General features: G+C 69.6%; 48 protein-coding genes. 26 read left to right on the forward strand and 22 right to left on the reverse strand.

Annotated elements, in window-relative coordinates; translation table 11 throughout:
* Positions 1-99: 99 nt before the first annotated feature.
* The 5 genes from BLV57_RS41460 to BLV57_RS41480 all read right to left on the reverse strand — a co-directional run bounded on the left by BLV57_RS41460 (position 100) and on the right by BLV57_RS41480 (position 4,392).
* On the reverse strand, positions 100-828 hold the full coding sequence (locus BLV57_RS41460) for a lipoate--protein ligase family protein (protein ID WP_091299960.1): 729 nt from the start codon (positions 826-828) through the stop codon (positions 100-102).
* Entirely contained in the window at positions 825-2,210 is a 1,386-nt protein-coding gene (locus BLV57_RS41465; protein WP_091299963.1) for an NAD(P)(+) transhydrogenase (Re/Si-specific) subunit beta, read from the reverse strand. The genes BLV57_RS41460 and BLV57_RS41465 overlap by 4 nt, the downstream gene beginning before the upstream one ends.
* On the reverse strand, positions 2,207-2,503 hold the full coding sequence (locus BLV57_RS41470; protein ID WP_091299966.1) for an NAD(P) transhydrogenase subunit alpha part 2: 297 nt from the start codon (positions 2,501-2,503) through the stop codon (positions 2,207-2,209). The genes BLV57_RS41465 and BLV57_RS41470 overlap by 4 nt, the downstream gene beginning before the upstream one ends.
* Positions 2,503-3,600: a Re/Si-specific NAD(P)(+) transhydrogenase subunit alpha gene (locus tag BLV57_RS41475; RefSeq protein ID WP_091299968.1), complete on the reverse strand. Its 1,098-nt coding sequence runs from the start codon at positions 3,598-3,600 to the stop codon at positions 2,503-2,505. Before BLV57_RS41475 ends, BLV57_RS41470 begins: the two co-directional genes overlap by 1 nt.
* A 165-nt stretch (positions 3,601-3,765) precedes the next feature.
* Positions 3,766-4,392, reverse strand: coding sequence for a TetR family transcriptional regulator (locus BLV57_RS41480; protein ID WP_245757742.1), 627 nt, complete (start codon positions 4,390-4,392; stop codon positions 3,766-3,768).
* A gap of 107 nt (positions 4,393-4,499) precedes the next feature.
* On the opposite strand from BLV57_RS41480, the gene BLV57_RS41485 reads away from it, so the two are divergent.
* From BLV57_RS41485 to BLV57_RS41520, 8 genes are all read left to right on the forward strand, one after another.
* Complete coding sequence (locus BLV57_RS41485; RefSeq protein ID WP_091299970.1) at positions 4,500-5,537, forward strand: ferredoxin reductase; 1,038 nt, start codon at positions 4,500-4,502, stop codon at positions 5,535-5,537.
* Positions 5,538-5,548: 11 nt separating this feature from the next.
* A complete protein-coding gene (locus tag BLV57_RS41490) occupies positions 5,549-6,661 on the forward strand; it encodes a fatty acid desaturase family protein (RefSeq protein WP_091299972.1) in 1,113 nt (370 codons plus the stop codon).
* A gap of 8 nt (positions 6,662-6,669) precedes the next feature.
* Complete coding sequence (locus tag BLV57_RS41495; RefSeq protein ID WP_091299974.1) at positions 6,670-6,879, forward strand: hypothetical protein; 210 nt, start codon at positions 6,670-6,672, stop codon at positions 6,877-6,879.
* Between the two features lie 368 nt (positions 6,880-7,247).
* Positions 7,248-8,510 carry a sensor histidine kinase gene (locus BLV57_RS41500; RefSeq protein WP_245757743.1) on the forward strand — a complete coding sequence of 421 codons (1,263 nt, stop codon included), beginning with the start codon at positions 7,248-7,250 and terminating at the stop codon, positions 8,508-8,510.
* 29 nt (positions 8,511-8,539) lie between these two features.
* Complete coding sequence (locus BLV57_RS41505) at positions 8,540-9,184, forward strand: response regulator transcription factor (protein ID WP_091299977.1); 645 nt, start codon at positions 8,540-8,542, stop codon at positions 9,182-9,184.
* A gap of 47 nt (positions 9,185-9,231) precedes the next feature.
* Complete coding sequence (locus BLV57_RS41510) at positions 9,232-12,291, forward strand: AfsR/SARP family transcriptional regulator (protein ID WP_091299980.1); 3,060 nt, start codon at positions 9,232-9,234, stop codon at positions 12,289-12,291.
* A gap of 85 nt (positions 12,292-12,376) precedes the next feature.
* Positions 12,377-12,817 (forward strand): hypothetical protein, encoded by a 441-nt coding sequence (locus BLV57_RS41515; protein WP_091299982.1) that lies wholly within the window; start codon positions 12,377-12,379, stop codon positions 12,815-12,817.
* A gap of 125 nt (positions 12,818-12,942) precedes the next feature.
* Positions 12,943-13,932: a GlxA family transcriptional regulator gene (locus tag BLV57_RS41520; protein ID WP_091299985.1), complete on the forward strand. Its 990-nt coding sequence runs from the start codon at positions 12,943-12,945 to the stop codon at positions 13,930-13,932.
* Positions 13,933-14,043: 111 nt separating this feature from the next.
* Here the strand turns inward: BLV57_RS41520 and BLV57_RS41525 are convergent, their stop codons facing one another.
* Complete coding sequence (locus BLV57_RS41525; protein WP_218134997.1) at positions 14,044-16,107, reverse strand: glycoside hydrolase family 2 protein; 2,064 nt, start codon at positions 16,105-16,107, stop codon at positions 14,044-14,046.
* 107 nt (positions 16,108-16,214) lie between these two features.
* Here BLV57_RS41525 and BLV57_RS41530 point away from each other — a divergent pair, with 107 nt between their 5' ends.
* Complete coding sequence (locus BLV57_RS41530; RefSeq protein WP_091299988.1) at positions 16,215-16,625, forward strand: secondary thiamine-phosphate synthase enzyme YjbQ; 411 nt, start codon at positions 16,215-16,217, stop codon at positions 16,623-16,625.
* Here the strand turns inward: BLV57_RS41530 and BLV57_RS41535 are convergent.
* Complete coding sequence (locus BLV57_RS41535; RefSeq protein WP_176969047.1) at positions 16,563-17,510, reverse strand: YhgE/Pip domain-containing protein; 948 nt, start codon at positions 17,508-17,510, stop codon at positions 16,563-16,565. The two genes, BLV57_RS41530 and BLV57_RS41535, sit on opposite strands and share 63 nt — an antisense overlap.
* Positions 17,511-17,624: 114 nt before the next feature.
* On the opposite strand from BLV57_RS41535, the gene BLV57_RS41540 reads away from it, so the two are divergent.
* The 3 genes from BLV57_RS41540 to BLV57_RS41550 are packed head-to-tail and all read left to right on the forward strand — an operon-like array spanning position 17,625 to position 20,114.
* The gene (locus BLV57_RS41540; protein WP_176969051.1) at positions 17,625-18,329 is read left to right on the forward strand and encodes a haloacid dehalogenase-like hydrolase; all 705 of its coding nucleotides are present in this window, start codon (positions 17,625-17,627) and stop codon (positions 18,327-18,329) included.
* 19 nt (positions 18,330-18,348) lie between these two features.
* A complete protein-coding gene (locus BLV57_RS41545) occupies positions 18,349-19,248 on the forward strand; it encodes a DUF8017 domain-containing protein (RefSeq protein WP_091299994.1) in 900 nt (299 codons plus the stop codon).
* A complete protein-coding gene (locus tag BLV57_RS41550; protein WP_091299997.1) occupies positions 19,245-20,114 on the forward strand; it encodes a DUF8017 domain-containing protein in 870 nt (289 codons plus the stop codon). The genes BLV57_RS41545 and BLV57_RS41550 overlap by 4 nt, the downstream gene beginning before the upstream one ends.
* Here BLV57_RS41550 and BLV57_RS41555 read toward each other — a convergent pair.
* Positions 20,107-20,847 carry a DUF8017 domain-containing protein gene (locus tag BLV57_RS41555; RefSeq protein WP_143047301.1) on the reverse strand — a complete coding sequence of 247 codons (741 nt, stop codon included), beginning with the start codon at positions 20,845-20,847 and terminating at the stop codon, positions 20,107-20,109. The two genes, BLV57_RS41550 and BLV57_RS41555, sit on opposite strands and share 8 nt — an antisense overlap.
* A gap of 5 nt (positions 20,848-20,852) precedes the next feature.
* Positions 20,853-22,601, reverse strand: a complete 1,749-nt coding sequence (locus BLV57_RS41560) for a proline--tRNA ligase (protein WP_091300001.1) — start codon at positions 22,599-22,601, stop codon at positions 20,853-20,855.
* A gap of 118 nt (positions 22,602-22,719) precedes the next feature.
* Between BLV57_RS41560 and BLV57_RS41565 the strand changes: the two genes are divergently transcribed.
* Positions 22,720-23,073, forward strand: coding sequence for a VOC family protein (locus BLV57_RS41565; RefSeq protein WP_091300002.1), 354 nt, complete (start codon positions 22,720-22,722; stop codon positions 23,071-23,073).
* Between the two features lie 7 nt (positions 23,074-23,080).
* Positions 23,081-23,977, forward strand: a complete 897-nt coding sequence (locus tag BLV57_RS41570; protein ID WP_091300005.1) for a 2-hydroxyacid dehydrogenase — start codon at positions 23,081-23,083, stop codon at positions 23,975-23,977.
* 342 nt (positions 23,978-24,319) lie between these two features.
* Here the strand turns inward: BLV57_RS41570 and BLV57_RS41575 are convergent, their stop codons facing one another.
* Both BLV57_RS41575 and BLV57_RS41580 read right to left on the reverse strand, forming a co-directional pair.
* Entirely contained in the window at positions 24,320-25,240 is a 921-nt protein-coding gene (locus BLV57_RS41575; RefSeq protein ID WP_091300008.1) for a phosphotransferase, read from the reverse strand.
* Positions 25,241-25,287: 47 nt separating this feature from the next.
* Positions 25,288-26,253: a GNAT family N-acetyltransferase gene (locus tag BLV57_RS41580; RefSeq protein ID WP_091300010.1), complete on the reverse strand. Its 966-nt coding sequence runs from the start codon at positions 26,251-26,253 to the stop codon at positions 25,288-25,290.
* Positions 26,254-26,318: 65 nt separating this feature from the next.
* Between BLV57_RS41580 and yaaA the strand changes: the two genes are divergently transcribed.
* From yaaA to BLV57_RS41595, 3 genes are all read left to right on the forward strand, one after another.
* Positions 26,319-27,062: a peroxide stress protein YaaA gene (yaaA, locus tag BLV57_RS41585; protein WP_091300013.1), complete on the forward strand. Its 744-nt coding sequence runs from the start codon at positions 26,319-26,321 to the stop codon at positions 27,060-27,062.
* Between the two features lie 87 nt (positions 27,063-27,149).
* Entirely contained in the window at positions 27,150-28,601 is a 1,452-nt protein-coding gene (locus tag BLV57_RS41590; RefSeq protein WP_245757744.1) for a trypsin-like serine protease, read from the forward strand.
* Positions 28,602-28,671: 70 nt separating this feature from the next.
* Positions 28,672-30,201 carry a phytoene desaturase family protein gene (locus BLV57_RS41595; protein ID WP_091300015.1) on the forward strand — a complete coding sequence of 510 codons (1,530 nt, stop codon included), beginning with the start codon at positions 28,672-28,674 and terminating at the stop codon, positions 30,199-30,201.
* Positions 30,202-30,297: 96 nt separating this feature from the next.
* Here the strand turns inward: BLV57_RS41595 and BLV57_RS41600 are convergent, their stop codons facing one another.
* Entirely contained in the window at positions 30,298-31,809 is a 1,512-nt protein-coding gene (locus BLV57_RS41600; protein WP_091300017.1) for a S8 family peptidase, read from the reverse strand.
* Positions 31,809-33,332, reverse strand: a complete 1,524-nt coding sequence (locus BLV57_RS41605) for a S8 family peptidase (RefSeq protein WP_091300020.1) — start codon at positions 33,330-33,332, stop codon at positions 31,809-31,811. Before BLV57_RS41605 ends, BLV57_RS41600 begins: the two co-directional genes overlap by 1 nt.
* Before the next feature lie 209 nt (positions 33,333-33,541).
* Here BLV57_RS41605 and BLV57_RS41610 point away from each other — a divergent pair, with 209 nt between their 5' ends.
* The 4 genes from BLV57_RS41610 (at position 33,542) to BLV57_RS41625 (ending at position 40,680) form a co-directional block, all read left to right on the forward strand.
* Positions 33,542-36,364 (forward strand): helix-turn-helix transcriptional regulator, encoded by a 2,823-nt coding sequence (locus BLV57_RS41610; protein WP_245757745.1) that lies wholly within the window; start codon positions 33,542-33,544, stop codon positions 36,362-36,364.
* 183 nt (positions 36,365-36,547) lie between these two features.
* The gene (locus BLV57_RS41615) at positions 36,548-37,495 is read left to right on the forward strand and encodes a serine protein kinase RIO (protein WP_091300024.1); all 948 of its coding nucleotides are present in this window, start codon (positions 36,548-36,550) and stop codon (positions 37,493-37,495) included.
* A gap of 383 nt (positions 37,496-37,878) precedes the next feature.
* Entirely contained in the window at positions 37,879-39,372 is a 1,494-nt protein-coding gene (locus BLV57_RS41620; protein WP_091300027.1) for a DEAD/DEAH box helicase, read from the forward strand.
* 135 nt (positions 39,373-39,507) lie between these two features.
* On the forward strand, positions 39,508-40,680 hold the full coding sequence (locus BLV57_RS41625; RefSeq protein WP_091300029.1) for an 8-amino-7-oxononanoate synthase: 1,173 nt from the start codon (positions 39,508-39,510) through the stop codon (positions 40,678-40,680).
* Here the strand turns inward: BLV57_RS41625 and BLV57_RS41630 are convergent.
* The gene (locus BLV57_RS41630) at positions 40,649-41,074 is read right to left on the reverse strand and encodes a GNAT family N-acetyltransferase (protein WP_091300032.1); all 426 of its coding nucleotides are present in this window, start codon (positions 41,072-41,074) and stop codon (positions 40,649-40,651) included. The genes BLV57_RS41625 and BLV57_RS41630 overlap by 32 nt on opposite strands.
* A gap of 78 nt (positions 41,075-41,152) precedes the next feature.
* A complete protein-coding gene (locus tag BLV57_RS41635; protein ID WP_091300035.1) occupies positions 41,153-41,944 on the reverse strand; it encodes a S1 family serine peptidase in 792 nt (263 codons plus the stop codon).
* Positions 41,945-42,120: 176 nt separating this feature from the next.
* Here BLV57_RS41635 and BLV57_RS41640 point away from each other — a divergent pair, with 176 nt between their 5' ends.
* The 3 genes from BLV57_RS41640 to BLV57_RS41650 all read left to right on the forward strand — a co-directional run bounded on the left by BLV57_RS41640 (position 42,121) and on the right by BLV57_RS41650 (position 45,739).
* The gene (locus tag BLV57_RS41640) at positions 42,121-42,942 is read left to right on the forward strand and encodes a M15 family metallopeptidase (RefSeq protein WP_091300081.1); all 822 of its coding nucleotides are present in this window, start codon (positions 42,121-42,123) and stop codon (positions 42,940-42,942) included.
* Between the two features lie 56 nt (positions 42,943-42,998).
* Positions 42,999-44,390 (forward strand): mycothione reductase, encoded by a 1,392-nt coding sequence (locus BLV57_RS41645; protein ID WP_091300038.1) that lies wholly within the window; start codon positions 42,999-43,001, stop codon positions 44,388-44,390.
* 143 nt (positions 44,391-44,533) lie between these two features.
* Complete coding sequence (locus BLV57_RS41650; RefSeq protein WP_091300041.1) at positions 44,534-45,739, forward strand: right-handed parallel beta-helix repeat-containing protein; 1,206 nt, start codon at positions 44,534-44,536, stop codon at positions 45,737-45,739.
* Here BLV57_RS41650 and BLV57_RS41655 read toward each other — a convergent pair.
* The gene (locus BLV57_RS41655) at positions 45,727-47,004 is read right to left on the reverse strand and encodes a CynX/NimT family MFS transporter (protein ID WP_091300044.1); all 1,278 of its coding nucleotides are present in this window, start codon (positions 47,002-47,004) and stop codon (positions 45,727-45,729) included. The two genes, BLV57_RS41650 and BLV57_RS41655, sit on opposite strands and share 13 nt — an antisense overlap.
* A gap of 132 nt (positions 47,005-47,136) precedes the next feature.
* Between BLV57_RS41655 and BLV57_RS41660 the strand changes: the two genes are divergently transcribed.
* On the forward strand, positions 47,137-47,811 hold the full coding sequence (locus BLV57_RS41660; protein WP_091300047.1) for a FadR/GntR family transcriptional regulator: 675 nt from the start codon (positions 47,137-47,139) through the stop codon (positions 47,809-47,811).
* A 118-nt stretch (positions 47,812-47,929) separates the two neighbouring features.
* Here BLV57_RS41660 and map read toward each other — a convergent pair whose 3' ends face one another.
* The 3 genes from map to BLV57_RS41675 are packed head-to-tail and all read right to left on the reverse strand — an operon-like array spanning position 47,930 to position 51,500.
* Positions 47,930-48,787 carry a type I methionyl aminopeptidase gene (gene map / locus BLV57_RS41665; RefSeq protein ID WP_091300050.1) on the reverse strand — a complete coding sequence of 286 codons (858 nt, stop codon included), beginning with the start codon at positions 48,785-48,787 and terminating at the stop codon, positions 47,930-47,932.
* Between the two features lie 23 nt (positions 48,788-48,810).
* On the reverse strand, positions 48,811-50,595 hold the full coding sequence (locus BLV57_RS41670) for a penicillin-binding transpeptidase domain-containing protein (RefSeq protein ID WP_091300053.1): 1,785 nt from the start codon (positions 50,593-50,595) through the stop codon (positions 48,811-48,813).
* A 50-nt stretch (positions 50,596-50,645) separates the two neighbouring features.
* Positions 50,646-51,500 (reverse strand): GNAT family N-acetyltransferase, encoded by an 855-nt coding sequence (locus tag BLV57_RS41675; RefSeq protein WP_091300083.1) that lies wholly within the window; start codon positions 51,498-51,500, stop codon positions 50,646-50,648.
* A gap of 135 nt (positions 51,501-51,635) precedes the next feature.
* On the opposite strand from BLV57_RS41675, the gene BLV57_RS41680 reads away from it, so the two are divergent.
* Positions 51,636-53,159 (forward strand): carboxylesterase/lipase family protein, encoded by a 1,524-nt coding sequence (locus BLV57_RS41680; protein ID WP_245757747.1) that lies wholly within the window; start codon positions 51,636-51,638, stop codon positions 53,157-53,159.
* Between the two features lie 320 nt (positions 53,160-53,479).
* Here BLV57_RS41680 and BLV57_RS41685 read toward each other — a convergent pair whose 3' ends face one another.
* The 3 genes from BLV57_RS41685 to BLV57_RS41695 all read right to left on the reverse strand — a co-directional run.
* Entirely contained in the window at positions 53,480-53,863 is a 384-nt protein-coding gene (locus tag BLV57_RS41685; protein ID WP_091300055.1) for a VOC family protein, read from the reverse strand.
* Positions 53,864-53,866: 3 nt separating this feature from the next.
* Positions 53,867-54,679: a helix-turn-helix domain-containing protein gene (locus tag BLV57_RS41690; protein ID WP_091300058.1), complete on the reverse strand. Its 813-nt coding sequence runs from the start codon at positions 54,677-54,679 to the stop codon at positions 53,867-53,869.
* A gap of 110 nt (positions 54,680-54,789) precedes the next feature.
* Positions 54,790-55,465 (reverse strand): flavodoxin-dependent (E)-4-hydroxy-3-methylbut-2-enyl-diphosphate synthase (locus tag BLV57_RS41695; protein WP_176969048.1); only part of this gene is annotated, 676 nt, incomplete at its 5' end.

Consider the following 55,465-nt stretch of genomic DNA (forward strand, 5'->3'; position numbering starts at 1 on the left):
CCAAAAGAGGGCCGCCCAGGGAAGTCAATGCTTCCCGGGCGGCCCTTTCGGCGTTCAGGGGTCGTGAGTGGTATGGCCGGTTCTAACCGGCGAAAACACTCACGACCCTTTCTGGCGGCCGTCCGCGTGCCAGTCCGGGAACCGGTACCGCGAGTCCAGCAACCGCCGCTGCCAGTCCCGTTCCTCGGCGCTGGGCGGCCGCGCGGCCAGCCCGTCGAACTGCCGGGCGGCCGCGACCCGCACCGCGGCCGCCGCCTCGGCGATGCCCGCCCGCAAGCCGTGCTCCGCCAACGAAGCGACCTGGCTGCGATGCGAATCCAACGGCTTCGGGTCCGGTGGCGGCCCGGTCAGATACCGCCCGACGCGCTCGGCCGCCGTGTGCACCAGCAGCGTCGAATGCGCGAGCAGGCCCGTCTTCGTGCGGAACACCGCGAACCCGCACAGCTTCGCCTCGCCGATGAACAGGCCGCGATCACCGAGCCGGGGCGGCAGCCCCAGCTCGGACACCGCGCCGCTCATCAGTTCACCGATGGCTTCCAGCGGGCGCTCACCCGCGTCGGGCAGCACCAGCGTGACGTTCAAATTCCCGTCATCGTGAAAAACCGTGCCGCCGCCGCTGGCCCGCCGCAGCACGGGAATGCCGTCCTGGGCGCAGACGTCCGTGCGCACCTCGCGATGCACCTTCTGCCCGCGCCCGACGACCACGCAAGCCGGGTTGCGCCAGATCCAGATCAGCGGCCCGGCGGGCGCGGCGCGCAGCAGGGCTTCGTCCAGCGCGAGGTTTTCGGCAGGATCCGAAGACCCCGCGCTGATGTCGCCCGCTGTCACAGTGCTTTGAGTTCCTCCACGATCTCGCCCACCGAAGACTTCGCGTCGCCGAAGAGCATGCTGGTCTTCGGATCGTAGAACAGGTCGTTGTCGATCCCGGCGAAGCCCGAGCTCATCGAGCGTTTCAGGACGATCACCGAGCGGCTGTGGTTGACCTTGAGGATCGGCATGCCGTAGATCGGCGAGCCTGGGTCGGTCTCGGCGGCCGGGTTCGTGACGTCGTTCGCGCCGATCACCAGCGCGACGTCGGTCTGGGCGAACTCGGAGTTGATCTCGTCCATTTCCTTGAGCTGCTCGTACGGCACGTCGGCCTCGGCCAGCAGCACGTTCATGTGCCCCGGCATGCGACCGGCCACCGGGTGGATCGCGTACGCGACCGTGATCCCCTTGGCTTCCAGCAGTTTCGCCATCTCGCGGACCTGGTGCTGCGCCTGCGCGACCGCCATGCCGTACCCGGGCACGACGACCACCTTGTTCGCGTAGGCCATCTGGATGGCCGTGTCGGACGCGCTGGTGCTGCGGACCGGGCGTTCCTCCGTGGACCGGTTGCTGGCGACCGACGAGCCGCCGCCGAACCCGCCCGCGACGATCGCCGGGATCGACCGGTTCATCGCCTTGGCCATCAGGTTGGTCAGGATCGAACCGGACGCGCCGACGATCATGCCCGCGACGATGAGCGCGGTGTTGTTCAGCGCGAGGCCCATCGCCGCCGCCGAAAGCCCGGTGAGGGCGTTGAGCAGCGAGATGACCACCGGCATGTCCGCGCCGCCGATCGGCAGCACCGAGGTGACACCCAGCACGCCCGCGGCGATCAGCAGGCCGAGGATCAGCAGTTCGCTGTCCCCGCCGAAGCCGATGGTGACCGCGCAGCCCAGCGCGACGAGCAGCAGCAGCGCGTTGATCGGCTGCTGTAGCTTGCCCAGGCTGATCGGGCGGCCGGAGATCAGCTCCTGCAGTTTCCCGAAGGCGATGTTCGAGCCCCAGAACGAAATGGAACCGACGATCGCCGAGAACAGCGACGCGATGGCCACGTACTTCGGCTCGTGCGCGTAACCGTCGGAGGACCGGAACTCGACCCAGGCGATGAGCGCGACCGCGCCGCCGCCCACGCCGTTGAAGAGCGCCACCATCTGCGGCATCGCGGTCATCTTGACCTTGCGGGCCGACGGGACGCCGACCACGGTGCCGATCGCGACACCCAGGATGATCAGGACCCAGTTGCTCATGCCCGGCGTCAGCAGCGTCGCGACCACCGCGATGCCCATGCCGACGGCGGCGATCCAGTTGCCGCGCACGGCCGTGCGCGGGCCGGTCAGGCCCATCAGGCCGTAGATGAACAAGGCGAAGGAGATGATGTAGAGGACAGCGATGAAACTCGTCATGAGTCGGCTCCCTCTTTCTTCTTGTCCTTGAACATCGAGAGCATCCGGTCGGTCACCAGAAACCCGCCGACCACGTTGATCGTGCCGAACGCGATGGCGATCACCAGCAGGATCTTGTTGAGCACGCCGTCAGCCGACAGGCCCAGCACGACCAGGCCGCCGAGCAGCACGATGCCGTGGATGGCGTTCGTGCCCGACATCAGCGGGGTGTGCAACGTGTTGGGCACCTTGGAGATCACCGTGAAACCCACGAATCCGGCCAGCACCAGGATGGCCAGGCTCTGCACCAGCATTACTCCGCTCCCTTCCCGGCCACGCAGGCACCGGCGACGATCTCGTCGGAGAAGTCGAGCGCGAGCTTGCCCTCCTTGTCGACGATGAGCTCCAGCAGTTCGGTCACGTTGCGCGCGTAGAGCTCGCTGGCGTGCGCGGGCATCTCGGCGGGCAGGTTGAGCGGGGAGGTGATGGTGACGTCGTACTCGACGACGTCCTCGCCCGGCTTGGTGAGCTCGCAGTTGCCGCCGGACTCACCCGCGAGGTCGACCACGACCGCGCCGGCGGGCATGCCCTTGACCGCTTCGGCCGTGACGAGCGTCGGCGCCTTGCGGCCGGGCACCAGCGCGGTGGTGATCACGACGTCGAACTTCGTGATCGCGTCGGTGAGCCTGCGCTGCTGCTCGGCTCGCTCCTCCTCGGTGAGCTCGCGGGCGTACCCGCCTTCACCGGAAGCCTCGATGCCGAGTTCCAGGAACTTCGCGCCGAGTGACTTGACCTGCTCGCCGACCTCGGGCCGCACGTCGTAGCCGGTGGTCTGCGCGCCGAGCCGTTTCGCGGTCGCCAGCGCCTGCAGCCCGGCGACACCGGCGCCCAGCACGAGCACCTTCGCGGGCGGGACGGTGCCCGCCGCGGTGGTGAGCATCGGGAAGAACCGCGGCAATTTCTCGGCGGCGAGAAGAACCGCGCGATAACCCGCGACACCGCTTTGCGACGAAAGCGCGTCCATCGCCTGCGCGCGGGAAATACGGGGAATGGCTTCGACGGCGAACGCGCGCACTCCCGCCTTTTCCAGCGCGGTGATGCCGTCCGGATCGGACCTGGGATTCAGGAATCCGATCAGGAGCGTTCCGGTCTTGAGTTTCGCGACCTCGTCCGCGGTCGGCGGCGCGACCTTGAGCACGATGTCCGCGCCCCAGGCGTCACCGATGACGGCGCCTGCTTCTTCGAAGACGGAATCGGCGAGATAGGCGCCTTCACCGGCCCCGGATTCGACGACGATCCGCAAGCCTCTCTTCGTGAGGCGTTCGATCAGTTTGGGCACGAGCGAGACCCGGCGTTCACCGGACCTGGACTCCTTCACGACGCCGACCGTGAGCTGCTCGGTTTCGGCCACTCCGCGACCTCCTCGGCACTGAAGATCTGCCCCGATGGGCGCGATCACCGGGAGTTTGTACCACGGTCACGGGGTGCTTCCCACGTTCGAAGGTCCCTGTTCATCGGCTCGAGACCCCTAAATCTGAGGTCAGGGAGCCCCTGTTGACCGGTCAAGAGATGCTGGTTACGAACTCCGCCAGTGGGGAACACCCAGGAAGATCAGCCGAAGCCGCTTCTCGGCGACCGTTTTGATCGCCTGATCGGTGTCCTTGTCGCGCGTGCGGGCCTCGAGCAGGTCGAGGACGGTCGCGAGCATCGCGGTGACGATCAGGTCCGCCATCATGTGCAGGTCGTCGGAGTTCCACTCGCGCAGGTTTTCGAGCCGGACGAGGTCGATGGCGAGCTCGCTGGAGAACAGCTTCAGCTCGACCGCGATCGCGCGGGCGACCTGCTCGTTGCCGCCGTAGCGCTCGCGGGTGAGGAAGCGGAAGTGGTCCTCGTGCGCGCGCACGTGCTCGTAGAGCGTGTGGACGGACGCCCGGATCATCTCGCTGGGCTGGGTCGGCCTGGTGCGGGCCTCGCGGATCATGCCGCGCAGCGTGCGCATCGACTGCTCCACCAGTGTGACGCCGAGTTCTTCCATCGAAGAGAAATGGCGGTAGAAGGCGGTCGGCACGATGCCCGCGCGTTTCGCGACCTCACGCAGGCTGAGCGCGTCGAAACTGCGGACGGCCAGCAGTTCCCACGCCGCGTCCAGCAGGGACTGACGCGTGCGCTGCTTGCGCTCCTGGCGGCTCACCGGCTCGGTCACGGTGTTCACGGTATCGACCACATCACAGCTCCTTCCAGTTGACAGCGCGGTTGTCACGCGGTGCACTATTCAGTGTACGACTGTTCACTGACTTTGAGGAGTGAAGCATGCCAGCGCTCAAGACGCTCGCTTCGGTGGCCGAGGCGCTGCTCACCCCGCACGGCATGGACCGCTACCTCGAGCTCGTCAACCCGATGCTGGTCCGCCGCGAGATCCGCGGCGAGATCCGCGAGGTCAGGCGGCAGACCGCCGACACCGTGACGCTCGTGATCCGCCCCAGCCGGGCGTGGCGCGGCTTCACGGCCGGGCAGTACGTGCGGATCACGGTCGACATCGACGGGGTGCGGCGCACCCGCTGCTACTCCCCCGCGTGTTCAGAGCACACCCGTGGCCTGCTCGAACTCACCATCAAGCGAGACGGGCTCGTTTCCGGCTTCCTGCACGACACCGCGCGGCCCGGCATGACGCTCGGACTGTCCGAACCGGACGGTGCGTTCACCCTGCCGTCGCCGCGTCCGCCGCGGATCGTGCTGATCAGCGGCGGCAGCGGGATCACGCCGGTGCGGTCGATGTTCCAGACGCTGCGCGACGAGGGTTACGCGGGTGAACTCGCGTTCCTGCACTACGCGAACGACGCCGGCGACGTCCTCTACGCGGGCGAGCACACGATGCTCGCGTACACCGGCGGCTCCGGCGCCGACCTGCACGGCTTCTTCTCGCTGGAGCACCTGGAGAAGGCCGCGCCGTGGTTCCGGGACGCCGAAACGTTCCTGTGCGGCCCCAAGCCGCTCATGGACTCGGTCCGTGAGGTGTATGCCGAGGAAGGCTTGAGTGAACACCTGCACACCGAGGAGTTCACCCCGCCGACGCTGGTGTTCGACACCGCGTCCGCCGAAGGCCAGGTGCGGTTCGCCCACAGCGGCAAGGAGTTCGCGAACTCCGGCAAGCCGCTGCTGGAGCAGGCCGAGGAGGCCGGGCTGAGCCCGGAGCACGGATGTCGCATGGGGATCTGCTTCTCGTGCACGAAGGTCAAGACGTCCGGCTGCGTGCGCAACGCGAAAACGGGCGAGCTTTCCGAAGAAGAGAACGAAGAAATCCAGCTGTGCGTTTCCGTCCCCGTCGGGGACGTCGAGATCAACGCTTAAGGAGACTTTCCATGACCGGCTTGCAAGACCGGCTCACCCCGGCACAGGTCGAGGAATTCGGCGCCGAATTGGACGCCGTCCGCCAGCGCGTCGTCGCCTCGCTCGGCCAGGAGGACGTCGATTACATCCACAATGTCATCAAGGCCCAGCGTTCACTGGAGATCACCGGCCGCGCGCTGCTTTTCGCGGGTTTCTTCCCGCCGGCGTGGTTCGCGGGGGTCGCGGCGCTTTCGGTGTCGAAGATCCTGGACAACATGGAGATCGGCCACAACGTCATGCACGGCCAGTACGACTGGACGCGTGACCCGGCGCTGAGCTCGCAGCAGTTCGAATGGGACACCGTCGCGCCCGCCGAGAACTGGCGGCATTCGCACAACTACATCCACCACACGTACACGAACATCCTCGACAAGGACCGCGACATCGGTTACGGCATCCTGCGGATGGACCCGGCGCAGAAATGGCACCCGTACTACCTGGGCAACCCGGTGTACGCGGTGATGCTGGCGGTCCTGTTCCAGTGGGGCGTGATGCTGCACGACCTCGAGTTCGACCGGATCGTCAAGGGCGAGCGCAGCTGGGCCGACACCAAGGAGGTCTCCGGCCGCATGGTCCGCAAGGCCGCGCGCCAGGTCGGCAAGGACTACGTGCTGTTCCCGCTGCTCACCGGCCCGCTGGCGCCGCTGACGTTCCTCGGCAACGCCACCGCGAACCTGGTACGCAACCTGTGGTCGTTCTCGATCATCTTCTGCGGCCACTTCCCGGCCGACGTCGAGAGCTTCACCGAGGAGGAGACCGAGTCCGAGACGCGCGGGCAGTGGTACCTGCGGCAGATCCTCGGGTCGGCGAACATCACCGGCGGGAAGCTGTTCCACATCATGAGCGGCAACCTGTCCCACCAGATCGAGCACCACCTGTTCCCGGACATCCCCGCGCGCCGCTACCCGGAGATCGCGGCCGAGGTGCGCGCGATCTGCGAGAAGTACGGCCTGCCGTACAACACCGGTCCCCTGCACAAGCAGCTGCTCTCGGTCGCCCGCAAGATCGTCAAGCTGGCTTTGCCGGGCGGGGAGCCGCCGCGGACCAGTACCGTGGAGTCCGGCAGCACACTCCGAGCGGCTTAGGAAACGATATGGTCGGCCAGTTCGAGAGCACCAAGGACACGATCCAGGAGATCACCGAGTCGGCGGCCACGCACATCGGCCGCATAGCGACGATCATCACCGGCGCGGTCCGCGACGTCGCCCGCGAAACCGGCGACTGGATCACCGACGTCATCGAGATGCGCGAGGCCTCCACCCGCGCCCGCAACGACACCACCCCCGAAAAACTCGACCCCTGACCCCCGCCCCGCCGGTACGGGAGCGGCAAACACGCGTACGGGAACAGCAAAGACCCGTGCGCGAGCGGCAAAGACGCATGCGGGACGGGCAAGTTGATCTTGGTCGGGAGTTTGCCGGTCCCGTACGCGAGTTTGCTCGTCCCGTACGCGAGTTTGCGGTTCGCGTACGGGACTTTGCGGTTCGTGTACGGGGATGGGCGGGCGATGCCGGGCGTGTCGTCCGTCCAGGTACGCGTGTCGTCCGTCTATGGTCGCGTGTCGTCTGGCTGGGTACGGGGGTCGACTTGCGGGGGCGGGTGCCGGTCCTTCGGGTGGGTTGGGGGATAACCCGGTGGGCGGGAGGTGGGGCGGGGAGGCAGGGTGGGGGTGTGAAGCGGGTGCATCCTGGGGTTCGGCTGGTCGTGGGGGAGATCGGGCGGCGGCGGTTCGGGGCCGAGCTGGGGTGGGTGCTGGTCGGGGTTCCGCTGGCCGCCGTGTGCCTGGTGCTGGTGGTCGCGGGGCTGGCCGTCGGGGTGGTGGTCTCGCCGCTGTTCGTGGGGTTGCTGCTGCTCTCGGGTGTGCTGGGGTTCGTGCGGGCGCTGGGTGGGGTGCATCGGCGGCTCGCGGGCAGGTTGCTGGGTGTGAAGGTGGGGGTGCCCGCCTCACGGCCGATGGAGCCGGGGTTCGGGAAGTGGTTCAAGGCGCGGATCGGGGATCCGATCGCGTGGCGGGCCGTCGCTTACCTGGTGTTGCGGGTGCCGGTGGCGGCGGGGGAACTGCTGGTGACCGCGTGGATGGTGGTGGGCGGGGTCGCGACCGTCCTCTACCCGTTCTTCTGGCACACCACGGGCGGGCGGGAGATGCCGATGTTCGGCATCCGCACCGACACGTGGCTGCTGAGCTTCCCGCTCGCGTTGCTCGGGGTGGGCCTCCTGATCGCGCTGCCGTGGGTGATCCGGCTGATGGTCGGGGTGGACAAGCTGCTGGTACGCGGGCTGCTCGGGCCCAAAACACTGAGCGAACGGGTGCGGGACCTGGAGGTCAGCCGGGCCGCGGCCGTCGAGGACGCCGATGTGAAGCTGCGGCGGATCGAGCGGGATCTGCACGACGGGGCGCAGGCGCAGCTGGTCGCGCTCGCGATGAAGCTCGGGATCGCCAAGGACGAGCTGGACGGGGCCAGCCCCGATGTCGCCCAGCTGCGGCAGCTGGTCACCACCGCGCACGCCAACGCCAAGCAGGCCCTGATCGAACTGCGCGACCTCGCCAGGGGCATCCACCCGCCCGCGCTCGACGCCGGGCTGGACGTCGCTCTGTCCACTTTGGTCACCACGATCGGGGTGGACGTCGAGCTGGACGTCGACGTCGGCACGCGGCCACCGCCGTCGCTGGAGACGATCGCCTACTTCACTGCGGCCGAGCTGCTCACCAACGCGGCCAAGCACGCCCCCGACGGCATACATCTGCAGGTCAGGGCCACCGACGCGCTCGAAGTCACCGTCTCGGACCAAGGGCCGGGCGGCGCCAGGATCACCCCCGGCGGCGGGCTGGCCGGGATCGTCGAACGGCTGCGCGTCGTCGATGGCGCGCTGGACGTCTCGAGTCCGCCCGGCGGGCCGACCATTGTGACCGCATCGATCCCCCTGACTGGCTAAGGTGGTGCTGTCACCAAGGGGGTACGGCAGTGCGGGTCGTGATCGCGGAGGACTCGACCATCCTCCGCCAGGGTCTCGTCGAGCTGCTCACCCTGCGCGGCCATGAGGTCGTCGCCGCCGTCAAGGACGCCGCCGCACTGGAGGCGGCTGTCAAGGCGCACGCGCCCGATGTGTCCATTGTGGATATCCGGATGCCGCCGACGCACACCGACGAGGGCCTGCGCGCCGCCATCGCGCTCCGCAAAGAGCAGCCGGGACAGGCCATCCTGCTGTTCTCCCAGTACGTCGAAACCCGGTACGCCGCCGAACTGCTCGCCGACCGGGCGGGCGGGGTCGGCTATCTGCTGAAGGACCGCGTCGCCGAGGTCTCGGACTTCCTCGACGCGCTCAAAAGGGTCGCCGACGGCGAGACGGTGCTCGATCCCGAGGTCGTCAGCCAGCTCTTTTCAGCCACGCGTAAAACCGGAGAACTCGACAGATTGACGACAAGGGAACGCGAAGTTCTCGATCTGATGGCCGAGGGCCGGTCGAACGCGGCCATCTGCGCCAAGCTGTTCCTCTCCGCGGGATCCGTCGAAAAGCACGTGACCAGTATTTTCGGCAAACTGGGGCTGCACCAGTCCGAGGGGGACAATCGCCGCGTGCTCGCGGTGCTGAAGTACCTCCAGGCCTGAAAACTGTGCCAAAATCACCGCGCACTGTCCTGCTGGGGAGAAGCGAAATGCGCATCCAGGCGTTGGGCCCGATCGAGCTCAGAGCGGGCGAGCGCACAATCCCGCTCGGCGGCCCGAAGCCGAAGGCGCTGCTCGCCGCCCTGCTCCTGCAGCCCCGGCAGGTCGTCTCCGTCGAACGGCTGATCGCGCTCATCTGGGACGACGCGCCGCCGCGCTCGGCCACCGCGCTGGTCCACACCTACATCTCCCAGCTCAGGCGCGCTTTCGGCGAGGCGGGCACGGCCGAGGCGCTGGTCACGCGCCCGCCCGGCTACCTGCTCGACGTGACCGCGGACGACTGCGACCTCGAAGCGTTCGAGCAGCTCATCGACAAGGCCAGGCAAGCCGAGCGCCGCGAGAACCACGCGGAGGCGCACGAGCGCTATGAGCAGGCGCTGCGGCTCTGGCGCGGCCCGGCGTTCGGCGGCGTCGACACCGCGTTCGCCCGTGCCGGCGCGGACGCGCTCGAAGAGGACCGGCTCGGCGCCACCGAAGGCCGCGCCCGCTGCCTGCTCGAACTCGGTCGCGGCGCCGAGGTCACCGCGAGCCTCACCCAGCTGGTCGCCGCCAACCCGCTGCGCGAGGAGGCGCGCGGGCTCCTGATGCGCGCGCTGTACGAAAGCGGCAGGCACGCCGACGCGCTCGCCGTGTACCGCGACGGCCGCCGCCATCTGCAGGACGAGCTGGGCATGGAGCCCGGCGAGAAGCTCAGGACCCTGCACACCGAGATCCTCAACGGCACGCTGGCCGTCAAGAAGCCGGTCGCGCGCCCGGACGTTCCGGCGCCACGCCAGCAGGACGAGTACGTGGTCCCCCGGCACCTGCCGCCGGACATCGGCGATTTCACCGGTCGCGCCGAACATCTCGGCGACGTGCTCCGGCTGGCTGGACAGTCCTCTATGGACACCCGCACCGCGACACCGACGGTCGTGATCTCCGGCTTCGGCGGTGCCGGGAAGTCCGCGCTCGCCGTGCACGCGGCGCATCTGCTGCGCGGCGACTATCCGGACGGCCAGCTCTTCGCCGACCTGCGCGGCTCCGAGCGCGACCTCGAAGCGCAGGAGGTGCTCGGGCGCTTCCTCGGCGCGCTCGGCATCAGCGGCAGCGATCTGCCGGACACCCTCGACGACCGTGTCGACCTCTACCGCCGCAAGGTCGCGGGCCGCCGTCTCGTGATCGTGCTGGACAACGCGCGTGGCGAGCACCAGGTCCGGCGGCTGCTGCCCGGCGACCCGCACTGCCTGGTGATCATCACCAGCCGCTCGCGGCTGACCGGGCTCGAAGGCATCGCGCCGATCGAGCTGGACTTCTTCTCCACCGAAGCCGCGGTCGACATGCTGCGCAAGATCATCGGCCCGGCACGGGTCGCGGCCGAACCCGAGGCGGCGCACACGATCGTCTCGCTCTGCGGCGGGGTCCCGCTGGCGATCAGGGCCGCGGCGGCGAAGCTGCTCGCCCGGCCGCACTGGCCGTTGCGCGCGCTCGCGTCGCGGCTGTCCGACGAGCGCCGCAGGCTGGACGAGCTGGCCGTCGGTGACCTGGCGATCCGGTCGAGCCTGCGGCTGAACTACGCCGAGCTGGACGAACGGCATCGCCGCGCGTTCCACCTGCTCGCGTTGCTCGACCTGCCCGACTTCGGGCTGTGGCTGGCCGCGCCGCTGCTGGAGGTCTCGCTCGAAGACGCCGAGGACATCGTCGAACGGCTCGTCGACCTGCGGCTGCTCGACGTGGTCGGCATCGATCCGCTCGGCCGTGTGCGGTACCGCTTCCATGACCTCGTCCAGCTCTTCGGCGCCGAGCAGGCCGAAACCGAGCCGCCGGAGCTGGTCGCGGCCGCGTTGAGCCGCGCGCTCGCCACGTGGATGGCGCTCGTCGAAGCCGGCGCGAAGCGGCTGCCGCGCGTGACGCTCGGGCTCCGGCCGAAGATCGAGACCGCGGTCGTCACCGATCCCCGACTCATCGAAGAAGCCGAGCAGAACCCGACGGAATGGCTGAAATCGGAGACCGCGGCCGTGGTCCGCGCGGTCGAGCGCGCGCACGAGCTCGGCATCGACGAGGTCACCACCACGTTGATCACCGCGCTGCTCTCCTCGCCGTTCGCCGCGCGCAACGAGTTCGACGGCTGGCAGCGCACGCACGAGGTCGCGCTCGCCGCCGCGCGGAAGTCCGGCGACCTGCGGTCCGAGGCCGCCGTGCTGGCCGGGCTCGGGCAGCTGTTCTACGAGAAGGACGATTTCGCGACCGCGCTCGAGCATTTCCAGCTGGCGAAGCGGCACGCGGTGACCGTCGGCGACGACGCGACGCTGGCCGTCGCGCTGGTCGGAATCGGCACCGTGCGGCGGGATCTGGCGCAGTTCGGGCAGGCGCTCGAAGACCTGGGCGAGGCGGCCGGGCTCGCCGAGCGTATCGGCGACGACACGGTGCTCGCGGCCGCGCGCTACGGCGCCGGGGCGATCAGCCGCGATCACGGCGAGCTGGCCGCGGCCGCCGGGTCGTTCGAGGTGTGCGTGGCCCTGTACCGCGAGCTCGGCGACCGGCGCGGCGAGGCGCTCGCGTTGCGCGCGCTGAGCCTGTGTCACCGCGCGAACGGCAAGCTCGGCGAGGCCGTCGATCTCAGCAGGGAAGCCGAAATCATCCTGCGCGACGTCGGCGACGCGCTCGGCGCCGCCTACGCGCGGCAGTCGCTCGCGAAGGCCCGCATCCGGCAACGCGAGGTCGACGGCGTCGCCGAGCTGCTCGATTCGTGCCTGGAAGTCTGCGCGCAGCACCGCGACCGGTTCGGCGTCGCGCTGATGACCAGGACCGCGGGCGAGCTGGCGCTGGCGCGCGGCGAACTCGACCGCGCGAGTGAGCTGCTGACCGTCGCGCTCGGCCAGTGGACCGAACTCGATCTTCCGCTGTGGCGCGCGCGGACCTTGCGCGATCTCGCCGCCGCGGTGGAGGATGGCCGGACGCTGTGGCAGGAGGCGTTGGAGCTGTTCGCCGCGACCGGGGGCCGCGAGCTCGCCGAGCTGGCCGCGCACACCCCGCTGACCTGGCGAAACAGCGTGTCTATAGCGAACTTATAGGTGACCCCTGACTCTCTGGAGGGGATCTCTGGCGGCGTCGGCCAAGCTTGGCTCATCGAACGAGGTGAGCAGAAGCGAGGGGAACATGGTCACCACCGCGCCGGACAAGTCACTGCTGAGGTTGGGACGGCAGACGACCCGCGACGAGATCATCGCGCGGGCGGCGAGCTGGTTGCGGCCCTCGGTTCCCTATAGCCGGGACGCGTTCCACGAGAACGAGCACGGCGCCTACCGGGCCGACTGCGCCGGCTACATCTCGATGGCGTGGGGAATCCCCGGCGGCTTGGACACCGCGGGGCTGTCCAAGGCCGGGTACGAGATCGCCAAGGCGGAGCTGGCGCCGGGTGACGCGCTGCTGCGCCAAGACGGCACGATCCTTTTCGGCGCGTGGGCGAACCGGCGCCGGACCAGGTTCTGGGGGTACGAGCAGGTGGACGGCCAGGGCACGGTGCTGCACCTGGTCGACTACACGCATGGCCGGAAGGCGTTGGCGTACAAGCCTTTCCGGTACATCAGGACGAGGTGACACGGGTCGCCGGCGCACAAGGGGGTCGGTCAACGGGGGTTGACCGTCCGCGCCGGACTGGGGGCCCAAGGACTCGTGGGGGCATCGCCGGTTGGGGCCGGCGATGCCCCCACGACTCTGGCCTGATGGCCGATATGTGTCAGAATCGAGCCATGGAGCGTCATCGGGTGGCCGTGCTCGTCCGGCACGGGATGCTGCCCATCGAACTGGGCATCGTGCACCGCCTGTTCAGCCAGGCGAAGATCGGCGGCGAGCGGCTGTACGACGTCCTGACCTGCGCGGTCACCCCCGGCCCGATCCGGACGGACACCGACATCACGATCACCGTCCCGCACGGGCCCGAGGTGCTGGCGACCGCGGACACGGTGGTCGTCCCCGCCTCGCACGACGACGACGAGCCTCGCTACTACGGCCAGCTCGGGCCCGCGCTAGCCGCCGCGCTCGCGCGGATCCGGCCGGGCACGCGGATCGCGTCGATCTGCACCGGCGCGTTCGTGCTGGCCTCGGCCGGACTGCTCGACGGGCGCCGCGCGACCACGCACTGGCGGTCGGCCGACGACTTCCGCGCGCTGTTCCCGGCCGTGAAGCTCGACCCCGACGTGCTCTACACCGACGAGGGCGACGTGTTGACCTCGGCGGGCGTGGCGTCGGGCATCGACCTCTGCCTGCACATGATCCGCCGCGACCATGGTTCGGCGGTCGCCAACGACGTCGCGCGCGGGACGGTCGTCTCCCCGCACCGCGAGGGCGGGCAGGCCCAGTTCATCCGGCGCCCGGTGCCCGAACCCCAGTTCGCGACCACCGGGAACGCGCGGGCGTGGGCGCTCGAGCAGCTGCACCGGCCGCTGACGCTGAAGGAGCTGGCCGCGCGGCAGTCGATGAGCACGCGGACGTTCACCCGCCGCTTCCGCGAGGAGGTGGGCGTCTCGCCGCTGCAATGGCTTACGCAGCAACGGATCGAGCGCGCCCGGCAGCTGCTGGAGCAGACGGACCTGCCGGTGGACCGGATCGCGGCCGACTCGGGTTTCGGAACGGCGGCGTCGCTGCGCCAGCACCTCCAATCAACGCTCGGGGTCTCCCCCAGCGCCTACCGCAGCACCTTCCGAGCCAGCTGACCAGGCCATTGAAAGCCCGAAAGCCACTTTCGTCAGATGCGATCTGACGAAAGTGGCTTTCGGGCTATCACACCTGACGAAAGTGGCTTTCGGGGTTCGGGGAGGGGTGGGTCAGGTGAGGGTCCAGGTGACCGTGTCGGTGAAGGTTTGGCCTGCTCGGGTTCCTGTCACCGTGAGGACGTTGGGGCCGGGCTTCAGGGTGATCGGCCAGGTGAAGATGTGGTCGGCCGAGGTCTTTGTGGACACCGGGGTTCCGTTGAGGGACAAGGAGACCGAGTCCGCGGTGCCGTAGACCTTGACCGTCGTGGACGCGGCCGTGCGCTGGGTCCAGCGGCGGCTCGTCAGGTAGACGAAGGGCGTGTTCGTCCAGTTCGCCTTGTACCAGTAGAAGGAGTCCTTGCGGATCGAGCGGTCGTACGTGACGAGGCCCTTGTCGTTGCGGCCCAGGGTGTCGCCCTCGGAGCGGCTGTCGACGCCGAAGTCGAACATGTTCCAGACGAAGGTGCCCCAGAGGAACGGCCGCGTGGAGATCTGCTTCCAGTGGTTCTCGTGCAGGATGTTCTGGTACTCCTCGGGGTGCCAGCGCGAGGTGGTCACCGGCGGCGCCGGGTTCTCCTCGTGCTGGATCACGCTGGCGCCCGCGCCGTACTCGCTCAGGCCGATCTCGCGGGCGGGATCCTTGGCGTGCAAGGCGTCCGCCCACGCGCCGGGGCCGGTGGCGGACTTGTTGTACCAGCCGTAGTAGCGGTTGTAGCCGCTCACGTCGGCGTGCGACGACAACGCGTCGGTGTCGCCCTGGTTGGTGGCGTAGGTCGAGAAGCGGCCGGAGTCCTCGGCTTTGACCTGCTTGGCGAGCAGGTCGAGGATGTCGTTGGTGACCGCGTCGTTGGTGCGCTGCTCGTTGCCGATGCCCCAGAAGGCGATCGACGGGTGGTTGAAGTTCTGCCGGATCAGCTCGTACATCTGCTGCTGGGCGTTGGCGCGGAAAGCGGCCGAGTCGGTCACCTTGTCCACCAGCGGGATTTCCGCCCAGACCACGTATCCGCGCTGGTCGGCGAGGTCGTAGACCTGCTGCGCCTGCTGGTAGTGCGCGGTGCGCAGCGCGTTGACGCCCATCTCGTCCATCAGGTCGAAGTCCTGGACGTGCTGCGACGGCGGCACGGCCCAGCCCTGGTCGAGACGGTCCTGGTGCGCGTTCACGCCGTGCAGCGCAAGATGCTTGCCGTTCAACGAGAAGCCGGCAGCCGGGTCCACAGTGGACGAGCGGAGGCCGAGCGGCTGGGTGACCACATCGGCCACGCGCGTGCCATCGAGCACCTCGACGCTCACCTTGTACAGGTACGGGTCTTCCTTGCCCTGCCAGCGATGCGGGTTCCGGATGGTCAGCCGCTGCACCTGCTCGAACCCGGTCGCCGCCGCCACCGCGCGCGACGCGGTCGTGTTCTCCGTGACCACCGTCCCGGCCGCGTCACGCACCACCGTGTGCAGGCGGACGTTCTTCGACGCCGCGAAGTTGTTCCACGCCTTGGTGGTGACGTCGATGTCGGCCGACGCGGCCGTCACCGCGCGTTGCCGCACGTAGACACCCGGGCCGCCATAGTCGCCCAGCCGCACCGACAGCGGGTCGACCGCGAGCAGCGAGACGTCACGGTAGATGCCGCCGTAGAACGTGAAGTCCGCCTGCAGCGGCGCGATGTCGGCGTTCGCGGCGTTGCTGACCTTGACCGCGAGCACGTTGTCCTGGCCGAGGCGCACCGCCGCGGTCGCGTCGAAGCGGAACCCGGCGAAACCGCCCTTGTGCTGCCCGAGCTTGGTCCCGTTGACCCACACGTCACTGACCGAGTTGACCCCGTCGAACTGCAGCCACAGCTTCTTGCCCGCCAGCCCGGCGGACGGCGTGAAGTGCTTCCGGTACCAGCCGACGCCGCGGTAGTAGTTGCTCCCGCCGTCCTGGCCGTCCTGCGCGTTCCACGTGTGCGGGACGCTGGTCGCGGTCCACGCCGAGTCGTTGAAACCGGGCGTCTCCGCACCGGCGACGTCGCTGCGGACGAACCGCCAGCCGGCGTCGAGAGTCGTCTGTTGGCGCACTTCGGTCACCGCGTGCACGGCGGGCACGAAGGCGAAGCTCGTCGCCGCGAGGATCAGGGATAGGCCGAGCAGGCGAAACCGGGCCACAACACCACCTCATAATTCATGGATGTGAACGCTGGCTGGCGGGCCGAACGCACGCTAGCGACGGTCTCACCCGGGCGTCAACGTCCGAAGGTCGTACGGTGGCAGTCATGTACTCCGTCGAGATCGAGGTGCGCACCGGCAACCGCGCCGTGGTGCACGACCTGACCAGGGACGCCGAGCGGTTCCTCACCGAGGCCGACGCCGAGGACGGCCTGCTGCACGTCTGGGTCCCGCACGCGACGGCCGGGCTGGCGATCCTCGAGACCGGCGCGGGCAGCGACGACGATCTGCTCACCGCGCTCGACAGCTTGCTCCCCCGCGACGAGCGCTGGCGGCACCAGCACGGCAGCGCCGGCCACGGCCGTGACCACGTGCTGCCCGCGCTGATCCCGCCGTACGCCACCGTCCCCGTGCTCGGCGGGGTGCTGGCGCTGGGCACCTGGCAGTCGATCTGCCTAGTGGACACCAACCTCGACAACCCCGTGCGCCGCGTGCGGTTCAGCCTGCTTGCCGGGTAGCAGCAGCACGAGCACACCCGCCGCCAGCATCCCGGTCAGCACCCACACGCCGGTCATCACGTCCGGCGCGTCCGGCGCGCCCTGCAGCAGGCTCCGCAGGCCCTCGGCCGAGAACCGGAACGGCGTCCACGACCACAGCAGCGTGCGGTAGGCCGGGTTCAGCAGCTCCGGGACCTGACCGGCGACGGCGGGCGCGACCAGGTACAGCGGGCCGAGGATCGCCATCGCGCGGATGCCCAGCAGCCGCAGCAGGCCCGCCTGCAGCGCCGCGAACGCCGTCGCGGCAAGGAAAACGAAGCCGAGCACGTCCCAGCCGAGTGGCAGCGACGAGTCCCACAGCTTCAGGAACCCCGCGAGCACACCGGTCAGCAGGACACCGGAGCCGAGCGCCTGCGCGAACCGCGCACCCGGCCCCGGCCTGCCGCGCAGCGTCAGCAGCGCACCTGCCGCGAGCGCGCCGACCCACGCGAGCGCGCTCAACGCCAGCGGCGCCGTGCGGCCCGCCGCACTGGCCGGATGCAGCGTTTCCACCTTGACCGCGCCGGTCAACGCCTGCGCCGCGCCGGTCAGCGCCTGCTGCGCGACCTGCGCGCCCGACGGGTTCACCGCGCCGGAGACCATGACGGTCGCCTGGCCGCCAGTGAGGTCGAGCAGGCCGTAGACCTCCTTGTCCTCCAGCAGCCGCCGCCCCTCAGGAGGCGTCGTGACGCGCCACGCGAGCGCGTCGCCGCCATGCGCGGCCAGCTTCTCGGCCATCGGGCCGGTGACGGCCACCGGGACGTGGTCCGGTGCCACGGTCGCCTGGGCACCGAACGTGAGGAACCCCAGCACCACGGCCACCAGCGCGCCGGCGAGCGCCGCCGGCAGCGGGAGTCGACCGGTCATCGCAGCCTCCATTTATTCGTCGCTTGATGAATTAATCGAGCGCAACAGTAGCCCGCGCGCACCATGAAATCAACACACGTTGAATAAGAGCGGCCGGGTAACGTCGGTCACGTGATTACTCCGCACCGGCTGGTGCTCTGGGACATCGATCAGACGCTCGTCGACCTCAGCGGCGTCGGCGCGCAGTGGTACCGGACCGCGCTGTCCGCGGCGACCGGCGTCGAACTGCGGGAACAGCCGTACTTCGCTGGCCAGACCGAACGGGCCATCACCACCGACATCCTCACCCGGCACGGCATCGACGTGACCGAGGACACGATCGCCAAAATGTGGGCCTCGCTGATCGACATCTCGGAGCGCGCACTGCCGACGCTGACCCAGCTCGGCCGCGCGCTCCCCGGCGCGGCGGCCGCACTGTCCACTGTGGCCGGTCTGGGCGGGATCGTGCAGTCGCTGGTCACCGGGAACCTGCCGGAGATCTCGCGGCACAAGCTGTCCGCGTTCGGCCTGCACGCGCACGTCGACTTCGAAATCGGTGGCTACGGCTCACTTTCCGCGCATCGGCCCGATCTCGTGCCGCACGCGGTCGCGGCGGCGAGCGCCAAGCACGGCATCGAGTTCGCGTACTCGTCGGTGGTCGTCGTCGGCGACACCCCGAACGACGTGGCGGCCGCGCTGGACCACGGCGCGGTGGCCGTCGCGGTCGCGACGGGAAAGTACACGGCGGACGAACTGCGCGATGCGGGCGCCCACACCGTGTTGGTTGATCTCGCGGACACGAACGCGGTTCACAGCGCGCTGCTCGGCACGGTGGTTTGAGCCGGTTTAAGCTGCCCGCATGTCGAACCCAGGGGGCCAGGGCTGGCCGAATCAGCCCCAGCAGCCCTACGAGCAGGGCTTTCCGCAAGCGTACGACCAGCAGTACCAACAGCCGTTCGGCCAGACGCAGCAGTACCAGCTCGAGTCGCCGCAGGGTTTCGGCGGCTACCCGCCGCCGGAGCCGCCCAAGAAGAAGACCGGGCTCTGGATCGCCGCCGTCGCGCTGGTCATCGTCATCGCGGTGGGCATCACCTTGCTGTTCGTGTTGACCAGCAAGGACGAGCAGCAGGCCGCGCCGCCGCCCCCGACGTCGGCGCCCGCGCCGTCCTCGCCGTCCGCGAGCGGTGTGCCGGAGGACAACAAGACCGAGTCGACCACGCCTGGCTGGCAGGGCCTCAAGTCCATTAAGGACGGAGCGGCCTACGACATCCCCTCGGGCTTCGACACCAAGCCCGGCCGCACCGCCGGGTACGACGACGGCCCGACCAAGGTCGTCATGCACGAGTCGATGGTCTACAAAGCGGGCGCCTGCCCCGAATCGCGGGGCTCCAACCGCGGCAGGCTCGGCTTCGTCACCGTCGACCAGATGGCTCCGGAAGAGGCCGCGATGAAGGCGGCCAAGGCGTGGGCCATCGCGGGCAGCACCGAGAAGGACACCCAGCCGCCCCAGATCGCCGACCCGCCGGTCAGCCAGCTGCCGATCGCGGGCGGCACGATCCAGGCCAGCAGCGCGACGGTCACGTTCACCTCGCCCGAATCGGAGGAGTGCCGCGCGCCGAACGTGCTGGTGGTCTCGGCCGCGTTCAAGAACGGCGACAAGACCACGTGCTTCCTGATCACCGTCGACCAGGGCACGCCCGACTCGCTGCCCGCCGAGGACGCCAAGAAGATCGTCGCGAGCCTGAGGCCGCTGAAGTGACCGCCTGGCCGCCCGAGGAGCCGTTGTGCTTCGTCGACCCGCTCACCGGGCGGCCGCTGCCCCCTGCCCCGGACACGGAACCGTTGCCGGTGGCGCCGCCGGTCGAGATCCCGGCGCCGTACCGCCCGATACTCGACAACCCGTTGCGCGTGGGGCTTTCCGTCGCGGGCGGGCTCACGATGCTGTCGTTCTTGCTGGTCGTGGTCATGCTCGGCGGGTCAACCCAGCAGGCCGCTCCCCCGCCGCGCCCGGTGCCAGCCGAACCGGCGCGGCCGCAGGTGGTGCCGTCGATCATCGGCTGGCGGCCCGTGACGGCCGAGGACAACCCGTTCGTCTACGACGTGCCGCCGGACTGGGCCGTCGAGGACGCGGGCATGGTGCTCGCGCTGGAGGACCCGAACGGCAACCCGCTCTCGCTGCACGGCGTCGCGCACTATCAGAACGGCTTCTGCGCCGAGCAGGACATCTCGTCGCGGGCGCAGACCGGGTTCAGCACGATCGGCAGCGACGAGGTCCGCAGCCCGCGTGACGCCGCGCGCGAGTCGGCTCTGCAATGGGCGGACGCCGCGTTCAGCTCGTCGGACGGGATGCTCCGGCCCGAGGTGACGCTCTCGGATCCGCGCTCCGTGCGCGTGTTCGCGAGTTCGGTCGAGGCCACGGAGATCACCGCGACCATCCACCCGGCGGAACCTTCCCCTTGTGGCGCGCCGAGCGCGACCATCACGGCGGTCGCGCTGCCGCTGGCCACCGACCCCGCGTCCGGGCACTATTCGGTGCACATGATCCTGGCCGACCAAGAGGTTTCGAACGCGTTGCCGCACGCCGTCTCGGACGAGATCATCTCGACGATCCGGCCGACTACCTAGGCGGGACCGTGGTGGTGCGGTTCGACGGCGGCACCCAGCGGTAGCTCTTGAGGATCTGCAGCGCCTGCTCACGGCTCACGGTGTCGTCCGAGTAGACGGCCATGACCGCGCACTTCGGGTTCCCGTTCTCACCCGAGGCGATCGAGATCGCGCCGACGTAGGCCTTGGCCGGTTCGCACTCGCCCGGCTCGGGCGTCACCTCGATCATCGTGATGACACCTGTCCGGGTTTTGCCGTGCTCGAAGGGAATCTGGGTCTCCTGCGAGGGCTCGATCTCGAGTTTCGCGTTGCCGTACACGTGCTTGGCGAGTTCGGTGGCGATCTTCACCGAGGCGTCCGGCGCCTTGGAGGTGGCGACGCCGGTGCCGCCGCGCGGACGGTCACGGTCGCTCTCGCAGTAACCCTTGCCGTGGAAGGCGGGACGGGCGAGCCGCAGCACCGGGCCGCGGCCGTCGGCCTGCCAGTTGCGCATGGTCTCCGGCTTGGGCGTCCAGTCCGGCGGGACGTCGTAGGCGTACGAGCCGTCGCGCCCGGCGACCGACTGCCAGCCGGGCACCACGGCGGGCACGACGACGGACGGCGGGCGCGAGTACGGGACCCGGGCGTTGCGCGACTCGGTGTGCGTGGTTTCGCTCGGCGAAAACAGGCGAAACCCGACGTATCCGACAGCGCCGAGCAGAATGACGGCGGCGAGAAGCAGCGAGATCTTCAGCCGCTTCCCGCCCACCGTCATTCCTCCTAGTGTCCGGTCACCTTGACCAGGTGCTCGACGACGCTGTCGACCGCGATCTCCTCGCGGTCGCCGGTGCGCCGGTCCTTGACCTCGACCACGCCGTTGGCCAGCCCGCGGCCGACCACCAGGATGGTCGGCACGCCGACGAGCTCGGCGTCGGCGAACTTGACGCCAGGGGTCGCCTTGCGGTCGTCCAGGATGACCTCGACCCCGGCGGCGTCCAGCTCGGCGGCGATCTTCTCGGCGCCCGCCGCGATCGTCTCGTCCTTGCCCGCGATGACGATGTGCACGTCGGCGGGCGCGACCTCGCGGGGCCAGATCAGGCCGATGTCATCGTGATTCTGCTCGGCGAGCACGCCGACCAGCCGCGAGACGCCGACACCGTACGAGCCCATGGTGATGCGGATGGGCTTGGAGTCGGGGCCGAGCGCGTCGAGCTCGAACGCGTCCGCGTACTTGCGGCCGAGCTGGAAGATGTGCCCGATCTCGATGCCGCGCGCGGCGACCAGCGTGCCCTGGCCGTCCGGCGAGGCGTCGCCCTCGCGGACCTCGGCGGCCTCGATCGTGCCGTCGGCGACGAAGTCACGGCCGGCGAGCAGGTCGACGACGTGGTGGTCCTTCTCGTCGGCGCCGGTCACCCAGGCGGTGCCGTCGACGACGCGGGGGTCGACGAGGTAGCGCACGCCGTTGTCCTTGAGCGCCTTCGGGCCGATGTACCCCTTGACCAGGAAGGGGTTCTTGGCGAAGTCGGCCTCTTCGAGCAGCTCGAACTCGGCGGGCTCCAGCGCGGCCTCGAGGCGCTTGGCGTCGACCTCGCGGTCGCCGGGGAGCCCGATGGCGAGCAGCTCCCACTCCTTCGCACCCGGCTTGCGGGTCTTGACCAGCACGTTCTTGAGCGTGTCCGCCGCGGTGAAGGTGCGCCCGAGGCCGGCCTCGTTCAGGAAGTTGACCAGGCTTTCGATGGTCGGCGTGTTGGGCGTGTGGTGGACCTTCGCCTCGGGACGGCCCTCGATCGGCTGCGCGGCGGGCGCGGGCGTGGTGACCGCCTCGACGTTGGCCGCGTAGCCCGACTCGGTGCTGCGGACGTAGGTGTCCTCACCCGTTTCGGCGACCGCGAGGAACTCCTCGGAGGCCGAGCCGCCCATCGCGCCGGAGGTCGCCTTGACGACCACGTACTCGATGCCGAGCCGGTCGAACAGCTTGGTGTAGGCCTCGCGGTGCGCCTGGTACGAGGTCTCCAGCCCGGCGTCGTCGAGGTCGAAGGAGTACGAGTCCTTCATGACGAACTCGCGCCCGCGCAGGATGCCCGCGCGGGGGCGCGCCTCGTCGCGGTACTTGGTCTGGATTTGGTACAGGACGACCGGGTAGTCCTTGTACGAGCTGTATTCACCCTTCACGGTGAGCGCGAACAGCTCTTCGTGTGTCGGGCCGAGCAGGTAGTCGCCGCCCTTGCGGTCCTTGAGGCGGAAGAGGCTGTCGCCGTACTCGGTCCAGCGGCCGGTGGCCTCGTAGGGCTCCTTCGGCAGCAGCGCGGGGAACTGGATCTCCTGCGCGCCGATCGCGTTCATCTCGTCGCGCACGACGTTCTCGATCTTGCGCAGCACCCGCAGGCCCAGCGGCAGCCAGGAGTATCCGCCCGGTGCGACTCGGCGGACATAGCCGGCGCGCACCAGCAGCCGGTGGCTCGGCACTTCGGCGTCCGCCGGATCCTCGCGCAGTGTGCGAAGGAACAACGACGACATCCTGGTGATCACTTCTGGGCTCCTCGCGGCAAACGGCCGGATATACGTTCTCAGCAGCCTAGTCAAGGGGGGTGGGGCCGCCTCAACCGGTTATCCGGTTTTGTCGGTGCCCGGGGCTAGCGTGCCGGGTATGACTCTTTCGGTAGGCATGGTCACCATCGACTGCGCGGACCCGCGCGCGCTCGCCGCGTTCTGGACCGAGGCGCTCGGGCTGGAGGTCAGCCAGGACTTCTTCGGCGAGTACCTGGTCCTGTCCTCGGACGCCAGCCCGGTCGCCATCGGCATCCAGCGCGTCCCGGAGCCCCGCGCGGGCAAGAACCGGCTCCACCTCGACCTCACCACGGAGGATTCCGATGGCGAGGTCGCGCGCCTGGTCGCGCTCGGCGCGAAGGAGGTGGGCAAGCATGAGGTACCCGGTTTCGGCTGGACGGTACTGACCGATCCGGAGGGCAACGAGTTCTGCGTCGGCGCCGCTCACGCATGATGATCGGGTGACTCGCGTACTCATCCCCTGGCCCGACCTCGACGTGCCCGCCGGTCTCCCGGTCGAGGTGTACGACGGCCGAGGCGACTTCCCCGCCTCCGCCGGCGACGTCGAGTTCTACGTCCTGCCCTACGACACGTACCCGAAGCCGTTCGAGCTGCTCGGCCGTCTGCCGTCGCTGCGCGCCGTGCAGTCGCTCTCGGCCGGGGTGGACAAGGTCCGGCCGTTGCTGCCCCCTGGCGTGCAGCTGTGCAACGGGCAGGGTCTGCACGACCTGAGCGTCGCCGAGCACGCCATGGCGCTGATCCACGCGTCGCAGCGGGACCTGCCGCGATGGATCCGGCAGCAGGCGGCCGGGGTCTGGTCGCGCGAGCACACCCGCTCGCTCGCGGACAGCCGGGTGCTGCTGATCGGGTACGGCGGGATCGGCCAGGCGATCTCGCGGCAGCTGCTGGCGGCCGAGGCCGTGGTGACGCCGGTGGCCTCGTCGGCGCGCCCGGGGGTGCACGGGATCTCGGAGCTGGCGTCTCTGCTGCCCTCGGCGGACATCGTCGTGCTGATCCTGCCCGACACGGCTTCGACGCGCGGGCTGCTGGGTGCGGCGGGGCTGGCCTTGCTGCCTGATGACGCGCTGGTCGTGAATGTGGGGCGGGGGTCGGCGGTGGACACCGACGCGTTGGTTGCCGAGGCTTCGTCGGGGCGGCTGCGGGCCGCGCTGGACGTGATGGATCCGGAGCCGCTGCCGGGTGACCATCCTTTGTGGACGATTCCAGGGGTGATCCTGACGCCGCATGTGGCGGGTGGGTCGGCCTCGTTCTACCCGCGGGCCAAGCGGTTGGTCGAGGAGCAGCTGCGGCGGTTCAGCGCCGGGGAACCCTTGCTGCACGTGGTCAAGGACTCGTGAGCGTTGCGGGCGGTTAGAACCGCCCGCAACGCGCACGACCCCAGTTCCCCCAGCCCAGGGGTCGTGAGTGGTACGGCCGGTTCTAACCGGCAACGCCACTCACGACCTGGGCTGGGCGCGCTTACCTCCTGGGCGGGCAGGGGTTCCCTCGCCCAGCTTGGCTTGCATGAAGGCTCCCCTCATACAAGCCGGGCTGTATGAAGGCTCCCTTCATGCCGCTATACGCGATGAAGGCTCCCCTCATACACCCAGACCTGTATGAAGGCTCCCCTCATACAGGCCTGGGTGCCGGGCTAGGCAGGGGTCGTGAGTGGCGTTGCCGGTTCTAACCGGTCTAAACACTCACGACCACAGGGTGCGGTGGGCGACCCAGCGGCGGGTGACTGTGGCCAGGCGTTCCTGGTAGACGCGGACGCCGGTCGTGCCGGGCGGCTCGGGCAGGCGGCAGCTGCGTTCGGCATGCCCGGCCAAGGCGACCCCGAACGCCGTCACCGCCCACGCGGGAATACCCGTCAAGGCCGGGCGGCGGCGCAGCAGCCGGTCCACATCCGACGGTTCCTGGCCCGCCGCGAGCATGTGCGGCACCAGGGAGACCAGGTCCAGCCACGCGGCGCCACGGGCCGGGTAGCGCCAGTTGATCACGAGCACCCGGCCTGGCCCGGTGAGCACCAGGTTCGACGGGTTCAAGTCGTTGTGCAGCAACGTGTCCCCCTCCGCCCACGGGTGCCACGAGGTCTCCATCGCGACCAGCGCGTCGAGGTTGCGGGCGCACCAGGCGTCGAGGTCGCGCGGCGGGTCGAGGCGCAGCTCGCGCCAGCCGTTCAGCAGCGGCCCGAGATCGTCGAGCGCGCTCGGCGCCGACGCGATGGGACAGGGCGTCAACGTCCGCGCCAACGCTCCCAGGGCCGTGAGCGCGGCCGACACGTCCGGCGAGCCGGGGCGCAGCTTCGGGCGGGTGCCCTCGATGTCCGAGAACACCAGTACGTACCACTCACCGTCCACAAGCGACAGTAGCCGCGGGACCGGGGCCGAGGCCGGTAGCGAGCCCGCCACCTCGGCTTCCGCGCGGTAGCCGCCGACGCGCTGGCTATAGGACGGCAGTGCCTTGAGGAAGACCCAGCGGCCGTCTTCCAGGTGCAGGCGGGCCGAGACGCCGCCGTCGAACTCCGGGGACTGGCGCAGCGAGCGGGTGACCGGGGAGCCGAGGTTCCGCTCGACCGCGGCACGGATCGGGAGCGGGAGATCCTGCCAGCCCGCCCGCATCGCACCCCCTGGAAACCCTCACCGACCTGGGCAAGAGTACCGGGTGCTCACTCGACCGGGTGAATGAAGTTGAACCAGCGCAGGTCGACGCCGTAACCACACCTTTCGTAGATCCCGAGCGCGCCGTTGACGTTCTCCAGGTCGACGTTGAGCACCGAACGCTGGAAGCCGCGCGCCTTCGCCTCGGCCAGCGTGTGCCCGAGCAACGCGGTCGCGACGCCACGGCCGCGCAGCGCCGCCCGGGTGCCGACGTGGCTGACGTAGAGCTCGCGGACACCGGTCGCCTCGGCGTCGGACTCGAAGAACGCGCTCAGCACGTAGGCGACGACCTCGTCCCGATCCGCCGACAACAGCAGGAACGACAGGTCCGGCTGGAAGTCCTTGTGACCGGCGATGTTGTGGCGGAAGCCTTCCGGTGACTGCGCGGCGCTGCCCCAGTGCCCCGCGAAGGTCTCGTTGACGGCGAGCCGGGTGAGCTCCTCGTACTTGTCCTCATACGGGACGAGCGGCAGCTCGACGGGCAGCGGCTTCACCGGCGGCAGCGTCTCGAACGGCGCGCGCATGTCGATCAGGGTGCGCGAACGCCGGTAGCCGTGGCCTTCGAACACGTCCGTCATCCAGCCCTGGCTTTCCGACGCGTGACCGTGCAACTCGAGCGGCGCGTCCGGGAACGTCTTCGCGTGCACGCGCTTGCCCGCGCGCACGAAGAAGTCCGCCAGGTAGCCGGCCACCCCGGGCTCGCGATAGTCGGGGTGAACGATGCCTTCGACGCGCATCTTGTGCTCGGGATTGGCCTCTTCACGACGCTGGACCAGGCCGTACGCGACCAGCCGGTCACCGTCCCACCCCGCGATGGACGCCTCGTCCAGGTCGAGGAGCGGACTGTCGAACTCCTCGCGGAGGTCGTCGGCGCTGTAGTGCTCGCCGGTCGGGTCGAGAGCTTCGGAAGCAGCGAAGACCTTGGCAAGCTGCACGGTGTCGTCAAGCCGCAAGGGGCGCCACTGCAGTTCCATGGATCGAGGCTAAGGTCGCGCCTCCGCCCGTCGCATCCGAATTACGCACGTCTACCCTTTGGGGCGTGCTGGTGCTCCTCCCCCCTTCCGAAACCAAGGCCCTCGGCGGCGACGGCCCGTCACTGGACCTGGACTCGCTGTCGCACCCCGAGCTGACCCCGGTCCGCCGCAAGCTGGCCGACGCGCTGTCCGAGCTCGCCGAGGACGTGCCAGCCAGCATCACCACCCTCGGCATCACGCCGAACCAGGCCGACGAGGTCGCCCGCAACGCCGAGCTGTGGTCCTCGCCGACGTTGCCGGGACTGAAGCGCTACACCGGCGTCCTCTACGACGCGCTCGACATCGGCAGCTTCTCGAAGGCCGCGCTCGCGAAGGCCAACCAGCGGCTCGCGGTCGCGTCCGCGCTGTTCGGGATCGTCAAGGCCGGGGACCGCATCCCCGCGTACCGGCTCTCCGGCAACACCACGATGCCCTCGCTCGGCACGCTGCGCAGCCTGTGGCGGCCCACTTTGGAGCCGGTCTTCGCGGGGATGGACGACCTGATCGTCGACCTCCGCTCCGGCGCGTACTCCGCGCTGGCCCGCATCCCGCAGGCGGTGGACGTGCGCGTGGTCACCGACGTCGGCGGCGTGCGCAAGACCGTCAGCCACTTCAACAAGTCCTACAAGGGAAAGCTCGCCGCCGTGCTGGCCACGGCGAGCCGTGAGCCGTCTACTGTGGACGGGCTGGTCAAGCTGATCGGCAAGGCCGGGCTGCGAGTGGAGCGCACCGGTGAGCGCAAGCTCGAACTGGTCACCGACCACCAATAGTTCAGTACCCCTACGGATTTCCTCCCCGATTGTTCCGCGCACCCCGTCCACGGACAGTGGCCGCAGGATCATCGGAAAGGAATCACCGTGAAACGAACTCACCGAGTACTGGGGCTGCTCGCGCTCGGCCTGGGCATCGTCGGCGCGCTCCCCGGCCCCGTGGCCGCCGCGGAGCCGTCGGCCGCGGTCGCCCCGACCGGCGACGTGCACATCCCGCCGACGATGCGCACCCAGTTCTACAACGGCCAGGACAGTTCGGTGAAGGAATTCCCCTTCATCATCGCCGGGCTCCGCGAAGGCGGCTCCCGCCCGCAGGGCCAGACCTGCACCGGCTCGGTCGTCGCGCCGCGCAAGATCCTGATCGCCGCGCACTGCAAGGCCGCTGAGGGCACGAAGACCTTCCTGTACGGACTCGATGACCTCAACGCGGGCGGCGGCACCAGGCTCGGCGTCGTCAGCTACGACACGCACCCGAAGTACGTCAACTTCGACCAGGGCTACGACGTCGCGGTCGTCACCACCGACGCGGACATCCCGGTGCCGAACGGCCAGTACGCCAAGGTCGCGGGCTCGTCGGACACCGAGCTGTCGAAGCCGGGCAAGAGCGGGGTCGGCGTCGGCTACGGCAAGAAGGACTTCAACGACGACTCCAAGGACGTCACGGTCGACAAAGCGACCTTGCCGGTCCGCGACCCCGGCCAGTGCACCGGTGTCGGCAACGGCGTGAAGCCCGCGACGATGATCTGCGCCGGGTTCGCCGACGGCAACCCGACGATCCTGCCCGGCGACAGCGGCGGCCCGCTGATCATCGACGGCAAGGTGGCGGGCGTCGCGTCGTGGAGCCGCAGCGACTTCAAGTGGTACAGCATCTACGGCAGGCTCAACAACGACATGGGCGACTGGGTCAACCAGCAGATCGGCACCCCGCCGACGCAGGACAAGTTCACGCTCGCCGTCACGCCGGGCGCGGTGAAGGTCGATCCCGGCAAGTACGTCTCGGCCACCGTGACCAGCAAGGCGGGCACCAATGGCAGCGAGAAGGTCGACCTGACCGCCTCGGGCCTGCCCGAGGGCGCGACGGCCACGTTCCAGCCCGCGTCGATCAACTCCGGCGACAGCGCGAAGGTCACCATCGAGACCGCCGCGAACACCCCGCAGCGCGACTACTCGGTGACGATCTCCGGCAAGGGCACCACGGACACCGCCACCACGACGCTGACGCTCACGGTCGGCACCGGCACCCCGCCGACCGGCGACATCAAGGTCACGGTCAGCCCGGGCAGCGGGTCCGCCCGGCCCGGCTTCTTCACCTCGGCGACGGTCACCGCGACCGGCGGCAGCGGCAGCCTGTCGCTGAAGGCCAGCGGCACCGGCCTGCCGTTCGCGCCGTTCTTCAACCCGTCGACCATCAGCAGCGGCGGCAGTTCGACCATGCAGGTCGTGGCCCCGTTCCAGGCCGGGACCTACACCGTGACGATCACCGCCACCGACTCGGCAGGCAAGACCGGCACGGCGACGTACACCCTGAACGTGTCCTGATCATCCTCTTGTCCTCCCCGGTACGCCGCGGCCACGATGGTCGCGGCGTACCTGTTTGAGGAGGATCTGGATGGACTACGACGCGGTGGTCGTCGGCGGCGGGCACAACGGGCTGGTGGCGGCGTGCTACCTGGCACGGAGCGGGCGGAGCGTCCTCGTGCTGGAGCGCCGCGACGAGGTCGGCGGCGCCGCGGTGTCGTTCCGCGCGTTCCCCGGGGTCGACGTGCGGCTCTCGCGGTACTCGTACCTGGTCAGCCTGCTGCCGAGGAAGATCATCGCCGACCTGGACCTGCCGGTGGACCTGCGGCGGCGCCGGATGTCGTCGTACACCCCGGCGGGCGACGGCGGCCTGCTGGTCGACACCGGCGACGCCGCCCGCACGGCCGGGTCGTTCGCCGCGATCACCGGCTCCAGCCGCGATTTCGAGGCCTGGAAGCGCTTCTACGCGATGACTGCGCGCGTGGCGGAGCGCACCTTCTCGACGTTGACGGAACCCTTGCCCAGCAAGGAAGAGCTGCGCGCCCGTGTCGGCGACGACACGGCTTGGGAAGCGCTGTTCGAGCGCCCGATCAGCGGGACGCTCGAGGAGACCTTCGGCGATGACACCGTCCGCGGCGTCGTGCTGACCGACGCGCTGATCGGGACGTTCGCGCCCGCCGACGACGCCGAACTCCGGCAGAACCGCTGCATGCTCTATCACCTGATCGGCAACGAGACCGGTGACTGGGACGTCCCGGTCGGCGGCATGGGCGCGGTCACCGGCTCACTCGCCGACGCCGCACGCACCGCGGGAGCGACACTCGTGCCAGGCGCCGAGGTGCTGTCGATCGATCCGTCCGGCGAGGTGCGCTACCGCCTGGACGACGCCGAGCACGTGGTGCGCGGCCGCCACGTCCTCGCGAACGTCGCCCCGCCCGTACTGGCGCGCCTGCTCGGCGAGTCGCCGTCGGAAACGCCCGAAGGCGCCCAGCTCAAGGTGAACATGGTGCTCTCGCGCCTGCCTCGCCTGCGTGACTCCGCTGTGGACCCGCGCGAGGCGTTCGGCGGGACGTTCCACGTCAACGAGACCTACTCCCAGCTGGCGACCGCCTACGCCGAGGCCGACTCCGGCAAGATCCCCACGCTTCCGCCGTGCGAGATCTACTGCCACTCGCTGACCGACCCGACGATCCTCGGGCCTGCGGAGCGAGCCGCTGGCGCGCAGACGTTGACACTGTTCGGGTTGCACATGCCCGCGCGCCTCTTCGCGGGGGACAACGACTCGGCCCGCGCTGAGGCCCTCAAGGCGACGCTCGCTTCACTGAACAGCGTGCTCGCGGAGCCGATCGAAGACTGCCTGTGGCTCGACCCGTCCGGAAACCCTTGTATAGAAGCGAAAACCCCACTGGACCTCGAAGCCGAGCTAGGCCTGCCCGCCGGCCACATCTTCCACCGAGACCTCGCATGGCCCTACGCGTCGGACCCCTCGATGGTCGGCAAGTGGGGCGTCGAAACCGCCCACGACCGGGTACTCCTCTGCGGCGCGGGCGCCCAGCGCGGCGGCGGCGTCAGCGGCATCCCCGGCCACAACGCCGCCATGGCCCTCCTCCAGGCCGGCTAAAAAAATCCCAATGTGGCTTTCGTCAGTTTTCAGCCCACCAATGTGGCGTTCGTCAGGTCAAAGCTGACGAACGCCACATTGGGATTTTTTTACGGGTCAGAAGGTGATCGAGAAGGCTTCGATCGAGCCGGTGTCGTAGCGGTAGAGGTCCTGGACGCGGAGTTTCCAGGTGCCGTTGGCGTTTTCGGTGGCCGCGTTGACCGTGTAGGTCGTGTGGATGCCGCCCGCGACGGGCAGGCCGCCCGCCTTCTGCAGCGAGTACGCCGCGCCGCTCGGGCCGATCAGGTCGATGACCAGGTCGGCCGAGTACGGGTGGGCGATGTCCACCTTGACCGGCAGCGAGCCGGAAGCCTTGCCGGCACAAGCGTCCTGGGTGACCGAGGAGGTCACCGCGGCGCCCGCGTCCGGAATGGACACCGGGGTCGTGTTGGATTTGACGCCACAGGCCGGAGCCGGGCCGCCGCCGATGAACGACACGTTCAGCAGCTTGTTGGGCGAGCCGGAGCCCGGGTTCTTGATGACGCCGTCGGTCGCACCGGCGACCAGCGCGTCACGCACCTGAGCAGGCGTCGCGGACTTGTTGGCCGCCAGGTACAACGCCACCGCGCCGGTCACGTGCGGGGTCGCCATGGACGTCCCGCTCATGTTGGCCGAGGAGCCGTTCGACAGGCCGAGCGACGTGATGTTGTTGCCCGGCGCGAAAATGTCGACGCAGGTGCCGAGGTTCGAGAAGGACGCGCGATTGTCGTTCTCGTCGGAAGCCGCGACCGTGATCGCCTCCGGCACCCGGGCCGGGCTGACGTTGCACGCGTCCTGCGACTCGTTGCCCGCCGCCACCGAGTACACGAACCCGGCCGCGACCGACCGCTTCAGCACGTCGTCGCCCAGACCGACCTGGTCCATCCGCAGGCTCATGTTCGCGACCGCCGGCTTGACGCCGTTGGCGGTCACCCATTCCATCGCGTCGACCGCGGCGGAGTCGGGGCCGTTGCCGGTGCAGTCGGCGCCGAGCACCTTCAGGCCGACGATCTTGGCCTTCTTCGCCACGCCGTAGGTCTTGCTGCCGATAGTGCCCGCCGTGTGCGAGCCGTGGCCGTTGCAGTCACTACCGCCGCTGCCGACGAAGTCCTTGCCGACCGACGCGCGGCCCTCGTACTCGGGGTTGTCCGGCTTGATCCCGGTGTCGAGGTCGTACACGGTGACGCCCTCACCCGAGTTCGGGTACGTGTACTTGTTGTCGCGCGGCAGGTTCTTCTGATCGATCCGGTCGAGGCCCCAGGTCGGGTTGTTCTGCGTGTCCGCGGCACGCGCGGTGCCGTCCTCGTACACCGCCTTCACCGACCGGTCCGCCGCCAGGCGACGCGCCTGCTGCGCGGACAGGTGCGCCGAGAATCCGCGCAGCGCCGCGGAATACGTCGACCGGACCGAGCCGCCGTACTGCCTGGCCAAGTCGGCGGCCGACGCGCTGACGTCCTGCAGCACGACGATGTACTGGTCCCCGAAGTGCTCGCGAGCCGGTATGACGGCGCCTTCCGGCTGGGCGGCCAGTGCCGTGCCCGTCGAAGCCAGCATCAGCCCGGCCACGATGGTGATCCGCACACCTCGCATCAGAAACTCACCCCGAACGTGTCGATGGAACCGGTGTCGTAGCGGTAGACGTCCTGCACGCGCAGCTTCCACGTGCCGTTGCGGTTCTCCGCCGACGCGTCGACGGTGTACGTGGTGTTCAGGTCGACCGTGCTCGCGCCGCCCGCCTGCTTGAGCGGGATCACCGCGCCGCTGGGCGCGACGAGGTCGATCTTCAGGTCACCGGTGTAGGAATGCTTGACACCGACCGAAACCCGGGTCGACGACGTGGCCTTGCCGTCGCAGCCGGTCACGGTGGCGGAGCTGGTCACGGCCTCGCCCGCGTCCGGGATGGCCACGTCGTCGCCGTTCGTGGCGCCCGCGCACGAGGGCACGTCGCCGCCGATGAAACCGGTGTACAGCAACTTGTTCGGCGAGCCCTTGACGTCGGTGATCTTGCCGGGCGTCGCGTTGTCGATGAGCGCCGACGCCACCTGCGCGGGCGTCGCCGACGGGTTCGCGGTCAGGTACAGCGCCGCCGCGCCCGCGACGTGCGGGGTCGCCATCGATGTGCCGCTCATCTGCGTGGTGCCGCCGCCGTTCTTCGTCGACGTGATGTTCGAGCCGGGCCCGAACAGGTCGGTGCAGCTGCCGTAGTTCGACGACTGCGACGAGTTGAAGATCGACCGCTTGTCCTGGTTGTCACTCGACGCGACCGTGATCGCCTCGGGGGTGCGCGCGGGCGAGACGTTGCACGCGTCCTGGCCCTCGTTGCCCGCCGCGACCGTGTTCGTGATCCCGGCGGCGATCGCGCCCTTGACCGCGTTGTCCACACTGGAATCCGCGGAGCCGCCCAGGCTCATGGTGAGCACCGCGGGCCTGCGCGCGTTCTTGGCGACCCAGTCGATGCCGCTGATGATCTGGCTGTACTGCCCGGTCCCGCTGCAGTTCAGCACTCGTACCGCGACGATCTTCACGTTCTTGGCCACGCCGTACGTGGCGCTGCCGACCGTGCCCGCCACGTGCGTGCCGTGGCCCTGGCAGTCCGACGCGTCCGAGTCGTTGTCGATGAAGTCGTAGCCGCTGGTCGCGCGGCCGCCGAACTCGGTGTGCCGCATGTCGACACCGGTGTCGACGACGTAGACGGTCGCGCCCTCGCCTTTGTTGGCGTAGCTGTATTTCGCGTCGAGCGGCAGGTTCTTCTGGTCGATCCGGTCGAGCCCCCAGGTCGGGTTGTTCTGCGTGTCCGTGATGTGCGCGACGGCGTCCTGCTCGACGTAGGCGACGTCGGGGTCGGCGGCCAGCCTGCGCGCCTGCGTCTCGCTCGCCTCGACCGCGAAGCCCTTCAGCACCGAGTCGTAGGTGCGCGTCACCTTGCCGCCGTACTTCGCGGTCAAGCGGTTCGGCGCGCCCGACTTCAGCACCACGACATAGCTGCCGGGCACCGCCCCTTCGGCGCCCGCGCCGCGAATCGTCCCCTCCGGACCGGCCGACGCGGGCGCGGCCAGCGCCAGCGACGTCACCGCGCTCAGCAGCAGCGCGACCGGGATTAGATGTTCACGCATCAGGACTCCGTTCACTCGGGTGGTCGATCCACTGTCGAAGTGACGGCGCGGGCGAACAAGCGAGGCAATGATCCGTAGGCATACCTATCTATTGCGCACCTACGAAAGTTCCGTGACCGGCCGAACGGGTTCCGTCACAGAGCCGCCCGCCCTAAGCTGCGATGATCCGAACGGTGTGGTTTGGGTGGTTGACAGATGAGCGTTGAGAAATGAGCGGAGTCAGACACGCGAGCTCGCCGGTGCTCGTAGGCAGGTCCGCGGAATTGGGGGCGCTCGCGTCCGCGATCGCCAGGCCGCCGTCGATCGTCATGCTCGAAGGCGAAGCGGGCGTCGGCAAGACCCGCCTGGTCACCGAGCTGCTGGGGCTGCCGGAAATGGCGCGGCGGCTGGTGTTCGCCGGCTATTGCCAGCCTTTGGGCGAACCATTCCCTTATGGCGTAGTGCTCGAAGCGCTGCGTCACGCCGGACGGCATCTGAAGAACAAACCACCGTTGAGCCCGCTGAGCGGCGCGCTGCGGCCTTATCTGCCCGAGCTGGCGGATTTCCTTCCGGAACAGCCCGCGCCGCTCGGTGATCCGCGCGCGGAACGGCATCAGCTTTTCCGCGCGTTCCGCGAGCTCATCAGCTCACTCGGGGCGCTGGTGCTCATCATCGAAGACCTGCACTGGGCCGACGACGGCTCACGCAGGCTGCTGCGGTTCCTGATGGCCGATCCGCCGCGCAACCTGAGCCTGCTGCTCACCTACCGCCGGGAGGAAGTGCCCGGCGGGATCCCGGTCGGCAGCAGTTATCGCCCGGCCACCGGCTCGGCGAGCGTGCTCATCGAACTGCGCCCGCTCGACGCCGACGGGGTGAAGCACCTGGCCACGGCGCTGCTGGGGGATCGCGCGATCTCGGCCGAGTTCGCCACCCGGCTGCACGAGCGCACCGCCGGGATCCCGTTCGTGGTCGAGGAAACGCTCAACGCGCTCGACCACACCGAAACACTGCACGCCGGGCTGCTCGAATCCGTCGAAGTCCCGGTGCTGCTGCGCGAAGCCATGGTCGAGCGGCTGATCAAGCTGCCGCTCACGGCGCGCAGGCTGACCGAGGCCGCCGCCGTGCTCGGCGTGCCCGCCACCGACACGGTGCTCGCGGACACCGCGGGCCTGGACGCGGGGCGGGCGCGCCGCGCGCTCGTCGCCGCGCTCGAGAAGCATGTGCTGTTCGAAGCGGGCGACTGCCGTTACGGGTTCCGGCATACGCTCGCCCAACAGGCGGTCTACGGCACGATTTCCGGTCCCACCAGGCAACAGCTGCACCGCCGCGCCGTGCGGGCGCTGCTCGGACAGAGCCCGCCGCCGCTGGTGCAGCTCGCCGGGCACAGCCGCAAGGCCGGTGAGTCGGCCGACGCGATCCGCTACGCCGAAGCCGCCGCCCAGCGCGCCGCCGAGGTCGGCGATCTCGCCACCGCGACCGACCTGCTCCGCGGCCTGCTGGACGAACCGGCGCTCGAACCGTCCGATGTGGACAGACTGGCAGGCAGGCTCAGCGCGATCGCGTTCGACGGCCTGAGCATCCGCGAGGTCATCGCGACGCTGCAACGGCTGCTCGGGGACCGGCGGCTGTCCCGGCGGCTGCGGGGCGAGGTCCGGCTGAGCCTGGGGCTGCTGCTGATGCGGTACTCGGGTGGCGTCGAAGCGGGCCGCGCCGAGACCGAGCTGGCCGTCAACGACCTCGGGCACCGGCCCGATCTGGAGGCGCGCGGCATCGCCATGCTCGCGCTGCCGTGGGCTGGCACGACGCCGCTGCCGGTGCACCTGCCGTGGATGCGGCGGGTCGACGAGCTGATCGCGGGCGCCACCGACCGCCTGGTGCTGCTGACCCTGATGGCCAGCAACGTGCCGTCCTGGCTGCACATCGGCGACGGCCGCGCGTGGGCGCTCGCGCGGCGCGTGCCGGGCACGATCGGTTCGGCCGGCGAACAACGCCAGCTCGCGCGGATGCACTGCAACCTCGCCGACGCGTGCGCGTGGATCGGCCATCACGACCGCGCGGGCAGCCTGCTGCACAGCGGCATGCAGCTGGCCACGAGCTGCGGCGCGCCCTATGTGGTCAGCACCGCGCGTGCCACCCGCGCGCATGTCGACTGGCTGACCGGGCACTGGGACGGGCTGACCGCGCGGACGTTGCGGCTGCTCGACGAGTACCAGGACCTGCTGCCGGTCGCGAGTGAGCTCTCGCTGGTGCTCGGCTCGCTGGCCGTGGCACGCGGCGAATGGGACCGCGCGGCCGGGCATTTCGCCGAGACGGGCATCGCGCAGCCGCAGAACGCGATCGCACCGGTGGTGCTCGCCGCGCACGCGGGCGTCGTCCGGATGCTGCTGGCGCAACAGGACGCCGAGGCGGCCGCACTCGAAGCCGACCGTGGCCTGGAGGTCGCGCGCGGCAAGGGCGTCTGGGCGTGGGCGGGCGAACTCGTGGTCATGGCCGTCGACGCGTACTGCCAGACCGGCCGCGCCAGCGACGCGCAAGCGCTTACCGACGAGCTCGAACGCGGACTGGCGGGTTGCGACGCACCGGCGGGCTACGCGGCTTTGGCTGAGGCACAAGGGATATTGGCGCTGTGCCGCGGCGAGTCCACCGCCGCCGAGTACCTGACCGACGCGCGGCAGCGCTACGAACGGCTCCCCGCGCCGTATCTGGCCGCGCTGGCGGGCGAGCGGCTCGCGCGGGCCGGTGAGCCGGAGGCGAGCGAGCTGACTTCGCTCGCCGCCGCGTTCGACGAACTGGGTGCGACCCGGGACGCCGCGCGCTGCCGCCACGCCGTCCGCGCGACCGGCGCGATCACGCCGTCACGCCGCGGCAGGCGTGGCTACGGCGACGAGCTGTCCCCGCGCGAACGGGACGTCGCGCGGCTGCTCGCCGAGGGCAACACCAACCGCGAGATCGCCGAGGTGCTGTTCCTGTCGAGGCGCACGGTCGAGCAGCACGTGGCCAGTGTGCTGCGGAAACTGAAGGTCCACTCACGCGACGAGCTGCAGCGCGCTTAATTCGGTTGCGGGGTCTTCGGGGCGTCCGGGATGATCGTCGGCACAAGCCCGAGTGGAGCTAGGGAGGTGCGACATGTACATGCCTGTCGTTGGCGTGCCCATGGCCCGCCCATCCGCCCCCCGAGGCCGTTAGCGCGTAGCCGCTCGCCCGGTGGGGCACCCCTTCACGAGGAGAACCCACCAGTGCGCGAGCACGATTTCGAAGACTCTTACGACCGTCCGTCCCGCCGCAAGACCAAGCGTCCGCGGTTCGACGACGAACCGGCGCCCAGTCGCGGTGGCCGGATGACCGAGGCGGAACGCGGCAGGCTGGCCCAGCTGCGTGAAGACGCCTACGTCCAGGACGTCCCCGGCGGCGCCGACCGCTGGTCCACCTGGGGTGAGGCCGACCACGGCCCCGTGCCGAGGCCGGACTGGGTGCTCACCGCGCTCGCCGCGGTCGACACCGAGCTGGGCGTGCTCAAGACCGGCAAGGAGGCCGATGTCCACCTGATCCGCCGTGGCCTGCCCGACGGCACCCACGAGTCGCTGCTCGCCGCGAAGCGGTACCGCAGCAACGAACACCGCATGTTCCATCGCGACGCCGGCTACCTCGAAGGCCGCCGGATGCGGCGGTCCCGTGAGATGCGGGCGATCGAGACGCGGACGAATTTCGGCCGCAACCTGATCGCCGAGCAGTGGGCGGTGGCGGAGTTCGCGGCGCTGAGCCGGCTGTGGCACGCGGGCGCCCCGGTGCCGTATCCGGTGCAGCGCCAGGGAACCGAGCTGCTGCTGGAGTTCCTCGGCGACGAGGACGGCACGGCCGCGCCCCGGCTCGCCCAGGTCCGCGCGGACGACGACGAACTCAAGGAACTCTGGCACCAGACGGTGGTGGCGCTGGAGCTGCTCGCCGCGCAGGGTCTCGCGCACGGCGACCTGTCGGCGTACAACCTGCTGGTCCACCGGGGACGGGTGATGATCATCGACCTGCCCCAGGTGGTCGACATCGTCGCCAACCCGCGCGGCCTGGAGTTCCTCGAGCGCGACATCCGCAACATCGCGGGGTGGTTCACCGCCCGTGGCCTCCCCGAGTCCGAAACGGACCCGGCGGCACTGGTGGCCGAGCTCCGCGACGTCGCTGGCCTCCCCTAGGCCCCGGCACCCCGGTCGGCCAAGCCCGAAAGTGGCTTTCGTCAGGTCGCATCTGACGAAAGCCACTTTCGGGCTTCTCGACGATCGTGATTCAGGGGTGATGGTTGAGGGGTTGACCACAGTTGGGACCTGCGAGTAGGTGCCGGAGACCGACTCCGGTACAGTAGTGACAGACCGCAACCGGCGGCGTGGATGAGTGGTGTCCGTCGCCTCCAAAGCCAACCGAATGGCTCGCGGTATCCGTATCAACCAATTGGCGCGCGGTGTCACGCAGACATGGTGTGCCGGGTTCGTCCCTGTGAAAGCCCACTGCACACCATCTTGTCCTGCCTGCGCGCGGACAGCCGGGCCTCCTTGTGACGTGCCACGTCCGAGAGGTATCAGTGACAGTCACGTTCAACAGCTCCGCTCCTTCGGCTCGACCGCACCGCAAGCCGCGTGCGCGTACCGGGGGTACCGAGGTGCTGCACAACGACACGGCCGTCGAGACCGTGCCGAGCAAGACCTTCGCCGAGCTCGGCCTCCCCGAGCCGCTGCTTCGCGCACTGCGCGAGGCGGGGATCAACTCCCCGTTCCCCATCCAGTCCGCGACCATCCCGGACGCGATCGCCGGCCGTGACGTGCTGGGCCGCGCCCAGACCGGTTCCGGCAAGACCCTGGCGTTCGGCCTGGCCATGCTGGCCAGGCTCGACGGTGGCAAGGCCCGCCCGAAGCGGCCCCGCGCCCTCGTCCTCGTGCCGACCCGTGAGCTGGCCATGCAGGTGGCCGACTCGCTGACCCCGCTCGCCAAGTCGCTCGGCCTGTGGTGCCGCGTGGCCGTCGGCGGCATGGCCTTCGCCCGCCAGGCCGAGGCGCTCAATCGCGGTGTCGACCTGCTGATCGCCACCCCCGGCCGGCTGTCGGACCACGTCCGCCAGGGCACCGCGGTGCTCTCGGACGTCAACTTCGTCGCGCTCGACGAGGCCGACCAGATGGCCGACATGGGCTTCATGCCGCAGGTCCGCGAGATCCTCGACCTGACCCCGGCCCGCGGGCAGCGCCTGCTGTTCTCGGCGACGCTCGACGGTGACGTGGACCGCCTGGTCCGCGCCTACCTGACCGACCCGGTCACCCACTCGGTCGCCCCGGTGTCCGCCAGCGTGACCACGATGGACCACCACGTCCTCCAGGTCTCGCACCAGGACAAGCAGGACATCATCACCGAGATCGGCGCCCGCGACGGCCGGACGATCATGTTCGTCCGCACCAAGCACCACGTCGACCGGCTCGCCGAGCGCCTGCGCGAGAAGGGTGTCGCGGCCGGTGCCCTGCACGGCGGCAAGACCCAGGGCCAGCGCAACCGCGTGCTCGCCGACTTCAAGGAAGGCCACACCCCGGTGCTGGTCGCCACCGACGTCGCCGCCCGCGGCATCCACGTCGACGGCATCTCCCTGGTGCTGCACGTCGACCCGGCCGCCGACCACAAGGACTACCTGCACCGCGCGGGCCGCACGGCCCGGGCCGGCGCCTCGGGCGTCGTGGTCACGCTGGTCACGCACGACCAGCGCCGCATGGTCCGCCGGATGACCGACCGCGCGGGTGTCCGCGCGGAGCAGGCCACCGTGCGGCCCGGCGACACCGAGCTGTCCCGGATCACCGGCGCCCAGCAGCCCAGCGGCGAGCCGGTGCCCGAGCGCCAGCGCGAGACCCCGCGTCGTGGCCGTGGCTTCGGCGGCGGTGGCGAGCGTGGTGGCTACGGCGGTTCCCGCGAGGGTGGCCGTCCCGGCGGCTTCGGCGGCCGTGGCCGTCAGCCCCGCTACGGCAACGGCGGCGGTTCCCGCGAGGGCGGCCGTCCGCAGCGGCCGAGCAGCCGCCCGCGGCGCAGCTACGACAACTGAGTAAGTGAAAAAGGCGGGGCCGGGCGCAACCGGCCCCGCCTTTTTCGTGCCCGACCTGACATTCGGGTCGTGAGTGTTTAGGCCGGTTAGAACCGGCGGGAACACTCACGACCCCCGCATGCGAGACTGCGGGACGTGAATGCTCCCGTTCCCCCCGAAAACGTCTTCGACTGGCTGGACGCCGAGGCCGAGAAGCGCGCGAGCGCGGGCCTGGTCCGGCAGCTGCGGCCCCGGCCGCCGGTCGCCGAGGAGCTGGACCTCGCCGGGAACGACTACCTCGGGCTGGCCAGGGACAAGCGGGTCGCGGGTGCCGCCGCGGCGGCCGCGTTGCGGTGGGGCGCCGGGTCGACCGGGTCGCGGCTGGTGACCGGGACGACCGAGCTGCACACCGAGCTGGAGCACGAGCTCGCGCGGTTCTGCGGTGCCCAGGCGGCGCTGGTGTTCTCGTCCGGGTTCACGGCGAACCTCGGTGCGGTGACGGCGTTGTCCGGCGCGGAGTCGGCGATCGTGACCGACAAGTACATCCACGCCTCCCTCATCGAAGGCTGTCGGCTGAGCCGCGCGGACATCGCGGCCGTCGCACATGTCGACGTGAAGGCGTTCTCGCACGCGCTGAGCACGCGACGCAAGCCGCGGGCGCTGGTGGTCACCGATTCCGTGTTCTCCGTGGACGGTGACATCGCCCCGCTCGGCGACCTCGCGCGGGTGTGCCGGGAAACGAACGCCTCACTGCTGATCGACGACGCGCACGGCTTCGGCGTGCTCGGCGAGGGTGGCCGGGGCGCCGTGCACGAGGCGGGGCTGGCCGGGGCGCCGGACGTGGTCGCCACCATCACGCTGTCGAAATCCCTTGGCGCGCAAGGAGGTGCCGTGCTCGGCCCGCGCCGGGTGATCAAGCACCTCGTCGACACCGCACGCAGTTTCATCTTCGACACCGGGCTCGCGCCGTCGAGCGCCGCGGCGGCTTTGGCCGCGCTCAACGCGCTCAAGGCCGAGCCCGAGCTGGCGACCAAGGTGCGCGACGCCTCGATGAACCTGGCGATGCAGCTGAAGGCCGCCGGTTTCACGCTGTGCGTGCCGGAAGCCGCGGTCATCTCGGTGCACGCGCCCTCGCCCGGCGAGGCCGTCGCGTGGGCGGGAGCCTGTGCGGAGCAAGGGATCCGGGTCGGCTGCTTCCGGCCGCCGTCCGTGCCGGACGGCATCTCCCGGCTGCGGCTGACCGCGCGTGCCGACCTCACCGAGTCCGATGTGGACCGTGCGGTGAAGGTGATCACCGCTACCGCGCCACGCGGAGCCTTCGCATCGTGATGTGCGGGATGCCGTCCTCGAGGAACTCTTCGCCCTCGGGGACGAACCCGAACTTCGCGTAGAACCCGGTCGCGTAGGTCTGCGAATCGAGCACGCTGTCCGCGTCACCGATGTGGTCCAGCGCGGCCTTCATCAGCTCGGCTGAGAGGCCCTTGCCCCGCGCGGCCTTCGCCGTGACGACGCGGCCGATCCGGCTGACGCCGTCGGGATCGGCGAGAATGCGCAGGTAGGAACCGAAATCCTCGGTCCAGAGATGGCGGGTCGTCGGCAGCAGGTCCCGGCCGTCGATTTCGGGGTACGGGCATTCCTGCTCGACGACGAACACGTCGACGCGCAAACGCAAGATCTCGTAGAGCTGAGCAGCGGTCAGCCGATCACCGGCAACGTTGTTCACACCACATCATAAGCGGCCTCGCCCCAGAGGGGTCGTGAGTGTTCCGGCCGGTTCTAACCGGCCTAAACACTCACGACCTCAGAAGAGGCCGCGGTTCGAGCGCTTCTCCAGCTCGTCGGCGAAGGCGGAGACGCGGGTGTAGACGCCCGGCTTGCCGGGCTGGGCGCAGCCGACGCCCCACGACACGATGCCGATCAGGACCTTGCCGACCACCAGTGGGCCGCCGGAGTCGCCCTGGCAGGCGTCCTTGCCGCCGTTGGCGTACCCGGCGCAGACCATGGTCGACGGGTCGTAGTTGCCGTACGCGGTCTTGCAGCTCGCGTCGCTGATCATCGGGACGTCGACGCTGCGGAGTACGTCGGAGCGTTCGCCGTTGTCCTTCAGCCGGCCCCAGCCGAGGACGGTGGCCATGGTGTTCTCGGCGTAGTACCGGGCGGTCTGGGTGACCTGCGCGGTGTCGTAACGGAGGCGGGTCGACGTGGTGAGCAGGGCGATGTCGTTGCCGGTGCCCGGATCGGTGTAGTCCGGATTCACCCAGATGTCCGATACGGTCGAAACCGTGCCGTCCTTGACACGCTTGTCCTGCCTGCCCGCGACGACGCGCAGGTTGGTCTTGGTGACGGCCTTGGCGCAGTGCGCGGCCGTGGCGACGGAGTTCTCGCCGATCAGGACGGCGCCGCAGAACTGGCTGCCGTTCTCGTCGGTGAGGAACACCGCGAACGGGTACTGCGCGACGGCGGCGGGCTGACCACCCACGATGCCGGGCTGGCCGGCCGTCTCCGGGGTGGCGGACGCGACCGGCACGGCCACGGCGGCGGCGAGCAGCGCCCCGGCGACCAAGAGCAGGTTGCGGCGAGACTTGGCTGGCATCGTTGATTTCCCTTCGGGGCGGAATGACTCCGGCGCGTACACGGGCAGTCGTCAATACCCTAAACGGAGCAGGCCCGATACGGTGTCGCTGAATCGGGTGGACTACGCGGTCACGGTCCGCTTCTGACAAGCTGGTCCGCGTGCGACTCCGAGTGTGCGTGCTGCTGATCGCGGCCATGGGACTCGCCGGTTGTGGTCCGCAGGGCACCGAGACTCCCCAGCCGACGCCCTCCCCGCTCTTCGCACCGGCCAGCCCGGCGACACCGCCACCCGCCACAGGCGCCGCGCCCGCGCCCGAGCCCCCACGCTGGAAGGTCGGCGCCAAGCCGCTGCCCCGCCGCCCGGACGGCCTCGGCCAGATCCTGCCGACCCCGCCCGAGCTGGAGAACCGCGCGCTCCCCACCGCAGACTTCCTGCCGCCGCCTGCCGGGGACCGCTACGCCTCGACCATCGCCGCCGTGCCCGCCGACGTGCTCAAGCGGAGCACCTGGCAGCCCGCGTGCCCGGTCGCGCCGGCGGCGCTGCGCTACCTGACCATGTCGTTCTGGGGTTTCGACGGCCGCCCGCACACCGGCGAGATGATCGTCAACGCCAGCGCGGCCGACGGCGTCACCAAGGTGTTCGGCAGGCTGTTCGCCGAGCGCTTCCCGCTGGAGGAGATGCGCGTCACCAGGCCGGACGAGCTCACCGCCGCCCCGACCGGCGACGGCAACGACACCAGCGCGTTCGTCTGCCGACCGGCGCGCGGGCAGGCGAACTGGTCGGCGCACGCGTACGGGCTGGCGGTCGACGTCAACCCGTTCTGCAATCCGTACACCAAGGGCGACCTGGTGCTGCCCGAACTCGCGTCGGCGTATCTCGACCGCGGGAACCTGCGGCCTGGGATGCTGCTTCCGGGTGACCCGGTGGTGCGCGCGTTCTCCTCGATCGGGTGGTCGTGGGGTGGCTCCTGGACCAGCCCGAAGGACCGCATGCACTTCTCCGCCACCGGGAATTAGCGGCGGCGGGAACCAGTTCAGCTAAGCGAGAACCGAACGAGCAAAGGATGACAGCCGTGCCCCACTACGACCTGGTGATCGTCGGTACCGGATCGGGCAACTCGATCCTCGGCCCGCAGTTCGCGGGACTGAAGACGGCGATCGTGGAGAAGGGCACCTTCGGCGGCACCTGCCTGAACGTCGGCTGCATCCCGACCAAGATGTTCGTCTACGCCGCCGACGTCGCCGCGACGCCGTCGTTCAGCTCGCGCTTCGGCGTCGACGAGGAGCTGACCGGGGTGCGCTGGGCCGACATCCGCGACCGCGTCTTCGGCCGGATCGACCCGATCGCCGCCGGTGGCGCGGAGTACCGCCGCAGCCACGAGGACAACGCGAACGTCGACGTCTACGAAGGCGAAGGCAAGTTCACCGGCACCAAGACGCTGACCGTCACCTTCCCGGACGGCCGCACCGAAACGCTCACCGCCGACAAGTTCGTGCTGGCCGCGGGCGGACGGCCGGTCATCCCGGACATCCCCGGCCTGGTCGAGACCGGTTTCCACACCTCGGACACGGTCATGCGGCTCGAGGAGCTGCCGAAGCGCCTCGTGATCATCGGCAGCGGGTTCATCGCCGCCGAGTTCGCGCACGTGTTCTCGTCGCTGGGCGTGCAGGTCACCCTGATCGCCCGCTCCGGCGCGATGCTGCGCGGTGAGGACTTCGAGGTCAGCGAGCGCTACACCGAGCTGGCCGCGGCCAAGTTCGACGTGCGCCTCAACCGCAAGACCCTGCGCGTCGGCCGCGACGAGGACGGCATCTCGGTGGAGATGGAAGGCCCCGAGGGCGCCGAAACCGTGGTCACGGACGAAATCCTGGTCGCCGTCGGCCGCAGGCCGAACTCGGACCTGCTCGACGTCGCGGCCACCGGCGTGGCGGTGCGCGACGGCGGCTACGTCGACGTCGACGAGTACCAGGAGACCAACGTCGAGGGCATCTACGCGCTCGGCGACCTCTCGTCGCACTACGAGCTCAAGCACGTCGCCAACCACGAAATGCGCGTGGTGAAGCACAATCTGGCCAACCCGGACGCCCGGATCAAGTCCGATCACCGCTTCGTGCCGCACGCGGTGTTCTGCTCGCCGCAGATCGCCTCGGTCGGCCTCACCGAGCAGGAGGCGCGGGAGCGCGGCGTCTCGTATGTGACGTCGAAGCAGGACTACGCGGGCATCGCGTACGGCTGGGCGATGGAGGACACCTCCGGCTTCGCGAAGCTGCTGGCCGACCCGGCCACCGGGCAGCTGCTCGGCGCGCACATCATCGGCCCGCACGCGCCGTCGGTGATCCAGCCACTGATCCAGGCGATGAGCTTCGGCCTGGACGCGCGCACCATGGCGACCGGCCAATACTGGATCCACCCGGCCATGCCCGAGCTGGTGGAGAACGCCCTCCTCAACCTCCCCCTCGACTAGCAAGACCGGGATAAAGCGGGCTTTATGCCAGAGCGGGATAAAGCCCGCTTTATCCCGGGCCTGAACACCCTCCCCTGGCCTTGGGACCCGTCCCAACCCGATCACGCCAAGCTGCGGCGGCATCCAAGATCGGGAGGAAACCCATGGGGCTGACCACGACCGCACTGGCGACCGCACTGGCCGCGGGCCTGCTGGCGGTGAGCCCGGCCGAAGCCTGTCCCCCGGACGTGCCGCCGCCTGCGTCCGGGCGGACGCTGACCGTCGGCCCCGGCGGGCAGTACTCGACCGTCCAGGCGGCGGCCGACGCGGCGCGGCCCGGCGACAACGTCAGCATCGCGGCCGGGACGTACCCCGGCGGCTTGACGCTCAAGCAGAGCGGGGCGCCGGGGAAGTACATCACCTTCTACGGCCAGGGCGGCACGGCCGTGATCCAGGGCAAGGACGGCCTCGCACTCGGCGATCGCTCGTGGCTGCGCTTCACCAATGTCACCGTCTCAGGATCGAGCCGCTTCGGTGTCTACGCGTACCAGGCGCACGATCTCGTCTTCCAGAAGTTCGGGATCGACGGCTCGCAGGACGGCGGGCTGGTGCTGCTCGACACCGCCAACGCCGTGATCGACGGCTGCGACATCCGGGGCACCAACGCGCGCGGGACGTCGGCCGACCACGAGGCGATGAGCCTCGGCGAAGGGTCGCGCGACATCGAGGTCAAGCACTGCCGGGTGCACGACAACGGCGAAGAGGGCATCGACGTCAAGTACACCGAAAACGCCCGGATCTCCATTCACGACAACGTTTCCTCGAACAACCGGGGCCCGAACATCTATGTGGACTCGTCGTCCGGCGTGGAGATCTACAACAATGTCGCGAGCGGCACCAAGAACAACACCAAGGCCGGTATCGCGCTGGCCGTCGAGGACTATTCCGAAAGCAGGAAGCTCGACAACGTCAAGGTGTACAACAACGTTTCCTACGGCAACTCACAAGCGGGCCTGAGCATTTGGGTCGAATCCACCGGCGTGATCTCGAACGTGCGGATCATCAACAACACCTTCTACGGAAACGCGCAGGGCGCGATGTGGTTCGGCGGCGACGAATACGCGGGCGTGAACGTCCTGCGCAACAACATCTACGCCGAAGGGAACTTCACGCACCCCGCGTTCACCAGTGACCACAACGTCGCGGGCGATCCCGGATTCGTCGATCCGCGCGCGGGCGACTTCCACCTGCGGCCCGGTTCGGCCAAGGCCGTCGACCGGGGCTCCGCCACCGGCGCCCCGGCCTTCGACCTCGACAACAAGCCGCGTCCCCGCGGCGCGGGGCACGACATCGGCGCCTACGAGATGTAGCGGCGGCGGCCCGCCAGCGCGCCGAAGGTCATCTGCAGCACGAACACGCCCAGCACCATGACGAACGGGATCGTCCAGCCGTGGGTGAGGTCGTGGAGCAGGCCGAACAGGAACGGCCCCAGCGCCGCGAGCAGGTAGCCGATGCCCTGCGCCATCCCGGACAGGCGGGCGGTGTCCTCGCCGGTGCGGGCACGCAGGGCGATCACGGTCAGCGCGAGCGAGAAGACGCTCATCCCGATGCCGACCAGGATGCTCCACAGCAGCGGCGAGAACCCCGGCGCGACCATCAGGCCGACCATCCCGGCGAAGCCGAACAGGCCGAGCCCGACGATCCAGAGGCTCTGGCTGCCCTGGCGGGCGGCGAGCGCCGGGATGGTCAGGCTGATCGGCACCGCGAGCACGGAGACCAGGCCGAGCAGGAACCCCGACTCGGTCTTGGACACGCCCGCGTCCATCAGCACCTCGGGCATCCAGCCCATCACAACGTAGGCGAGGAACGCCTGGAAGCCGAAGAACAGCGTGACGATCCAGGCGAGCCGGTTGCGCAGCAGCGACTTGCCGGTGCCAGCCGGTCCGGCGGCGACCGCCTCGCCCTCGGCGCGGCGGCGGGCGGCGAAGAACCAGACGGCCAGCGCGACCACGCCGAGCACCGCCCAGCTGGCGAGCGCGGGACGCCAGCCGCCCAGCGCGTCGTCGATCGGCGGGGTGATGCCGGAGCCCAGCGCGCCGCCGAGCTGCAGCGCGGCGGTGTAGATGCCGGTCATCACGCCGATGCGGGCCGGGAACGAGTCCTTGATCACGACCGGCACGAGCACGTTGGCCAGCGCGATGCCCGCGGTCGCGACGAGGGTGCCGCCGAGCACGACGTACGGCCCGTCGAGCACGCGCAGCACGAGCCCGGCGCTCAGCACGGCGAGCGCCAGCCCGATGGCGGCGCCGATCCCGAACCGGCGCGACAGCCACGGCGCGGCTAGCCCGGCGCCCGCGAAGCAGAGCCCCGGCAACGTAGTCAGCACGCCTGCCCAGACCGCCGAAGCACCCAGGGAGCCACGCATCTCACCGAGCAGCGGGCCGACGCTGGTGATCGCCGGACGAAGGTTCAAAGCGGTCAAAACGACAGCGACAGTGAGAAGCAAGCCCCCGGCGAGCACGGTCCGGCGGCTGTCTGGAATCGGTTCTACAACGCCCTCGAGTTCGAGTTCGAGGCCACGAGAGGTGCTTGATTCCCAGGAGTACACGGTCACACCAGCCACTATGGCAGACATGGGATGATTGGACGATCAAATGTGACCGCACCATCATCCCGTCACATGGCCCTGGCGTCCACCGCTAACGTTGACCAGACTGTTCAGTTGCAGTCAGTTAACCGCTCACAAGGCGAGGAAGGGATTACCGCTGTGCCTCTGGCCACCACTCGACGAGCAGGCCTGGTAGACCAGGTCATCGAGCAACTGCGCGAAGCAGTAACCAAAGGAGAGTGGCCAATCGGGCAACGGATCCCCACCGAACCCGAACTCGCTACCCAACTCGGCGTCGGCCGCAACACGGTCCGTGAGGCCGTCCGCGCGCTCGCGCACAGCGGGCTGCTGGAGGTCCGCCAGGGCGACGGCACCTACGTGCGCGCCACGAGCGAGGTTTCCGGCGCGGTCCGAAGACTGTGCGGCAGTGAACTCCGCGAGGTGCTGGAGGTCCGCCGAACCCTCGAAGTCGAGGGCGCCCGCCTCGCCGCCTCGTCCCGCACCGACGAAGAGGTCGCGAAACTCTTCGCCCTTCTCGACCAGCGGGACATCGAGCAGTCCGAGGGCCGCTGGGACGATTTCGCCCGCACGGACGCCGAATTCCACTTCACCGTGGTCCACAGCGGCCACAACACCCTGCTCACCGAGCTCTACCGCGGACTGACCGAAGTGGTCACCGCCAGCGTCGCGGCGACGTCGAACAAGCACCCCGACAACGCCCAGGAGATCGAGCACCGCGGGCTCGCCAAGGCCATCGCCGACCGCGACCCCGACCGCGCCGCCGTCGAGGCCGTCGGCTTCCTCAACGAGCTACTAGCGGGCATCGCCGAGTAAAAAAATCCCAATGTGGCATTCGTCAGGTTCGAGCTGACGAACGCCACATTGGCTGGCTGAAAACTGACCAATGCCGCATTGGGATTTTTTTACCGTGATCGGGCGGGCTGGGGGGGTGTCAGGGGAGGGTGAGGATTTCGGCGCCGTCGTCCGTGACGAGCAGGGTGTGCTCGAACTGGGCGGTCCACTTCTTGTCCTTGGTGGTGACCGTCCAGTCGTCGTCCCAGATGTCGTAGTCGATCGTCCCGAGCGTGATCATCGGCTCGATCGTGAACGTCATCCCCTTTTCGATCACCGTGGTGACCGAAGGCTCCTCGTAATGCAGGACGGTCGGCGCCGTGTGGAACGCCGGGCCGACACCGTGGCCGGTGAAGTCCCGCACGACCCCATACCCGAATCGCTTGGCGTAAGACTCGATGACGCGGCCGATCACGTTCAGCTGGCGGCCGGGACGCACGGCCTTGATCGCGCGCATGGTCGCCTCGCGGGTCCGCTCGACCAGAAGCCGGGCCTCTTCGGAGACATCGCCCGCGAGGAAGGTCGCGTTGGTGTCGCCGTGCACGCCGCCGATGAACGCGGTGACGTCGATGTTGCAGATGTCGCCGTCCTCGATCACCGTCGAGTCGGGGATGCCATGGCAGATGACCTCGTTGAGCGAGGTGCAGCACGACTTCGGGAAATGCCGGTACCCGAGCGTCGACGGATAGGCGTGGTGGTCGAGCACGAACTCGTGGATCACCTTGTCGATGTCCTCGGTCGTCGCGCCCGGCTTGACGGCCTTGCCGCCCTCTTCCAGCGCCTGCGCCGCGATCCGGCTCGCGACGCGCATCTTCTCGATCACCTCGGGCGTGCGCACGCCGTTGCCGGTGTCCCGTTTCGGCGCAGGCTTGTCCACGTACTCGGGACGGGCGATGCTGGCGGGGACGGCGCGGCGCGGCGTCTGGACGCCGGGCTTCAACGGGGCACGAACGGACATGCCTCCACCCTACGACCATCCGGTCAGCCGAGTCCCGTCAGGAACCGGTGTGCGGCCTCCACGGCCGGTTTGGAGCTGCCCGCGTCGACCAGCAGCACCGCGAAGGCCAGGTCACCGGCATAGCCGACGAACCACCCGTGTGAGTGGGTGCCGTCGCCGAACTGCGCGGTGCCGGTCTTGCCACGGACGTCGGGCAGATCACGTAGTCCCGTCGCCGTGCCCTCGGTCACGACCGCGCGCATCATGCCGCGCAACGCGTCGAGCACGTCCGGCCGCAGCTGCTTGCCGAGGTTCTGGGTGCCGGTGGCGACGCCGCGCAGCAGCGTCGGCGTCGGCGTGCGGCCGGACTGGACGCTCGCGGCGACCACGGCCATCCCGAACGGGCTCGCGACCACCGTCCCCTGGCCGAAGCCGTTCTCCGCGCGCTGCACGACATTGTCGGTGGCGGGCACCGAGCCGGTGACCGTGGTGAGCCCCGGCAGCGCGAAGTCGGCGCCCAGCCCCAGATCGCGGGCCGATTCGGTCAGCGCGGCGGCCGGGAGGTCGGCCGCGAGCCTGGCGAAGGTCGTATTGCAGGAGCGCGCGAACGCCTTCGTCAGCGGCACGGAGCCGAGCGCGAACTTGCCCTCGTTGGGCACCACGCGGCCGTTGAACGCGGTCGTGCCGGGGCAGTCGACCGTGCTGTCCGCGCCGACCTTGCCCGCCGACATCGCGGCGGCCGCGGTCACGATCTTGAACGTCGAGCCCGGCGGGAAGCGGCCGGTGAGCGCGAGCGGGCCCTGTTCGTCGGCCTTGTCGTTCTGTGCCACCGCGAGCAGCTCGCCGGTCGACGGCTGGATCGCGACCAGCGCGGCGGGCGTCTTCACCGCGTCGATCGCCTTCTCCCCCGCCGCCTGCACCTTGCCCGACAGCGTGCTCGCGATCGCGGGCGCCGGTTCGGCCGGCTTCGCGTGCAGCTCGGCGACGTCGATGCCCATCGAGCCGACCGTCACCACCCGCCAGCCCGCGTGCCCGGCGATCTGGTCCTCGACCATCGACCGCACGGCCGGCAGCACCTGCCTGCCGAAGTCACGCTGGATGGGCAGCAGCCGTTCCTGCTTGCTGAACCGCACGCCGGGCAGGTCGTAGATGACGGGTTTGACGCGCTGATAGTCGCCAGCCCGCAACGACACGACCGCGTAGGCGGCGGTGGGGTTCTGCGCCTTCAAGCCGTCCACAATGGACTTCTGGGTGACCGAGGGCTCGTACTTGCCGAGCGCGGCGGCGAGTTTTCCCGCCACCGGGCCGGGATCCGGCAGCTTCGGGTCCATCAGCACGCCGACCACGGTCCCCGGTTCGAGGATCGGCACACCGTCGCGGTCGAGCACGGCGGCCAGCGGCGGCGTGTCGACGCGCACGGCCAGCACCTGCTGCGCGCCGAGTTTCGGGTGCAGCACGGTCGGGAGCCAGCGGACCTTCCAGTTGTCCTGCTCGGAGAACAGCTGCGCGCTCGCCTGGTACTGCCACTGCCTGCCGTGCCCGAGATTCCAGTCGTACTGGAACTTCGCGTCGGCCGTGGTCGATCCCGCGGGGTTGTGCACCTCTTGGACCGAGGTCTGCAGCGACTGCGGCTGCAGCGCGCCTCTCGCCTGGTCGAGCACGGCCTTCGCGGTGTCGGGGGCGTTGGTCAGCATCGCCGCGCGGGTGGTGTCACCCGACGCGATCGCACCCAGGAAGTCCTTGAGGACGTCCTCGGGGCCCGGCGTGGACGAGCACGCCGTCAACGAGGCGAGCAGAAGCCCGACGAGCAACAGTGATCGAACCGGCATGCGCGGGATAATGCCTGTTCAGAGCGGTTGTCAAGAACCGCAACGCCGACTCAAAAGAGTACAGTCGCGTACTGCCCGACCTGTTCGAAGCCGACCTTGCGATACGCCGCGAGCGCCGCCGTGTTGTACGAGTTGACGTAGAGGCTCGCCGTCCGGCCGAGGCCGCGGACGAGCCTGCTGACCACCGCGCCGGTGCCCGCGGTGCCGAGCCCGTCGCCGCGGCGGTCCGGGTGCACCCAGACGCCCTGGATCTGGCCGACCGTGCTGGACATCGCGCCGATCTCGGCCTTGAAGACGACTTCCTTGCCCTCGAACCGGGCGAACGCGCGCCCGCCCGCGATCAGCTCGGCGACCCTGGCGCGGTAGCTGACGCCGCCGTCGCCCGCGCGCGGGTCGACACCGACCTCTTCGATGAACATGGCGATGGCCGCGGGCAGGTAGCGGTCCAGCTCGTCGGGCCTGACCGGGCGGACCAGCGGGTCGCTCGGCACGGCAGGCGGGCCGTCGAGCGCCATCAGGGGCTGATCGGCACGGACCTCCCGGGCGGGTCCCCACTCGGGATTGAGCTCTTCCCACAGCCCGAGCACCTGCTCGGCGGGCCCGACCAGCGAGGAGCAGCTGCGCTGGCGGCGCAGCGCGCGGTCGGCGAAGCAGCGCAGCGCGGAGGCGTTGCCGCGCAGCGGGATGAGGTTGGGGCCCGAAAAGCACAGGCCCTGGATCCGGCCTGCCTTGATCGGGCGCGAGTCGGCGGCCCACAGCTCACCGCCGAGGCGCCAAGGGTCTAGACCGGCAACCTCGACTCGGGCGCTGACCATGCAGCTACCCACCGGGTCGGCGGAGAGCGCGGCACGGACCGCCGGAAAGTCCCGATCATCTAGCAGCCGCGCACCTGCAAGCCGCAACACGTTCACCAGAGTGCCAGATGAACGCCGTCAACGGAACGCGAGGGCCCCGACACGCTGTGGCGAACTTTTCCGCGAAACCGAAGTGACAAAGCGTGACAGCCCGGCCAGAGTCGAAGTATGCGAACTCCTGGGGTAGTGAGTAAGCGAATCACCCGATCATTGACACTGGCGCTGGCCTTCGTGGCCGTTGGCGCCCTGACCTCCACCGCGGCCGCGACCGGCCGCGACCTCGTCCGCACCGACGCGGGCACCGTCCGGGGCACGGTGACCGACGGGCATCGGACGTTCCAAGGAATCCCGTTCGCCGCGCCACCGGTCGGCGAACTGCGCTGGAAGGCGCCACAGCCCGCGCGGCCATGGACCGGTGTGCGCGACGCGACCAAACCCGGCGACCGCTGCGCGCAGGCCGCGTCGGTCGTCGGCGCGGGCAGCGAGAGCGAGGACTGCCTCTACCTGAACGTCACCACGCCGGCCAAGCCGTCGTACCGGCCGCGGCCGGTCATGGTCTGGGTGCACGGCGGCGGGTTCACCTCGGGCGCGGGCAGCGACTACGACGTGCGGCGGCTGGCTTCGGGCGGCGACGCGATCGTCGTCACCGTGAACTACCGGCTGGGCGCGTTCGGCTTCCTCGGCTACCCGGGGCTCGCCGACTCGGGCGTCTTCGGCATCGAGGACCAGCAGGCCGCGCTGCGCTGGGTGAAGCGCAACGCCGCGGCGTTCGGCGGCGACGCGCACAACGTGACGCTGTTCGGCGAATCGGCAGGCGGGTTCAGCGTCTGCTCGCATCTCGCTTCACCGCTGTCGGCCGGCCTGTTCGACCGGGCGATCATCCAGAGCGGCCCGTGCACGCTGTCGTGGCCGGACGGCGGGTTCTTCCCCGGTGTCCCGGCGGGCAGCCCGTTCACCTCGCTCTCGGCCGCCGAGCAGCAGGGCACGGCGGCGGGCGCCGGTCTCGGCTGCCACGACGTCGCCTGCCTGCGCGCGCTCCCGGTGAAGTCGCTGCTGTCGCTCCCAATCAGCTCGCCGGTGTACGACACGAAGGTGCTGCCGCTGGACCCGGCGCGGGCGGTGCGCGAGGGCCGGTTCAACCGGGTGCCGACGATCGCGGGCACCACCCGCGACGAGGCCAGGCTGTTCGTCGCGATGTTCCCGGACCAGCCGATGACCGAGCAGCGCTACCAGGAACTGCTGCGCACTGCTTTCGGCGCCAAGGCCCCGCAGGTCGCGGCGAAGTACCCGACGTCGGCGCACGGCTCGCCGTCGATGGCGTTCGCGGACGCGATGACCGACCGGGTCTGGTCTTGCCCCCAGGCCGAGACCGACCGGCTGCTGGCCGCGCGCACGCGGACGTTCACCTACGAGTTCGCCGACCGGGACGCTCCCGCGCTCCTGCCGTTCCCGCCCGACATGAAGCCGGGCGCGGCGCACGGGTCGGAACTGCCGTACCTGTCGGACCTCGTCGGCACCGACTTCAAGCTGACGCCTGAGCAGCAACGGCTCTCGGCGCAGATGATCGGGGCCTGGGCGCGGTTCGCCCGCGTCGGCGACCCTGGGCTTCAGTGGCACTCGGGCGTGCTCTCGCTCGCGCCCGGCGCGGTTGAGCCCGTCGACCTGGCGGCTGAGCACAACTGCGGTTTTTGGGCGGGCATAGGCGTTTAGGGTCGCGCGCGCTGCGGCGGTTGTTGGGCGGAAAGCCAACCCGTGGCGCGTCCGTGTGGCTTGGGTGAGGGAGGCCCTCACCAAATCGGGATCACGCGAGGGCCGAAGTGGGTAGGTCGTGAGCGTCGCGGCCGGTTATCGGCTGGAAAGTCAGCGTGGCGTGGCCTGGCGGGCGAGTTGATCTTCGCGAATGAACGAATCTGGACATTGTGCGGCCAGATTCTTCCGTTCGCCGCGGCTAGCCACCTGCGGGCAAAGTGGGGCCGGGGGTCGTGAGTGTTCCGACCGGTTCTAACCGGCCTAAACACTCACGACCCCTTCTACGCAGCGCCTTTGTAAGTGCCGAAGGTCCAAAGGTTCCCCTCGGTGTCGCGGGCGGTGAAAGCGCGCGAGCCGTACTCGGTGTCGGCGATGGGATCCGCGATCTCGGCGCCGGCGCGGACGCGCTCGTAGACCGTGTCGACGTCGGAAACCACCACGTAGACAGCGTTTCCGCCCGCCTTGATCTCGCCGTGGACTCCGGCGCAGTAGGCGGTGCCGCTGAACATCACGCCGCCACCGCCGGGCCAGCGGATCTCCGCGTGCACGATGTCGCCGGTTTCCCCGGGCACCACAAGGGTTTCCGAGAAGCCGAAGACGCCGGTCAGGAATTTCAATGCCGCGGGCGCGTCGTCGTAGCGCAGTGCGGGCCAGATCTCGTTCATGGCTCAAGTGTCGAGCGCGAACACATCCGAGTCTTGGAGAAACGGGAGCTCTTCGAGGATCCAGGTCCGCGGCGAACATCCGGCCAGCGCACGCCATTCGTTCGACAGATGCGCCTGGTCGTAGTAGCCGCACTCGACGGCGAGCGAGGCGAGATCGAGCTGCCCGCCGCGCAGTTTCCAAGCGGCACGTTCGAAGCGCAACACCCGCGCCGCCTGTTTGGGCGAGAGCCCGACCTCGGCGCGGAACCGCTCGCCGAAGTGACGGCGGCTCCAGCCGATCTCGTCAGCTAGCGAGGCCACGCGTAGCTGCCCGCCTGCGCCGATCATCGACCGCCACGCCCAGCCGACCTCACGCGGGACATCGACCGAGGCGGCCGAAGCCGTCAGCACGGTGTCCAAAATGGAGAATCTCGAGGCCCAGTCCGGCGCCGACCGGAGCCGGTCCGGCAGCGAGCCCAGTGCGAACTGCTCGAGTTCGACGACCTGCCCGGCCAGCGAAGCGGCGGAGACGCCGAGGAGCGCGCGGACGCCGAGCGGGTTCAGCTCCAGGTGGATGCCCGACTGGAAGCGGTCCTGGGCGATCAGCGCCGGGCCGACGTGCATGCCGCCGACCATGCCCTGGGTGCTCAGCGCGCCGAAGCCGGCCGCTTCGAGCAGCCTGATCGGCTCGGCCAGGCTGATGATCATGGTCACGTACCGCGACGGAAGTCCCCGATGGACTTCGAGGGTGACGCTCTCCTGGGTGTAGCCGACGTACCGCGCGACCAGGTGCCGCACCGCCGGGTGCGGCCGTCCCACAGCCCATTCGACTGACACCTGACCAGCCTAAACCGGCCGGCCGACAGTTACCGGGAGACCGGGATAAAGCGGGCTTTATCCCGGGGCGAGCACCCCGATATAAAGCCCGCTTTATCCCGTTCGAGCACTCAGCCGACGGTGACGGTCGGCTCGCCCTCGCCGATCGACGCGCCTGACTCTTCGGCGATGCGCATGGCCTCTTCGATCAGGGTCTCGACGATCGCGTGCTCGGGCACGGTCTTGATGACCTCACCCTTGACGAAGATCTGGCCCTTGCCGTTACCCGACGCGACACCCAGGTCGGCCTCGCGAGCCTCACCCGGGCCGTTCACGACACAACCCATGACCGCGACCCGCAGCGGGATCTCCATGCCCTCGAGCCCGGCGGTGACCTGCTCGGCCAGCGTGTACACATCGACCTGCGCGCGCCCGCACGACGGGCACGACACGATCTCGAGCTTGCGCTCCTTGAGGTTCAGCGACTGCAGGATCTGGATCCCGACCTTGACCTCTTCCACCGGCGGCGCGGACAACGACACACGGATCGTGTCACCGATGCCCTGCCGCAGCAGCGCGCCGAACGCGACCGCCGACTTGATGGTGCCCTGGAACGCCGGACCGGCCTCGGTCACACCCAGGTGCAGCGGATAGTCACACTGCTCGGCCAGCAGCTCGTACGCGCGCACCATCACGACCGGGTCGTTGTGCTTGACCGAGATCTTGATGTCGTGGAAGTCGTGCTCGGCGAACAGCGACGCCTCCCACATGGCCGACTCCGCCAGCGCCTCCGGCGTCGCCTTGCCG

The organism is Amycolatopsis xylanica (genome assembly GCF_900107045.1).
GTDB classification, from domain to species: domain Bacteria; phylum Actinomycetota; class Actinomycetes; order Mycobacteriales; family Pseudonocardiaceae; genus Amycolatopsis; species Amycolatopsis xylanica.

Coding starts and splice junctions, on each gene's coding strand:
- BLV57_RS41465 (WP_091299963.1), bottom strand. CDS start 2,210: ATGACGAGTTTCATCGCTGTCCTCTACATCATCTCCTTCGCCTTGTTC.
- BLV57_RS41470 (WP_091299966.1), bottom strand. CDS start 2,503: ATGCTGGTGCAGAGCCTGGCCATCCTGGTGCTGGCCGGATTCGTGGGT.
- BLV57_RS41485 (WP_091299970.1), top strand. CDS start 4,500: ATGCCAGCGCTCAAGACGCTCGCTTCGGTGGCCGAGGCGCTGCTCACC.
- BLV57_RS41490 (WP_091299972.1), top strand. CDS start 5,549: ATGACCGGCTTGCAAGACCGGCTCACCCCGGCACAGGTCGAGGAATTC.
- BLV57_RS41495 (WP_091299974.1), top strand. CDS start 6,670: ATGGTCGGCCAGTTCGAGAGCACCAAGGACACGATCCAGGAGATCACC.
- BLV57_RS41510 (WP_091299980.1), top strand. CDS start 9,232: ATGCGCATCCAGGCGTTGGGCCCGATCGAGCTCAGAGCGGGCGAGCGC.
- BLV57_RS41515 (WP_091299982.1), top strand. CDS start 12,377: ATGGTCACCACCGCGCCGGACAAGTCACTGCTGAGGTTGGGACGGCAG.
- BLV57_RS41520 (WP_091299985.1), top strand. CDS start 12,943: ATGGCCGATATGTGTCAGAATCGAGCCATGGAGCGTCATCGGGTGGCC.
- BLV57_RS41530 (WP_091299988.1), top strand. CDS start 16,215: ATGTACTCCGTCGAGATCGAGGTGCGCACCGGCAACCGCGCCGTGGTG.
- BLV57_RS41535 (WP_176969047.1), bottom strand. CDS start 17,510: ATGACCGGTCGACTCCCGCTGCCGGCGGCGCTCGCCGGCGCGCTGGTG.
- BLV57_RS41545 (WP_091299994.1), top strand. CDS start 18,349: ATGTCGAACCCAGGGGGCCAGGGCTGGCCGAATCAGCCCCAGCAGCCC.
- BLV57_RS41555 (WP_143047301.1), bottom strand. CDS start 20,847: ATGACGGTGGGCGGGAAGCGGCTGAAGATCTCGCTGCTTCTCGCCGCC.
- BLV57_RS41565 (WP_091300002.1), top strand. CDS start 22,720: ATGACTCTTTCGGTAGGCATGGTCACCATCGACTGCGCGGACCCGCGC.
- BLV57_RS41575 (WP_091300008.1), bottom strand. CDS start 25,240: ATGCGGGCGGGCTGGCAGGATCTCCCGCTCCCGATCCGTGCCGCGGTC.
- BLV57_RS41580 (WP_091300010.1), bottom strand. CDS start 26,253: ATGGAACTGCAGTGGCGCCCCTTGCGGCTTGACGACACCGTGCAGCTT.
- BLV57_RS41595 (WP_091300015.1), top strand. CDS start 28,672: ATGGACTACGACGCGGTGGTCGTCGGCGGCGGGCACAACGGGCTGGTG.
- BLV57_RS41600 (WP_091300017.1), bottom strand. CDS start 31,809: ATGCGAGGTGTGCGGATCACCATCGTGGCCGGGCTGATGCTGGCTTCG.
- BLV57_RS41605 (WP_091300020.1), bottom strand. CDS start 33,332: ATGCGTGAACATCTAATCCCGGTCGCGCTGCTGCTGAGCGCGGTGACG.
- BLV57_RS41610 (WP_245757745.1), top strand. CDS start 33,542: ATGAGCGGAGTCAGACACGCGAGCTCGCCGGTGCTCGTAGGCAGGTCC.
- BLV57_RS41635 (WP_091300035.1), bottom strand. CDS start 41,944: ATGCCAGCCAAGTCTCGCCGCAACCTGCTCTTGGTCGCCGGGGCGCTG.
- BLV57_RS41640 (WP_091300081.1), top strand. CDS start 42,121: ATGGGACTCGCCGGTTGTGGTCCGCAGGGCACCGAGACTCCCCAGCCG.
- BLV57_RS41650 (WP_091300041.1), top strand. CDS start 44,534: ATGGGGCTGACCACGACCGCACTGGCGACCGCACTGGCCGCGGGCCTG.
- BLV57_RS41655 (WP_091300044.1), bottom strand. CDS start 47,004: ATGTCTGCCATAGTGGCTGGTGTGACCGTGTACTCCTGGGAATCAAGC.
- map (WP_091300050.1), bottom strand. CDS start 48,787: ATGTCCGTTCGTGCCCCGTTGAAGCCCGGCGTCCAGACGCCGCGCCGC.
- BLV57_RS41670 (WP_091300053.1), bottom strand. CDS start 50,595: ATGCCGGTTCGATCACTGTTGCTCGTCGGGCTTCTGCTCGCCTCGTTG.
- BLV57_RS41685 (WP_091300055.1), bottom strand. CDS start 53,863: ATGAACGAGATCTGGCCCGCACTGCGCTACGACGACGCGCCCGCGGCA.